The organism is Chryseobacterium gleum (assembly GCF_900636535.1).
GTDB lineage: Bacteria > Bacteroidota > Bacteroidia > Flavobacteriales > Weeksellaceae > Chryseobacterium > Chryseobacterium gleum.
The window spans coordinates 1,441,788-1,499,458 of record NZ_LR134289.1 but is presented as its reverse complement, the minus strand read 5'-3'; the positions used below and the strand labels follow the sequence as shown (position 1 = coordinate 1,499,458).

Here is a 57,671-nt window from a genome sequence, read left to right as displayed (position 1 = left end):
CGAAACAAATATCCCAAACCACCTTTTAATAAGCAGTCGCAACCTTTTCCTGGTTTGGCAGGCAAAATGACACCGGTGCCGGACCATGGAGAGAAGAGCTATGTAGGTTCAGGAAGACTACAAGGAAGAAAAGCATTGATTACTGGCGGTGATTCCGGTATTGGTCGGGCTGCTGCCATTGCTTATGCAAGAGAAGGAGCAGATGTAGCCATTAATTACCTACCTGCTGAAGAGGAAGATGCTAAGCAGGTGATCGAACTTATCAAAAAGGAAGGCCGTAAAGGTATAGCCATTCCAGGAGATATTCGTAGCGAAGCCTTCTGCAAACAATTGGTTAGCCAGGCTGTGCAGCAACTCGGAGGTCTGGATATTCTGATCAATAATGCAGGACATCAGAAAGCCAATGAATCTATACTCGATCTTAGTTCCGATGACTTCGACTGGACTATGAAAACAAATATCTATGCACCTTTTTGGATCACAAAGGCTGCTCTTCCTCATATGAAGCCTGGGTCTTCTATTATAGGATTGTCCTCCATTCAGGCCTATGATCCCTCTGCTGATCTTTATGATTATGCACAAACCAAAGCAGCAACGACCAACTATGTAAAATCTCTTGCCAAGCAGTTGGGACCGAAAGGCATAAGAGTCAATGGTGTTGCACCCGGACCTATCTGGACACCTCTTCAGGTAAGCGGAGGCCAGACACAGGAAAACCTGGAAAAATTTGGCGGTGATACACCACTCGGAAGACCAGGACAGCCTGCAGAACTAGCTTCTATATTTGTTCAGTTAGCCGCTGATGATGCCAGTTTTGCGACAGGACAGATATATGGAGCATCCGGTGGTAAAGGACAACCATAATGTTGGCCTACAAATAAAAAAGGATTCTTTTCGGAAAAATCATCCCTTTACAGGAACTGAAAACAATACTAAGTGCGTTTTACAACGTAAAGCGCGCTTATTTTAATACATATAATATAATTATTGATTGCTAAATGGATAAAGATCAATCTTTATCCATTTAGTTCATATAAATTTACGGTAAGCCTACTACTAATTATTCATCCTCTTAGCGGGTTATCGTTCAAGCATTATACAGTTGATTATTAAAATTTCAACTATCCTCCCACAAACCCTTAAGATCAAAGCCTATGTCGAATAAAACTATAATCATTTTTGATAGCGATGTTCTATTTGTAGAACTTCTGAATGAAATTCTCAAGGAGACAGGTTTTAAGATCGTCTCATTAGATTCTTCGCAGGACATTATTGAAGAAGTTACACTATGTACTCCAGATATTATTTTAATTGATTCTTGTATTTCGGGTTATAATGCCATGAAAATAAGTAATAGTCTCAAGCGGAATTATGTCCTAAACAATATACCAGTCATTTTACTTGGAACCAGCTTTGATCTTTCAGAGATAACGACCAGAGTAGGAGGGGACGACTTTATCTCTAAGCCGTTTAATATTGAGGAGTTTGAACAAAAGATATTGATGTACAGTACTTTTTCATCAATAGAAAGCAGTTAAGCGAGCCAACTATGTGACTGCTTATTTTTTTTTAAAAAAGATTAATATAGCCTAAAGTAGCTAATAAAGAGTAGTTTACAAGAACCGAAAGTGCCATCGGTAACGATTTAGTAATGGTGCTTACTGCACTCGCTTTCATCTGATTACCTTGTAAATCATTACTGCAAATTTAATAAAAAAAGGGTTAAGTCGTAGCGTACTTAACCCTTTTTCTGTTTTTTCTAATTCTTTCAGAAACAGTAATTAAAAATAAATCTTTCCCAATATGGGGGCAACCTGTGATATTGGTTCCAAGATTATTTCCAAGTTTTGACAAATCAACAAAGATGTAATTCCGAAACAAGTAGTGCTAATTTCTAAACGTCTAAGCTATGGAAATCGTGTTGAACAAAATATTATCGCAAATTCATCATCAGGAAGACAAGCTGTCTTCTCAAATGATGCGAACGGCAGACGAGGCTTACCAAATGACCTTATTCCTGAAGGAAATGCTATTTACCATAAAGATGAAAGTCTTACAAACCGGATTTAAGGATGAACAGCAGGAAATCAATTTTTTCAAGAACATTAAACCGCAGATTTTAGGAAAACTAATTTATTACAATAAAGTATTCCGTATTGAAACCACCTGTCCTGTAAGTACCGGGAGAATACATCAAAGCTATTATGAGAACCAATTAAAAGCCCTCAAATCAGAATATAAAGAAAGCATTTGCAATGAGGATTTTTACAGATACTACCGTGCTGACAGAACAGACCGTGACCATATTTATTTCAGGCTCGGACAAATCAATTACCACGATGGGTTAAAGAGTGGCGTGTTTGAAATCGACCTAAGTTTCTCCACATACTTTGATAACAAAATAGCCCACATTATAGCGAATGAATTACTTTACACCTATATGCTTACTAAAATTAACCCCGAAAAAAATCCCGATACCATTTTAATGAACGGAGATACACACAAAGACATTTCGTGGACTAATTCACAAAATGCGCTTATTGAATTGATTTACGCCCTGTATGCTTCCAAATCTATTGCATACGGTAAAATAGGTATCAGAAAATTAGCATTGATTTTTCAAATCTTATTCCGAACTCCCTTAAACGATATACATCATTCTTTCCACCGAATGAAAACAAGGGCAGGCTCCCGGACAGCGTTTTTAGACCAACTCAAAATTTCCCTCGAAGAATATATGGATAAAGACCTTTAGCCGTAACAGCAAAAGTGTTTCAAAGCAGTACATTTTGTGTACTGCTTTTTTTGTCCATATCTGCCAATTGGCAAAAGTTGGCAAAAAGCTACAACAAAATAACTGAAACACGCTAAAACCCTTATTAAACAAGGATTTTCCTCATTGCAAAAAAAAATCAAAAAAGTGCCAAACCAATGGGTAAGCATTGGCAGACAAACACTGCCACACTTCTGAATTTTGCCCTGTGAACATTAAACAGCAGTGCAATGAATATTATAACAGTTGACGAAGAAGTGTGGAAGCACCTCAATGAGCGGTTGAAAGCCATTAGCGAATATATCCTCAAACTGGAAGATACAAGCTACGATAGTTTGTGGCTCAACAATCACGAAGTCTGCCAGTATCTCCACATCAGCGAAAAAACATTGTGGCGTATGCGCACCAATGGGCAGATAGCCTTTTCAAAAATGTACGGGCAGTATTACTATACGATTGGTGCTATCAAGGAAATGCTCAACGCTAACGCCGTGCAGACGACCGATGAATATGTGGAGCAGCTTATGGCGAAAGGCAAAAGCTATATCGAGAAAGGCAGAAAGCTGAAATCAGATAACCATTAAAGGCGTACCCGTATGAATATCGACAAAATGGAATTTGTGGCGTGGATGGAACGCATAATGGACAGGCTTGACATTCTCGGCAACCACATAGACGATTTACAAAAGAAGCGTAACAGCATAGACGGCGAAGAATTACTGGACAATCAGGATTTATTGCAAATGCTAAAAATTAGTAACCGTTCCCTGCAACGGTATCGCTCAATAGGCAAGCTACCCTATTATACCATCAGCGGAAAGCTGTATTACAAACTGTCCGATGTGCATCAGTTTATCAGGGAAAGTTTTAACCCGCCTTTGCCCAAATTGGATGCCAATAAGTGACAAATGCTGCCTTTGAGTGCCACTTAAAGCAAATCAGTGAAGGCTTCCTTTACATTCGACCGTGAAATTTTAAAATTTTCAGACTATGAGCGAAGAAACAGCAAATAAGCAGGAAATGCCCGAACAGCTTTCGGACATATTACTCGTACTGGATAAAGAGAAAATGAAAATCCAGGCGGTAAAGAGTATTGATGAAAACGGTAAAATGGAAACCGTTGACCCCACCAAGAAAAACCAAAACCAGTTTATGCGTGTGGACAAAGGCGGCGATTTCTTTTCCAACTTCTTTTCCAATTTTTTCAGCCAGTTAAAGAACCCTACAAACTTTACTTTCTTCAAAGTGCCTGCCCCTGTTGCTGCTGAAAAAGCACAGGAATTGCAAAAGCACTTAAATAAGCCCACTCCACAGGGCGAAAAAGTACTGAAAGAACACGAAGTGAAAGCAGAACCCCAGCCGGATAAAAAACAAGAAAATCAAAATAATATGGCAACAGCACAAACAACAACGGAAACAAGCGAATACCGCTACAAGCCGGAGCAGGTTGATTGGGACACAATGAAAAACCTCGGATTAAGCAAAGAGTATCTTGAAAAAAGAAATCTGCTCGACCCTTTGTTACGTGGTTACAAAACCAATGAACTTTTACCGATAGGAATTAACCTCGGTGGTTCTATCCTCCGCACGGATGCCCGCCTGTCTTTGCAGCAAGCGGAAGACGGCAATGTTATCGTGGCAATACACGGTATCAAAAGAGAACCTAACCTGCATTTTGAGTTTTTCGGTCACAAGTTTACGGACGAAGACAAGAAAAACCTGCTCGAAACGGGCAATATGGGGCGTGTCGTCAATTTGGTAAATTCCAAAACGGGCGAACTGATGCCGTCCATTATCAGCATTGACAGGCTGACCAATGATGTGATTGCATTGCGCACGGAGTTTATCAAAATTCCCGATGAAATTAAGGGCGTAAAGCTGAATGACGAACAAAAGCAAACGCTGATGGAGGGAAAACCACTCTATTTAGAGGGTATGACTTCCACTAAGGGAACGGAGTTTTCGGCAACGGTACAATTCAATGCTGACAAAAGATACGTTGAGTTCCTGTTTGACAGAAGCAATAACAATCAGCAAGCGCAAACGAACCAACAGAACACCCAACAAAGCCAACCACAGGAAGCCCCGAAAACATTCCGTGGTAAAGAACTAACCGATGAGCAACATAAGGATTTCAAAGCAGGTCAAACTATCTACATTGATGGATTAAAAGATAAAAAAGGGCAACCTTATCAGGGCTATATCACTTTCAATAAGGATACAGGAAAGACCAATTTTGAGTTTCCTAACCACTATAAGGAAAGGGTAAAACCCACCGAAGCCCATAAAACACAGACTGCTGTCAATTCAGAGGGCAAAACCAACGAAGCAACCAAGAACGTCCAAGAGCCTTTAAAGTCCGGGCAGCAAAGACCGAAAAATGAAAAGCAGCAGGAACAACAGGACAATAAGCCTGCAAAATCCAAAGGCAGAAAAATGTAATACAGTATGAAAACAATTATTGCAGAAAAACCAAGCGTAGCAAGGGAAATAGCCGGCTTGTTGGGAGCATCCGATAAAAAGGACGGCTACCTGACAGGTAACGGCTATTTTGTTACGTGGGCATTCGGTCATTTAATAGGACTGGGAATGCCCGAAGACTACGGCATTTCGGGATTTGATAAAGCATCCCTGCCGATATTGCCCAACCCTTTTTTATTGACCGTCCGCAAGGTCAAAAAAGACAAAGAGTACACTGCCGATACTGGCGCATTAAAGCAACTGAAAGTTATCGAACAGCTTTTTAGCCGTAGCAACAGCATTATTGTTGCTACCGATGCAGGACGTGAGGGCGAATTGATATTTCGCTATATCTACGAATACCTTAAATGCAACAAACCCTTTGAACGCCTTTGGATAAGTTCGCTTACCGAAAAAGCCATAAAACAAGGCTTTGATAATCTAAAAGACGGGGCAGCATTTGACGGATTGCATCAGGCGGCACAAGGCAGAAGCCGAGCCGATTGGCTTGTGGGCATCAATGCTACACAGGCATTGAGCATAGCCGCAGGCAATGGTATCTATTCGCTCGGAAGAGTACAAACGCCCACACTGGCTTTGATATGTAAACGCTACCTCGACAATAAGAATTTCACGGTAAAGAAATACTGGCAGATACAATTATCGCACAATAAAGCGCAGGTTGATTTCAAAAGCATTTCCGTAACCAAATGGGAAGAAAAGCAGCTTGCCGATGATACCCTTAAAGCTATTCAGCGTGGTACAAAGGCAACAGTTACATCAGCAGCAACCAAAAGCGTTACAGAACAACCGCCCTTGCTTTTCGACCTGACAGGCTTACAAAAGGAAGCCAATAAAAGGCTGAAATTATCTGCTGAAGCAACGCTCAATATCGCACAAAGCCTGTACGAAAAGAAGTTTATCACTTACCCACGTACCGGAAGCAAATACATCCCTGAAGATATGTGGGCAGAAATTCCAAACCTTGTGCGGGCTTTGCAGAACCGGGAAGATTGCAAGCAAGCTCTAACCAAAATCAAATGGGGACGGTTCAACAAACGTATCGTGAATGACCTCCGTGTAACGGACCATCACGGTTTGTTGATTACGGACAAAGTGCCGTCGGTACTTAATGCAGACGAAAACAAGATTTACAATATGATTGCGCTTCGATTGCTCGAAGCCATATCACAAGCCTGTGTCAAAGAAATAACCGATGTATCATTACAGGTATTGCATTACGACTTTATGGCAAAAGGCTGTAAAATTCAGGAAGCAGGTTGGCGTTCCATCAAAGGGAGTTTTACAGACGATGGCGAAGAACCAGTGCAGGAATTACCTGAACTGCATAAAGGCGACGAACTTGCCATAAAGGAAGCCGCCGTTTTGGAAAAGCAGACCAAACCGCCAGTGCTTTACAGCGAAGCCGGGCTTTTGTCGGCTATGGAAACCGCAGGGAAAGAAATCGAGAACGAGGAAGAACGAAAAGCCCTCAAAAATATCGGTATCGGTACTCCTGCAACAAGAGCCGCCATTATCGAAACCCTGTTTACCCGCAATTATATCCAACGGGATAAACGTTCTTTAATCCCTACTGAAAAAGGATTACAGGTGTACGGGCTTGTTAAAGACCGGAAAATTGCGGATGTGGCAATGACCGCCGAATGGGAACTGGCATTGCAGAAAATCGAGAACAACGAAGCGGATGCCGGAACATTCCAAAAGGAAATGGAAACCTATGCGAAATCCATTACCGATGAACTGCTGCAAACCTCTATTGCAAGCACCAATCAGCCGAAACTGACCTGCCCGAAATGTAAAAGTCAGCAACTCATTATCCGTGACAAAATTGTGAAATGCCCTGATGAGGCTTGTAACTGGGTACAGTTCCGCACCGTCTGCGGTGTACAAATCAGTATCGAAAACATAACAAGCCTTGTCAATAAAGGCAAAACCTCTCTTATCAAAGGAATGACAAGCAAAGCCGGAAAGAAATTCGATGCTTATATCGTGCTGAAAGAGAATGCGGAAAGTTCTTTTGAGTTTGAGAAAAACAAAAGCAGTAAACGCAATGGAAAATAAACTGTCAATCATACCCAAAGAAATCAGAAACCTGATTTATACTATCCGGGGCAAACAGGTAATGTTGGATAGCGACCTCGCTGCCTTATATCAGGTAGAAACAAAGAACCTGAACAAAGCCGTAAAAAGAAATATTGAGCGTTTTCCAGTATCATTCTGTTTTCAACTGACCGAAGAGGAAATTGAAAACTTGAGGTTCCAAATTGGAACCTCAAGTTTAAACTACGGCGGCAGACGTTATTTGCCCTATGTTTTTACCGAACAGGGCGTTGCAATGGCATCTGCCATACTCCGTTCTGATATAGCCGTTAAAATGAGTGTGGAAATAATGAATGCTTTTGTTGAAATGCGAAAAATGCTCATTAGCAACGCTTCTTTGTTCCATCGTTTGGATAATATCGAATTAAAGCAACTGGAAGCCGACCAAAAATTTGAAGAGATTTTTAAGGCTTTGGAAAGCGACAAGCTGTACAGCGAGAAAGGTATTTTCTACAATGGGCAGGTATTTGATGCCTACGCCTTTGTTTCCGATATTATCCGAAGTGCCAAAAGCTCAATTATCTTGCTTGATAATTATGTGGATGATACGGTGCTTACTTTGTTGGGTAAGCGTAAGACTACTGTAACCGCTACAATCCTTACCAAAAGCATCAGTAATCAGCTACGATTAGATTTACAACGCTACAATAGCCAATATCCTCCGATAGACATTGAAGTGTTTTCTGATGCCCACGACCGTTTTTTGATTATTGACCATTCAGAACTCTACCATATCGGGGCATCGCTCAAAGACCTGGGCAAAAATTGGTTTGCCTTTTCAAGAATGGATATTGAACTTGGTAGAGTTTTGCAGATTTTAAACAAGTAAAAAAATCCCCTCCGATATTTCGGAGGGGAATGGTGCATAATCCTTAATAATTTAGTGACAGCCCTATACCCAAGCCCATATCACTATCATAGTGTGTACGAATACCTATATTCTTATTGATGATATACTTCAAGTCTGCCATATATTCCATATCGGTATTGACCATAAAACCAGCTCTTAATCTTTTTGAAATTGGTATATCTTCTCGCATTAAAGACAGGCGAACGATACCATCGTGATATACTTCTGCCTGAAAATTGACTAACATTGGCAAGGTGTACATAAAACCTAAACTAAAGGCTCTACGTGTATCTTTTTCGTTTTTCTGCCCGAATAAATTGGTTTCGTGTTCATCTATTCCCATTTTACGGTAACGCCAGTCAAAGCCTATAAATGGCATAAACCACTGCATTTTTCCGATGTATCTTCCTAAATGTGTTTCTACTTCGTAACCGTGCATATCATTGTAACCTAAACGCCATTCTGTGCCTAAACTCCATCTTGCATTTTGAAACATTGCCTCGCCATCATTACCATTGGTTGCAAAATCGTTCTGTGCCATAAAATGTGGCATATTGCTCTCTCTCTGTAATTTATTGTATGCTTGTTTCTTGTTGGGTAAGTTTGGATTTTTATAGTCATCCACAGCAAAAACCCTGTTCATCCCCGACATCATATGATATAGGATATGGCAATGGAAAAACCAATCTCCTTCTTCGTTTGCCAAAAATTCAATGGTATCTGTTTCCATTGGCATTATATCTAACACATTTTTCAGTGGTGATTTTTCGCCTTTACCGTTGATTACCCTGAAATCGAAACCGTGCAGGTGCATCGGGTGGCGCATCATTGAGTTGTTATATATGGTAATTCGTAAAATTTCTCCTTTTTTTACGGGTATTTTATCGGTTTCAGAAAGTATTTTATTATCCATACTCCATACATATCGGTTCATATTTCCCGTAAGGGTAAACTTCAATTCTTTGACCGGAGCATCTTTAGGAAGTTCCGTATTGTAAGGAGATTGCAACATTGCATAATTCAGCGTTTTGATTTCTCCCAAAGCATTTGCATTGTAACGGTTGGGGTCATTATCCATATTCATATTGTGCCCGCTATGGTCTTCTTTAGGTTTAGCCTCTCCAGTAATTTCGGGATACATTACCACATTCATATCCATTTGGTTCAGGCTCATTTTCATACCCATATCGTCCAAATCTCCATTCATCTTCATCATATCGTTCATCATCTTCATCCCCTCAAAATATTTCAATCTTGGGAGTGGCGATATTAACTGTTTGATACCATTGCCTACAAAATAGCTTGCCGATTGTGTTCTGTCTTCGGTTGTGGCTAAAAACTCGTAGGCAACTCCATCGTCAGGAATTGTTACCACAATATCATAAGTTTCGGAAACCGCAATGATTAATCTATCTACCTCTACTGGCTCTACATCATTACCATCATTGGCTACTACTGTAATTTTACCGCCTGCATATCGTAACCAAAAATAGGATGATGCTCCGCCGTTTGATACTCTTAATCTTACTTTATCTCCTGCTTTTAGTTTTTTGCCATCAACTGTTTTTAAATCGGTAGTATGATTTCCGTTGATTAATATTTTGTCATAATACACATCGCTTACGTCCATTGCCAACATACGTTTCCATTCGTTGGTCAATTTGGTTTTGAAATGACCGTCTTTGATGGCTTCCGCATAGGACTGTGTAGCATTCTTTTTTATCGCTGCCCAATCATTGGCGTTGTGCAACATACGGTTAATGTTATCGGGATTTAGGTTTGTCCATTCGCTTAAAATGATGGGTACGGTCGGCAAATCATCAATTCCTTTTCTAAAGGTTTTATCGTCATCACGCTTTTTCATCACAAAACTGCCATACATTCCAATCTGCTCCTGCAAACCTGAATGGGAATGATACCAATGCGTTCCGTGTTGGATAATCGGAAAACGATAGGTATATGTTGTTCCTGGTTCAATAGGCTTTTGTGTAAGCCAAGGCACACCATCTTCTTTGTTGGGCAAAAACACGCCGTGCCAATGCAGTGATGTACTTTCTTTTAATTGGTTATGCACCACAATCTCGGCAGTGTCGCCCTCAGTAAATGTGAGCGTTGGCATTGGTATCTGACCGTTTACTGCAATAGCCCTTTTTTCTTTTCCTGCATAGTTCACAAGCGTATCTTTTACATACAGCTCGTATCGCACTACTTTTTGTGCGAAGAGGGATTGCGAACATAGCAGTATAAAAACTCCCTGTAGCAATCTTATGGTAATATTTCTGGGTATATTCATTTTTATATTTTTTATTAATGAAACTTACTCCTGCTCTTTTAACCAATTGGTTAATATTTTGATTTGCTCATCATTCAGTTTTGTATTTTTATGCATCATTGTATATGATGATAAGGGCATTTGCTTCGTTTCTATTTGTTCTTTGATTGAGTTTAATAATCTTTCTTGTTTCCTGTTTGTGTATGTACCCCATTCATTGAAATTCAAATCTTCTTTTGCGTTGTTAATATGATTTTCTACTATGGCTCTCGCAGGCTGTATATAATCGTACCAAACGTATTTGGTATTGTTGCTATGACAATCGTAGCAAGAGGTTTGGAGCATCGCTTTTACTTCAACAGGCATTTTATAGACTTGCGTAAAATCGGTGGTGTAAACCTGCCCTTTATCTACATTAAGGGCAGGCTGATAAAATTGAATTGCAATAAAAATAAACAGCACTATTGCTAAAATTATCTTTAATACTTTCTTCATTTAGAACTCTTTTTTTACAGAACCGCAGGTAAGCATCTGATTACCGTAATATGGATTTTTTATTGCTTTGGCTTCGCTAATCCAAACCGCACCTTTACCATCATTGTACATTGGGCAATAGTCCTGATATAGTTTTTGTGTAGTCCCAAATAATGCAATAAGGTCGGAAACATCTTTACTTAACGATGCTAAATGCTCTCTTTGATGGTCTATTTTGCCAGCATTGTCGCCAATGTGTTCCGCATTTTCCTTAGCATTTTCGAAAATATCCATAAACTCCTTATGCTTGTTGGCAGGTATGGTTTTCAGATCCACCTTGTTTAAATTAGCAAAAAGTTGTTTTCCTGCATTAGCCGCTGCTCTGTCATTATCTGCAACGAGTGCATTTTTTAAAACAAGATAATCCTTAACAATAGGTGCAATAGAGAAGTTTTGCGATACCTCTTTTACTTCTTGTTGTTCAGTTTTTTTTGCTGTGGCATCTATTAATGCCATTGTACTATCTGTATCATTTTGTGTTGCTGATGACAAATCTTGAGTTTCTGATATTGTTGTACTGTCATTAGCTTGCTGGTCGTTGCTTTTATTTGAAGACTGATTGCACGAAAGTGATATTATTGCAACCGTTGCCAATGCGATGGAGAAAAATATATTTTTCATTTTAATGCTATTTAATGTTATTACAGAAATTTTTGTTGTTTACTTGTTTTCAAATTCTTTCAGCTTTCGCTTCATAAATTCGATTTCCTTTGCTTGTGTTTCCAGTACGTTCTTTTGTAGCTCAATTAATTAGGGATCGGTAAGCTTAGCTTTTTTGGACATTAATACTGCTGATGCGTGATGCGGTATCATCCCTTTTACAAATTGCTTATCGCCCACATTTATTTGCTCCCTAATGCCAAACCACGAAAAGATACCAATCGCAAGAGAAACCGCAATGACTGCCCAATTGATTTTTTTGTTTTGATACATTCCTTTCATTATCAATAATTCAATAATCAGTATTGCTGAAACCATCAGCAGCGTCATATATAAATTGTTGATGTTCGGGATAAGATTATTCAATCCTTCAATCATAGCATACATAATAAAATACATAGCTATAAACATTGCAACAGCCATTACAGCAAAGCGTTTGTACATTGCTAAAGAGTAATTGGGGTTATTTTCTTCACTCTTTTGTTTATGTTGCATTCCGTGTTGGTTTTCATACTTTCCATAACAATTATTTTTTGTTTGCTATTTAATAGTTTCCTGCACACTACCACAGTTAAGCATTTGAGAGCCGTAATACGGGTTTTTAACAGCCTCTTCCTTACTTAACCAATTTGCACCTTTACCATTGTTATACATTGGACAATGCTGATAATAAACAGGTGTCTCTTGTTTAGATACCTTAGCTAATTCGTACATATTTTTAGAAAGCAAAGCGAAAGTTTCCCTTTGTTTTGCAACATCTTTAGAAGCAGCAATCTTTTCGGCATTAGCCGTTAAATCTTTCATTACTTTCATCCAAACGGTATGTTCGTCGGTAGAAAGTTTTGTCATCTCTACCGCTTTGATGGCTTTGACCAATTCTACCGCTTTTGCCGAAGAAGTACCTGCATCGGTTTTTACCAAGGCATCTTTTACCGAAAAGTAGTTATCGAAAACGGCTTTTAACTGTGGTACATTTTGCGTTTCAGTGATATTTTTTTGAGCCATACCGCTTTGGTTATGATTGGCGTGTTCATTTTTCATATCCATAGCAGCATCTTTGGTTTTTGCTACTGGCTTTAGTTCTCTGCTGTACTGGCAACATCCCGGAAGTTTAGCATAAACATCATCAGGAGCTAAGAATTTTTCGCTGTCGTAACCAGCCAAAGCGATACGTTTCAATATTTCATCCTGATTTGTTTTTTTATCATCATAGCTGAGTGTAGCCATTTTGCTGTCTTTATTCCATTCTACAGCAGCTATATTTTTTATATTTCCTGCCTTTTCGATGGTTGTTTTACACATTCCGCAATTGCCGTAAATTTTTACGGTTTCTGTTTTCGCATTTTTGATTTGTGCGAAACTGTTTATTGATGATAGTAATACGCCGATTACCATCACTATTTTTGATAATGATTTCATTTTGAAAATTTTAATTTAATAAGATATACAAAAGGGGTGCGAAAACTGGATTGGGTTTTCGACAAGACATACCTGTGGCTGTCAAGCAACAGATTTAGCTTATTTTAGGCGGTAGCCAAATGGAGAAAAAGCCTGAAGAATAATAGGCTTGTTTGAAACCGAATTTTTGCTTTTTTGCTTCTGCAAACAGATTTTTTGCTTTCAATTCGATTACAACAGGTACACTTAAAGAAGTTGTTGAAGCACCGCATCTGCAAGAACTGTGTTTGCAATTGCCTCCGCAGTCGTGACCATCCTTACATTTTTTACAGGACTTGTCCTTGCAACTGTTTTTGTGCTGCGATTTTTCAGATTTTTCTTTTGAGCAGGATTTTTGTTCCGTCTTAGTTGTTTTTTTGGCGCAGGCATAGCTTATGCTCGGCATAAGGAAAAATCCCAAACACAGTAAGAGAACAAAGCTGATATGTTTACCCAAATTTTTCAACACTACAAAGTTACAAATAAGATTATCTTTTTTTGATGGCTTTCCCTCTTTTTTTGGTGTTTGATACCAAATGTTTAATAAAGCCGCATTTTTTTTCCATTTTTAAAGATATAATGCCCTTTTTATCAGGTCAGGTTGCTAAAAAGGGCATTATAAATTCAATATATTAAGCGTTTAAAGGTTCGATTTTAAAGCCTGCTTTTTGTACTGTTTCAATTACCTGGTCTTCGGTAATACCCTCTGATTTTATTGTAAGTACCTTGTCTTTATTGGCGGTGTCAACTTCCCAATGGCAGATGCCCTCTGCATTGTCCAAATGCGGCTTTACAGATGCTATACAACCGCCACAATTGATGTTCGTCTTAAATTGAAATTCTTTATTTTCCATTGTCTTAAATTTTGATTGTTGTTTGATACCACAAATTTCAGCACTATACCGTTCTGTATTGTTGTGGAATTTCTTATTTGATTTGTGATATTTAATGTTTTATTTTTTCCACTTCAACCGCAGGCTGTTAGTTACCACGCTCACGCTGCTCAATGCCATTGCTGCACCTGCAATCATCGGGTTCAGCAGGAAGCCATTTATTGGGAATAAGATACCTGCCGCAATAGGAATGCCGATTAAATTATAGATGAATGCCCAAAACAGATTTTGCTTAATAGTGGCTACGGTCTGTTTTGAAAGTTTTATTGCCTGTGGTATTTTGGTAAGGTCTGATGAAATAATGGTCATCTTGGCAACATCCAATGCAATGTCGGAACCTTTACCCATTGCAATACTTACATCGGCTGTTGCCAAAGCTGTGCTGTCATTAATACCGTCGCCAACCATTGCCACTACTTTGCCTTTGCTTTGAAGTTCCTTTACAAAATCGGCTTTGTGCTGTGGCAATACCTCTGCCTTGTAATGCCCGATGCCAGTTTGCTTTGCAATGGCTTTTGCAGTGGCTTCATTATCGCCCGTAAGCATATACAATTCTATGCCCATATCCTGCATTTGCCGGATGGCTTCGACCGATGTTTCTTTGATTTTATCAGAAATGACGATAACGGAAAGCGCCTGTTTGCTGTCGGCAAACCAAATAACTGTTTTGGATTGTTTTCCCCATTCATCCGCTTGCTTTTGCAGTTGCTCCGCAATGGTAATGTTGTTTTCTGCCAATAGCTTTTTATTGCCTACAAAATAGGTTTCGTTGTTGTGATTGGCTTTTGCACCTTTTCCTGTAATACTATCGAACAGTGATAAAGTAGTGGTTTGTACACCGTCTAAATGTTTCACTACCGCTTCTGCCAATGGGTGTTCGGATTGCTTTTCGATGCTTAATAAAATATCTTTCGTTGCATCATCATTGTTTAGCCATTCGATACCTGTTACCTCTGGTCTACCCTCTGTTATCGTTCCTGTTTTATCTAAAATAATGGCATCAACTTTTTTGGCTAATTCCAAACTTTCGGCATCCTTTATCAGAATACCGTTTTCAGCACCTTTGCCAACGCCAACCATTATAGCGGTAGGCGTAGCCAATCCCAAAGCACAAGGGCAGGCAATAACCAATACCGTAACAGCCGCTAACAATCCCTGAACTATGCCATTGTTGCCGCCTAAAATAAACCATAGGATAAATGTGAGAATAGCAATCCCTATCACAACGGGAACAAAAATTCCTGCAATCTTATCTACCAACTTTTGTACTGGTGCTTTACTGCCTTGCGCATCCTGAACCATTTTGATGATATGGGCAAGCATTGTTTCCCTTCCGACTTTAACCGCTTTGAATTGGAAACTTCCTTTTTGGTTAATCGTTCCCGCAAATACTTTTTCGTTTTCTTTTTTCTGTACAGGTACAGGCTCGCCACTCAACATACTTTCATCAACGTAGGAACTGCCCGAAGTAACCATACCGTCCACCGCAATCTTTTCGCCCGGCTTTACAAGAATAACATCGCCTGCGTTTACCTCTTCAATAGCGGTTTGTTTTTCGGTTCCATTCGCTTGTATAACAATAACGGTCTTGGGTTGTAAGCCCATCAGTTTTTTAATGGCTGAAGAGGTATTGCCTTTGGCTTTTTCTTCCAATAGTTTCCCTAACAGGATAAATGCGACAATTACGGCTGCTGCTTCAAAATATACGTGGGCGTGTAGTCCTCTCTGATGCCAAAAATCTGCAAACAACATATTGAATACGCTGAACAGATAAGCGATACCTGTACTCAATGCTACCAGTGTATCCATATTGGCTGAACGATGTTTTGTCTGCTTCCAGGCATTGATGAAAAAATCCCTGCCTAACCACAATACAATAGGAGTAGAGAACAGCCACATTATAGGGGTTGCATAGGGCATATCCATAAAGAACATTGCTATCAATACAACAGGCAATGACAGCGCAATAGCCCATACGGTTTTAGTCTTTAGCTTTTGGAACTTTTCAGCGTGGATAGCTTCTAATGTTTCCTGCTGCTTATTTTCTTCTTCTACCAGTAAATCGTAACCTATGGACTGTATCGCCTTTTGCAGTTTGGTGGCATCGGTCATATTGAGTAGGTATTCCACGGTAAGATTTCCCGTAGCAAAGTTTACGGATGCTTCTATAACGCCCTCCTGATGCTTTACAATACTTTCTACACTGCCTGCACAGGATGCGCAGGTCATTCCCAATACAGGGAATGTATGTTTTACAGTAGAAACGCCGTAACCTAAATCTTTGATTGCTTTTACCGCTGCGCCTATCGCTGCGCTGTTATCTACCGTGATAGCTGCCCTGCGGTTGTTTAGCTCTACTTTGTGGGTTTCGATGCCTTTGACCTGTGCCAATCCTTTTTCAACGATTAACGCACAATGTTCGCTTTCTACATCTTCTAAGGGAAGATAAATAGTTTCTTTATTATTCGTTGCCATATTTGCCTGATTTAATTAACAGTACAAAATTGGCTATTATATGGGTGGGTGCTATTGTGAAATTTTGGAATTTATGTGTAAGATTTACAAACTATCCAATGGCTTCCTTTTATCTTCTTTTATCTGTTTGAAATAGCTCGGTGTCAGCCCTGTAACTTTTTTGAACTGGTTGCTTAGGTAGGACACACTCGAATAGTTTAAACGAAAGGCAATTTCACTCAAAGAAAGCTCATCATATACCAATAGCTCTTTTACCTTTTCTACTTTTTGGGCAATAAAGTATTTTTCAATGGTAGTACCCTCTACCTCCGAAAAGAGATTAGATAAATAATTATAATCGTGGTGCAGTTGACTACTTAGCACATCCGAAAGATTGGTTTTGGCGTGGTTGTCCTGATGATGCACAAGGTCAATAATTATATTTTTTATCTTTTCAATTATGCGGCTTTTTTTATCGTCAATAAGTTCAAAGCCTAATGGAATTAAAACCTTATCTACATTATTTTTTTCTTCGGATGTAATCTCTTTATCCAATACTACCTCTCCAAGTTTGATTTTTTTTACGTTCAGACCTAACTTATCCAATTCATTTTGCACCACCATAATACAGCGGTTGCAAACCATATTTTTAATAAAGAGTGTACTCATATATACCTTTTTACGACCTTAACAAAGGTACAAATTAATCTTTGGCATCATACCATTCTACGCCAAATCCCGCCTTTCAAAGCCAAACCCTGCCACTTCTGCAAAGGGGCTTATGTACTGCTATAATTTTAGGATTTAAGTAAAATTCTAAACAAAATAAGTATGGATGTACAGCAAAAAGACCTGTCGTATTTCAGATTACGACTGCAAGAATTATTAAACAGCAGCTTTCCTGAAAAGGCGCACGACCAAAAATTTATTGACCAACGGTCTTCGTGGGCTGCCAATGCTTATGAGGGTGCTTTCCGTTCGGGAAACGCCATTGAGCAATGCGACGAAATAGCCAACTACATACTTTTTGAGGGCTTGCACTTCTCCAAGTTCAACACGGTTTTCAAAGTGGTATGCAATGAGTTTGATGCCATAATGGCAGACGAGGAGCTGCGACCGTTCGCCCTTAAAATGTTCCCCGTTTGTGAGCCTGTTTTCGCAGGATATGAATTAACCGATGATTTCGCCAACGGAAATGAGTTTGATGTACTCTATACCGAACTGACCGGAACCATCTCAATATGGATTGAGGAAAATGGGCTTCAGTAAGCGGTTCCATCTCCAACAGAATATTGATGCCCTGCGAATTGTTTTTAAACTGGAAAAGGAGAAACGGCAAGCCACCGTAGGCGAAAGACTGCTAATGATGCGATACAGCGGATTTGGCGGTCTTAAATTCGTTCTGAACCCCGTAGAAAACGAAATAGACATCAATCATTGGAGAAAAACAGAACACGACCTTTTTCCACTCACGCAGGAACTCCACCAACTACTCAAAGAAAATTCCGAAGACGATAAGCAATACCGCAAGTATGTGGATAGTCTGAAAAGTTCCGTACTGACGGCTTTTTATACCCCACCAAAAGTTATAGATGCCATTTCATCTGCCTTGCGGGATAATGGTCTGCACATTGATAAATTCCTCGAACCCTCCGCAGGTATCGGTTCATTCATCCAATCCTTTTCGGAAAATCAGAAAGCCAGTGTTACCGCTTATGAAAAGGACTTGCTTACAGGCAAGATTTTAAAGCAGCTTTACCCCGAAATCAATATCCGTATAAACGGCTTTGAGGAAATCCCCGAAAGGGAACAAAACACCTATGATGTAATCGCCAGTAATATCCCTTTTGGCGATACTTCCGTATTTGACCTTTCTTATTCACGCAGTAGAAACAGCGCAAAGGAACAAGCTGCCCGAAGCATACACAATTACTTTTTTCTGAAAGGTGCTGATATGCTCCGTGAGGGCGGTTTGTTGGCTTACATCACTTCACAGGGCATTCTGAACAGCCCTAAGAACGAACCCATACGCAGGGCGTTGATGCAGGATAATAATTTGGTTTCGGTTGTAAGATTGCCTAACAACCTGTTTACCGAATATGCAGGTACGGAAGTCGGCAGCGACCTGATTATCCTGCAAAAAAATACGGCAAAAGAAAATCTGACCGACAGGGAAGATCTGTTTTGCCAAAGCAAGCCATCTGAATACAATATGCCTGGCAATGCGCTCTTTCAGGACAGTACAAGAATTATCCATACCGACCAAAAATTAGATACCGACCCATACGGGCAACCTGCCTTAATCTATACGCATAAAGACGGTGTTGAGGGCATTGCCAAAGATTTGAAGCAAATGCTTTCCGAAGATTTTGGAAAGCATCTGAATTTGAGTTTATACAAAGGCGAACAGAACGACGAGCCTGTTATACAAATTCCTATTGAACCAAAAGTTACACCTCCGGTCATAGACCCTGTAATCATTCAGCAAAAGCCGCAACCTGTACCTACTCCGGTAGTCCGTCAGGAAAGCCCGCAGGAATTAAAGCAACTAAGCATTTTTGACTTGTTTGAAAGTGCGGGCGAACCTGTAATGGTACTTGCTCCGCCTAAAAGAACTACCCAAACTAAAAGGCAAAGCACTAAAAAAAGAAAAGGTACAATAGGTCGTCAGCCCGACCTGTTCAGCAGTGTAAGGCAGCAGCCCTATACACCGCTAAAATCCAATGGTGCTATTAATGGAACCAACCAGGTTAACGACAAAAAACAGGAAGCTATTGGCGACCTGTTTTCACAAACAAACGGTAATGGCCAGTCTGATAAGACAGCCATTGCCACTACCAATATTAATGCTATTCCTGAACCTGCCCCGTACACTGGCGAACTGCAATCACTCCACCGTAACGATTGCCTTGTGGTAGATAACGGTTGGGTTGGTTATCTGCAAGATGTGCAAAGGAACGACGACAAGGCAACAGCAACCTTTCATCCGTTGCAATTGCCGAGCTCACAGAAAGCAAGAGCCGAAGCCTATATAGCCGTAAGGGACAGTTATATCAACCTGTACCAAAAAGAAGCTGAAAAGCAGACCGAGCATAAAGAAGAAAGGGAAACGCTGAACCTCCTGTACGATGGCTTTGTCAAAAAATACGGTAATCTCAATGCTGCCGACAATGCCAAGCTGATAAAGACCGACAGCGCAGGCAAAGAAATCCCCTATCTGGAGCGTATCATTGGCGGCGTAATCCACAAAGCGGATATTTTCAGCCGTCCCGTTAGCTTTTCTACCACTACGTTAGCAACCGACAATCCCGAAGAGGCTTTAGCCGCCTCGCTGAACAAATACGGAAATGTGGATTTGGACTTTATGTCCGAAATCAGCAGCCTGCCTACCGATACCCTTAAAGAAGCCCTGCACGGGCGGTTGTTCTTCAATCCGCTACAACAGGAATACGAAATAGCTGAACGTTGGATTGCAGGTAACGTAGTTGAGAAAGCCGACGACGTAAGAGCCTATCTCGAAAACAATCCCGATGATACCGAAGCCAAAGAAAGCCTTAACGCTTTAGAGGAAGCCCGACCAAAACGTATTGACTTTGAGGAATTGGATTTTAACCTCGGCGAACGGTGGATACCTACTGGGATTTATGCCCGTTTCGCTTCGCACCTGTTTGATGCGGATGTACTGGTTCATTATTCCGAAAGCTCCGACGACTTTTCTGTAAAGTGTCATCAGGGCAATATGCACATTTGGGAAAAATATGCCGTCAAAGCGGAAAGCCGCACGTTTGACGGTATTGCCCTGCTCAAACACGCCCTTGTCAATAACACGCCTGATATTACCAAAAAAGTACTGGTTGGCGACCAAGAGGTTAAAGTACGGGATATGGAAGCCATACAAATGGCGAACACCAAGATTGACGAAATCCGTACCGCCTTTACCGACTGGCTACACGCACAGAACGATGAGTTTAAAAACAGGCTGACCGACCAGTACAACGATACCTTTAATTGTTTCGTTCGCCCAAACTATGACGGAAGCCATCAGGAATTTCCGGGATTAGACCGCAAGGGAGCAGGCATTGAAGACCTGTATTCAAGTCAAAAGGACACCGTTTGGATGATAAAGCTGAACAACGGTGCTATCTGCGACCACGAAGTAGGCGCAGGAAAAACGCTGATAATGTGTACCGCAGCGCAGGAAATGAAGCGTTTGGGATTAGCCCATAAGCCGATGATTATCGGGCTGAAAGCAAATATACCTGCCATTGCCGAAGACTACCGTAAAGCCTATCCACACGCCAAAATCCTTTATCCGGGTATTGATGATTTTACGCCGAAAAAACGCCTGCGGATTTTCGGGAATATTAAAAATAATGATTGGGATTGCGTGATACTTACGCACGACCAGTTCGGAATGATACCGCAATCGCCCGAAATACAAAAGGAAATCCTCGAAATAGAACTGGACAGCGTAGAGCGCAATCTCGATGCCCTGAAATCGCAGGGCAAGGAAGTGACAAGGGGAATGCTCGCCGGGGTAATCAAGCGGAAAGAAAATCTTGAAGTAAAGCTGAAAACGCTGCAACACGATATTGAAAACCGTAAGGATGATATTGTGGACTTTAAGATGATGGGCATAGACCATTTGTTTGTGGACGAAAGCCACCAGTTCAAAAACCTGATGTTCAACACCCGTCATACACGGGTTGCCGGACTGGGGAACGTGGACGGCAGCCAAAAGGCACTGAACCTGCTGTTTGCAATCCGTACCATTCAAGAACGTACCAATGCGGATATGGGCGCAACCTTTCTTTCTGGTACAACCATCAGCAATTCATTAACAGAGCTGTACCTGCTGTTCAAATACCTGCGCCCTCGTGCATTGGAAAAACAGGGCATTCATTCATTTGATGCGTGGGCAGCTATTTACGCAAGGAAAACGACCGATTATGAATTTTCGGTAGCTAACAATATTGTAGCCAAAGAGCGTTTCCGCTACTTTATCAAAGTGCCGGAACTGGCGCAGTTCTATTCTGAAATCACGGATTACAGAACGGCTAAGGATATTGGTATTGACCGCCCCACTAAGAACGAGGTATTGTACAACATACCGCCAACGCCCGACCAAGAAGCCTTTATCCAAAGCCTGATGCAGTTTGCCAAAACGGGCGATGCTACTTTGCTCGGTAGAGAACCATTATCGCAAAGGGAAGAAAAAGCAAAGATGCTCATTGCGACGGACTATGCCCGTAAGATGTCGCTCGATATGCGTATGGTAAGTGGTATCTATGACGACCATCCCGACAATAAGACTTCGCATTGTGCGGCAAACATTGCTAAGTATTACAATCAGTTCAAAGCACAGAAAGGAACGCAGTTCGTTTTCTCCGATTTGGGAACCTATAAGCCAGGCGAATGGAATGTGTACTCCGAAATCAAACGCAAGCTCGTGGAAGACCACGGCATACCTGCGAATGAAGTAAGGTTTATTCAGGAGGCGAAAAATGACAAGCAACGTAGGGAACTTATCAACGGGATGAATGAGGGCAAAATCCGTGTTTTATTTGGTTCTACAAGTATGCTCGGAACTGGCGTAAACGCACAGAAAAGAGCCGTTGCCGTTCATCATTTAGATACACCGTGGCGACCGTCTGACCTTGCCCAAAGGGACGGGCGGGCAATCAGAAAAGGCAATGAGATTGCCAAATTCTTTGCCGATAATAAAGTTGCTGTGATTATCTATGCAGTTGAAAAATCGTTGGACAGTTACAAATTCAACCTGCTGTATAATAAGCAGCTTTTCATCGACCAGTTAAAGACTAACAACCTGACCAAAAGAACGATTGACGAGGGAAGTATGGACGAAAAATCGGGAATGAACTTTTCGGAATATGTGGCAATCCTGTCAGGAAATACAGACCTGTTGGATAAAGCCAAACTGGAAAAACAGATTGCCGGACTGGAAAGCGAAAAGCAGGCGTTCAACCGCTCTAAATCCAGTGCCAAATTTAAGGTACAGGATTATATGGAAATGTTGCAAAGCACTCAATCCCGTTTGAGCCGGATGAGTACCGACTGGGAAAACTTACAGCAACGCCTCCAAAAGCGTTCGGACGGTACAATCGAAAACCCTGTGCTGTTGGATGGTTTGCCGCCCAATGCAAATCCGAAACAAATCGGTGCGAAGCTGAACGAGATTGCGGACAAAGCCCGCACCGCAGGTCAGTATGAAGAGATAGGCAGCTTGTATGGTTTTACGCTGTTGGTCAAAACAGAAATGTCGGAAAAAGAGGGTTCGGATATTCGGGTAAACCGCTTTTTGGTACAGGGCGAGGGAAATATCAAATACACCTACAATAACGGGCTGATGGCAAAGGACCCTGAAACTGCCACAATGAATTTTTTAAGGGCTTTGGAAAAGCTGCCGGGCTTTGTAAAACAGGAACAGGAAAAAATCGCTGAAATACAGAAAGACCTACCTATACTTCAGGAAGTGGTTAACGGTACGTGGTCTAAAGAAAGTCGATTGAGTGAACTTAAAACGGAACTGGCAGCCGTAGAAAGGAAGATACAGCTTTCAATAGAACCTGTTAAGCAAGGGGAAGCAGTCCCGGAGCAGGTAGAAAAGCAGAAAGAAGCTCCAAAGGTTCAGGAAAGTATTATACGGACGAAAGGTGTTCATCTGTCGCGTGGCGTATTGTAATGGTCGTTTACTTTTCGTCCTGTTCGTCCATTTTCTTTATCAGTGCTTCACACAGGCTGTCAAGGAATTTCGTCCGGTTTATCTTACGGGCTTTCAGTTCCATAAATGTGTGGTAAAAATCGCCTAATTCAATATTGAAGGCATCTTCAAAAGTTTTAGCTATCAATTTTATGTCTGCATTCCCATTGTTAAATACACCGTGGGAGTACAGTGCATAAATCAATTCTGTAAGTGCTGTTTTGCTTGCTGTCCATTTCAATGAATTGTCCGAACCCTTTTTCACATTGATGTTATTCAGCCTGTCTTCCAAATAAACTTGTATCAGGTCATTGGCAATTATCTTGGCAACCTTATAATCGTGCGAAGTAGAAAAGCGGTGGTCTGCCTCGAAATAAAAAGTGTCCAACCATAACCTTATATCGTGCTTCCCACGTACAAAAAACTTCTCGTCAACGAAAGAATTGTTACTGCGGTAATACTTGTAAAAATCAAGGTTATTCTCAAAGAACCTTTTTAGCTTTTTTAGTTCTTTGGTAAAATATTTCTTGGTGCGCTTGTTTCCATACGGTCTTCTCGTTTCTATTTTATAGATGGAATTGTAGTAAATGAGCTTTGAAACAATAACAGGTTTCTGATACTTGAAAAAATGGATTTCCTCTTCCATATTTTTAAAGTCGTGCTTCAATACAAATTCCTTTAAATCGGCAAGGCTTTGAATGATAAGCTCTATAACCGCTTCTATTCTTTTTATCGGGCAGTCGGTTTCAATCTCCAGTTCCTGAATTGCAGTTTCTAATTTATGTAATATTTCATTATAGAATTTGTCCATTTAATTTACATTGGATGATGTTCCGGTTATTAAAAAAATGCCTAAATCATAATATTTAGGCATTTTCCTATTTGTTGAATAGGAAAATCAGCATTACATCTAACTCGTCTTTTTATAATTCCAAATCGCCAAGCCGTTCAATAAAACAGCAAATCCAATCATAATAATAAAATGATATTTGATGTCGGAAAAACCGCTTCCTTTCAAAATTATCATTCGTACTACCTCAATAAAATAAGTTACAGGAATACTCTTTGCTATGATGTAAGCCCATTGAGGCATTCCGTCAAGCGGAGTGAACAAGCCACTCATCAGCATAAAAATCATAATGAAGAAAAAGGCTACCGACATTGCCTGCTGTTGTGTTTCGGCAAATGTGGAAATGAGTAATCCCAAACCCAATAAAGCAATCAGATAAATTGACAAATAACCATACAACAAAAGCAAACTTCCGACAGGAACAATGCCGTAAACAAAACGTGCTACAATGAACAAGCCGATACTAAAAATTAACATTCCGATTGCCCAAAACGGAATGAGCTTGCCTAATACAAACTGATATTTCTTAATCGGTGTAACGTTGATTTGTTCAATAGTGCCGACTTCTTTTTCTTTTACAATGTTCAATGCACACATATAAGCCCCTACCATTGTTACCAACACAACCAAAATGCCCGGAACCATAAAAAAACGATAGTTCATAAATGGATTGAACCAATTTGATGAAGCAACGGTAATAACAGGTGCAGTATTATACTTATCGGGTTGTACCCATTGCAAGCGAATATCATTATTGTATGCCGAAATAATCTGTGCGAGATAAGCACCGCCCAAACCTGCTTTTACACCATTGATTGCATTAACAGCAATAAATAATTTTTGCTCATTTTCACGAACTAAGTTCTTTTCAAATCCCTGCGGTATTTCCAAAATCAAATCGGATTTATCTTTTTCAATCTGATTAAATGCACTTTGAAATGAGTTTCCGTAATCTGCCAATTGGAAATATCCCGAAGCGGTAATTTTTGAAATCAGTTGTTGCGAATAAGTAGAATGGTCGTGGTCAACGATTGAAATGTTGATGTTCTTTACTTCGTAATCGGCTGCCAACGGAAGTATGAGCAACTGAACTATCGGCACAACAAAAATCAACGGTAACAACGCTTTATTACGAAAGATTTGTTTGAACTCTTTTTGCAATAAAAATTTTAGCGTTCTCATACCAATCGGGTTTTAAATTTTTTGAAGCTCACTACCAATAAAAAACAAGTCATTCCGAAAAGCACCAATATTTCTTTCCATATAGCACTAAATCCAAGCCCTTTTATCATTATTGATTTTACAATGGTGTAATACCATTTTGAAGGAATGAGGTTACAAATGACCTGCAACGGAACAGGCATATTTTCGATAGGGAACATAAAGCCTGTAAATAACATTGTAGGTACTAACATACCCATCATTGAAATAAGCATTGCTGCTTGCTGCGACTGTGTTACGTTTGAAATCAATAAGCCCAAAGACAAAGCACAAATAATCAACAAGGTGCTTGTTGCGAATAGTAGTAAAACGCTGCCATTTATAGGCATATCCAAAAGCGTAATGCTTAATACAAGAATTATCGTAAGATTGATTAACGACAAAAACAAATACGGAATGGCTTTTGAAATGATAACCAAAAAGGGATTGAAAGGTGAAACTAACAGCACTTCCATTGTGCCTGTTTCTTTTTCCCGAACTATGGAAACGGAAGTCATCATCACACAAATCAGCATTAGCACCAATGCCATTACGCCTGGCACAAAGTTGGTTGCTCCTTTCAATTCGGGATTGTACAACATCCGCAGTTCGGGAACTATACGGAATGGCATTGCATTGTTTTTCATCAACTCCTGCTGATAATCCATAATGATATTGGTTGCGTAATTAGTTAATGTGTTGGCAGTGTTGGGGTCGGAAGCATCGGCAATAATCTGAACTTGTGCCTGATTTAAGTGCAATAAGTCTTTATTGAAATTGGTAGGAAAAATAATTGCCAATTTTGTGTTTCCTTCCTTAAAGGCTTCTTCAATCTGTTTGTGGCTCATTAATGCTTTCTGAATTTCAAAATTCCTGCTTGCTTCTATCTTGTTGATGATTTGTTGTGTGGCTTCATCTTTTGCATAATCGCAAATAACTATTTTGGAATTTTTGATTTCGTTTGTGAGTGCAAAACCAAACAGCACAATCTGCACTATAGGCAAGCCGAATAGCATTAACAGCGTTTTGCTATCACGGAATACGTGATAAAATTCTTTTCTTACAAATGATAAAAACTGTTTCATCTTTAATCTGATTTTCGTTTTGCTCCTCTTGCCAACTTATAAAATACATCGTCCATTGAAGCGGCTGAATATTGTTGTTTTAAATTGGCAGGTGTGTCCAATGCTTTTATTACTCCGTCCACCATCATAGAAATACGGTTGCAGTATTCGGCTTCGTCCATATAGTGGGTAGTTACGAAAATGGTAATACCTCTATCGGCTGCCGAATAAATCAAATCCCAAAACTGCCGTCTTGTTACAGGGTCAACGCCTCCTGTGGGTTCATCTAAAAACACAATTTTAGGTTCGTGTATTACGGCAACTGAAAACGCTAATTTCTGTTTCCAACCCAAAGGCAAAGAAGCCACTAATTTTTTTGCTTCGCTCTGCAATCCCAATGTTTCAATCAGTTCATTGCTTTTTGCGTTTAGTTGCTTATCGGATAAACCATAAATACCGCCAAAGAATTGAATATTTTCTATTACCGTTAAATCTTCGTACAATGAAAATTTTTGGCTCATATAACCGATGTTCTTTTTAATTTCTTCGGTCTGCTTGTAAATGTCAAAACCTGCAATGGTAGCATTGCCCGATGAGGGTTTGGAAAGCCCGCAAAGCATTTTCATTGCGGTTGTTTTTCCTGCACCGTTTGCACCTAAGAAACCGAAAATTTCCCCTTCGTACACTTCAAACGTAACTTCGTTTGTAGCGATGAAATCGCCAAAACGCTTGGTTAATTTCTCTGTTTTTATTACTACTTCGTTTGTCATATCAGTTCATCAGATTTATAAAGCAATCTTCAATGCTTGGTGTGATGTGTTTGAGTTCAATGTCTTGAAAATCGGCTTCCTGCAAGGTTTGTATCAGTTCATTTTGTGAACGCTCATTATCATTTTGAAACGTGATGTGATGAAAGTCGCCAAATGAAAAACAACTTTTTATCTGTGTGTTGTTTCGCAAAGCATTCAAGAGTTTACCCATATCGTTTGCCTTTACTGCAAACAACTTGTCGGGAAACTGTTTGATGATAGTATCGGGCGTATCAATAGACATTATGCTGCCGTTTTGTATCAATGCGATGCGTTCGCAAAGCGTGGCTTCGTCCATATAAGGGGTTGAAACCAAAATGGTAATGCCCTGCTGTTTTAAGCCTTTCAGCATTTCCCAAAATTCTTTTCTTGAAACTACATCTACGCCTGTGGTCGGCTCGTCTAAAAACAATACTGTTGGGCGATGAATTAAAGCACAACACAAAGCCAGTTTCTGCTTCATACCACCAGACAATTTTCCTGCTCTTCGATTTTTAAACGGCTCTAACTGTACATAAATATCCTTTACCAAATCGTAATTTTCCGCAACGGTGGTATTGAATACGGTTGCAAAAAAGTTGAGGTTTTCCTCTACTGATAAATCTTGATACAATGAAAATTTGCCGGGCATATAACCTACATTTTTGCGAATGGCTTTATAGTCTTTTACTACGTCAAAACCATTTACGGAAGCCGTACCGCTATCGGGAAGCAATAGCGTAGTAAGTATGCGGAAAATGCTTGTTTTTCCTGCTCCGTCTGCTCCAATCAAGCCAAACAATTCGCCCTTGTTTACCTCAAAAGAAACATCGTTTACTGCCTTTACTTCGCCTTTATTGTAGGTCTTTACAATGTTATTTAATACAACGTCTGCCATTGCTATTGGAATTTTATTTCGCCATACATACCTACTTTGTATAAACCGTCATTTTTAACTTTTATCTTCACGGCATATACCATATTTGCCCTTTCGTCTTTGGTCTGAATGGTTTTGGGTGTAAACTCCGCTTTGTCGTTTATCCAAATGATTGTACCTGCGGTTTCTTTGTAACCGCCTTTGCCGTCATCGGTAAGCACTTTTACTGTTTGGTTCAATTTTGCCTGTGGTAGTTGGTCGCCTGTGATGTAAACCCTCAAAATAATGTTGGATAAATTGGCGATTTTGTAAAGCGGTTTTCCCGCTGACGTCATTTCGTTGGCTTCGGCATATTTGGAAAGTACCGTTCCACTTGCGGGATTTATGATATAGCATTTTGCAAGCTGGTCGTTCAGTTGCTCAATCTGCACCTGCAATGGCACAACGTCTTTGCCTAAGCCCTCGCTTGAAATGCTCAACGTTGATTTTTGTGCTTCGATTTGTTTTTTCAATACTTCAATCTGTGCGTTGATGTCATCTAACTGTTTGGGTGTGGCTGCATCGCCTTTTACCAAATTAGCAACTCTTGTCCTTTCTCTTTCAGCCGTTCTAAGCTGTTCCTGCAAGGCAGATAGCTGAACAGGTATATTGGGCTTTTTTCCCAAAATGGCTGTAACCTGTGCTTCCAACTGCTTTTTCTTCAGATACAACTGCAAGCTGTCTATGTAGCCAATGGTTTGTCCTGCTTCCAATGTTTGCCCCTCTTCGATGCTGAACTGCTTGATTGTGCCTGTGGCTTCCGATGAAATAATGGTTTCTTCTGCCTCAAAACTTCCCGAAGCATCAAATGAAACTTTGTTATTGTTGCAAGCAGTAAGCACTGTTGCGATGCTTGCTATCAATGCGATTGTTTTTATTTTATACATTGTTCTACTTTTTTTATTGTTACTAATTTCCTGCTGTTGTTTGAGCGTTGTACTCTGTCATTAAAAGCTGTATTTCGTGTAAAATCAAACTTTGCTTCGCCTGGTCTTCGGCATTTACCGCAATGAGGTAATCGTTTGTGGTTGCCGTACCATAAGTAAGTTGATTTTGTGTGGTGTTCTTTACGCTTTCACGAAGTATAACAATGCTCTTATCGGTTTCAATCAAATCCTGCATTTTGGTTATATCAGCGTTTTGCTGTTTCAATGTGAGGTTGGTATTGAACAAAAAAGTTTCTCGTTGTATGTCTATCAAACTTTGATTGTTAGCAAGCATTTTCTTTTCGTTCTTATAAGTATAGAAACCTGTAATGTTCCAACTCAACCGTAAACCACCGATATAGTAACCTTGAAAATCATTATCCAGCATATTCAAACCAGGTCTGCCAAAACCGCCTTGAAAAAATGCACTCAAACGAGGCAGGTTTTTAGCGGTAATCAGCTTTTCCTGTACGTCAAAGGATTTTTTCTGTAAGTCGTAAAGTTTCAGTTCGGGGCGGTTGATTGTGGGTGTAAGCATTTGCCTATGTGGTTTTTCAAGAACGGTATTTTCATCAATCGACTTGCCGATGAACAAAGCCAGCATATCGGCATAGCCTTTGCGTGTGGCTTTCAGTTCAATGGTGCGCTGGTCTGCTTTCAGCAACTCGGCTTTCAGGTTGTCGGCTGTGCTTTTCAATGCTACGCCGTTGGCAATGGCTACATTGGTTTTTTCGATGCCGCTTTTAATATCCTTTTTAAGTAGTTCGGTCTGCTGGATTTGGGCATCAATCAATAATATTCCGAAATAAAGGTTGTTGATGCGTTCCCTTAGCTTGTATAGTTCCACTTCTGTTTTTTGTGTTTCTATTTCCGAATTGGCATTGATATATTCCTTTTGGTCTTTAACGGTAAACAGGTCGGTAATGGACTGCGATACCTCGCCATATAACCTGTATTGGTCTTTGCTCATTGTAGGAATATCCACATTGGGCAATGAAATCGGGACTTGGGTAACAGCCGATTGATAGGTTGCCTGTCCTGCTATATTGAATTGAGGTAAAACCCCTTTTTGAGCGTTGGCAATAGAATATTCCTTTGTCTTTTCTATCAGCGTGTACTGCTTTATCAAAGGATAATTCTGTTTTGCCATTTCAAGGCAGTGGTCAAGGGTCAATGAATTGTTTTGTTGTGCCATTGCCCAATGGCTGCACATCAGCAATAAGCCTATCAGCCATTTTGATTTTTGTTTATGAATTACTTTAATCATTTTATTTAATTTTTAGTTTCAATCATTTGATTAACTTATGGACAAAAAAATTTATTTCGCTTTCATCATCGCTTTTATCCAAACAGGTATCAATCTTTTACGCTCCTGCATCAGCTTGTTAAACTGTGTTTCATCCAACCCGCTTATTCCCTGTAACAATGGTTGTCCGATAAAAGGAAAAACAACCAAGCTCAATAAATTCATCAAAAAATGCAATGGGTTTGGTTCGGTAATTTTTCCTTTTGCAACAGCTTCCTGATGTTGTTTGACAAATGCAGAACTCATTACTATTTGTTTGATTGGTAATTTTTCTAACAGACCGCCCGAATTGTTACGGATTTCGTTCAACATAAAAATGGGGATATTCGGCTCTTGGGTAATAAAGTCTATATAATGGGAAGCAACCAATTCTACTTTCTTTTCTAAAGAGGTTTTCTCGTCATTCAATATCGTTGCCATAGTGTGCATAAAACCCGTTACGGTTTCAAGCATTATAATATCAAACAACTTTTCTTTACTGCGGAAATAATAATTGAGCAAAGCAAGGTTAATGTCTGCTTCCTCTGCAATGTCCCTTGTACGTGTTGCCGCAAACCCTTTTTTATGGAATACGATACGAGCAGCGTTCTTTATCTTTTCTTCAGTAGAAGTGTCTAACTTCTTTACTTCTTTACTTTTAGCCATTTTACATTAAAATTCTTTTCAGTGACAAATGTAAAAACTTATTCTTGATTTATCCAAATATTTTAATCATTTGATTAAATTTAGTTTTCGAAATTATTCTTGAAACTTGATAACGAGAAGGTTAGTAATAGTGCTGTACAAAAAAACAGGGCTGTAAAAAGTACAGCCCTGTTTTTGATGGATATATCCTAAAACGCTCTTATTCTTGCTGCACCAAATGTTGCAAATCCGGGTCATTTTTGATACGCTCCAATTCCATTTCGATAATCTGTACAATGTCTTGTTTTATCTGACGGTAGTTGCTTTCAATCTGCTGTTTCATTTTATCCTCGCCCTGCTCGTTTACGAAAGAAAGGATTTGCGGTATTTGCTTATAGGCTTTGGTTTCTGCTGCTACCTTGTCATTATCCACCACGATTTCAGCGTGGAAAATCTTTTGCTCGATGCGCTCATCAAAGTTATCCGATACAGAACCTACGAACATACCCTGTGTCAAAGTTGAAATTTTGGAAGCCGGAATAAGGCTGTCTAATTGTGTGGAAATTGAGGTAGATTTATCGTTGCGGTTAATGGTCATACTCTGGCGTTTCTGCAATACTTTTCCGAAGCGTTCCGAAAGGCTTTTTGCCGTTTCTCCAACCACCTGACCACTGAATATATTGCCGACGGTATTCTGTATTACCTTACTTTCTTTGTCGCCGTAATCCCTCGTTAATTGCGAAAAGTCTTGAAAGCCCAAACATACAGCCACCTTATTACTTCTCGCTGTTGCGATAAGATTATCCAGTCCCCTAAAATAAATTGTGGGCAGCTCATCTATGATTACTGAACTCTTTAATTGCCCTTTTTTGTTGATGAGCTTAACAATACGGGAATTGTACAAACCCAATGCTGCGGAGTAGATATTTTGGCGGTCGGGATTATTACCCACGCACAAAATTTTAGGCTCTTTTGGGTTATTGATGTCGAGCGTAAAGTCATCGCCAGTCATAACCCAATACAACTGCGGGCTAATCATTCTTGACAAAGGGATTTTTGCCGATGCAATCTGTCCCTGCAATTGGTCTTGTGCGCCACCTTGCCAGGCATCCATAAACGGAGAAAGATAGTTTTCCAAATCGGAATATGAGGTCAGAATGGTAAATACGTCCGAATACTTTTTATTCAGCAATTCAATGGCGTGCGGGAATGTACAATACTTACCATCCTCATAGATTTTCAGATACCAAATAATGGCAGCCAATAGGATAATTGGGCTTTCCACGAAAAAATCCCCTTGCTTCTGTATCCAGCTACGGTTGAGGTTCAGCATTATGGTGTAAGCCGCTTCGTAAGCGTCGGAAATGTCTGTCATAAAATCGGGATTGAGTGGATTGCACCTATGGCTCTTGCGTGGGTCATCGAAATTTATCACATAGAATTTTGGTTGAACTTTGTACTTATCCCGATGCTTCAATAAATGATTGTAGGCAATGGTGGAAAGGTCGTCAAATTTAAAATCATATATATACATACTAAAGCCTTTCTCAATCTGCTGCTTGATGTAGTTGTTTACGATGGCATAAGATTTACCGGAACCCGGAGTACCCAACACGATTGATGCCCTGAAAGGATTTACAATGTTTATCCAACCGTTGTTCCATTTGCCTTTGTAGTAAAATTTGGTGGGCAGGTTAACGGAATATTCATTTTCCATCAGCTTTGTTTCCTGTTGAAAGCTCTCGTTCTCGTTGTTGAAAACATCGTCCATTAAGTTGGTACGAAGCAAGCGGCTCATCCATACGCCCGCCATCAGCAAAGCAATATAACCTAACGAGATAGTAAGGATATACAGAAATGTGCCTATTACCGGAGATAGCTTTAACAACGGCGTGTTCAGAAAGAACAGCACAAAACCAACGCCCAAAGCCACGTAGATTTTAGCCCAGGTTATCTTCTCATTCTTTACGCCTTTCGTTCCCAAACAACTCAAAGCAAGCAAAACCAAAGCGAACGCCTTGGTATAAAGGGTATGTGAAAACAAGCCCGCCGTCCGGTCGAAATTGCCTAATATCTTGTTGATTATTTCCAACGTCCAACCACGTTCTAAAAAGAACCCGTAGCAGAACCAATAAAGGTGCATCAGCACCAAAAGAATACTGACTGCCCGCATAAAAGCCATTATTTTGGCTAAACCTCTTAAATCGTCTTCTCCCTGCATTCTTTTTTAGTTTTAATGTTCGGGCGTGAATTTAAAGGCTCTACACAGCGGCTATAAGAATGTGGCAGTCAATGGCGGTGCGTGGCAGTGTTTGGCGAAGTGATAAGAGTTGTAGCTTCTATGATCCTTTTGTATCGTAACATTTATGAAGCATCCAAATAAAAAATACTTTTAGTTGCTCTTCTGTTTTCTGTCCGTCAGCAACATTTTTTGTCCTGCTGAATTGGTGGACAAGGAACACTTCCGTAACTACAATAAACACAACAGTCTCCTTGTTTTGGTTTAAGAACTTGTTTGCATTTTTCACATTCGTAGAAATATTGGCAAGCGTCTGTCGGCATTGTTTCTTCTTTCTTGTGTCCGCAGTTGGGGCAAGTAATTGTTGATTGCAATATGATTTCCATTTGGTTTTATTTTTTGTCGGTTACAGAATATCCTGTTGAGTTAATTGCTTTTTCGACCTCAGAAATATTCGTTTTTGAGTTGTCAAATTCCACGATTGCGTTTCCTTTTTCGTATGAGGCGTTTGAACTTATTATTCCTGTCAATTTATTTACTTCGTGATTTACGTGTTCGCCACAACTTGCACAAGTCATTCCGCTAATCGTAAATTCTACTTTTTGAATATTGGATTTGTCCACCGCTATAATTTGCTTTTCTGTCTTTGGGTAGAAAATGCTTGAGTAGTATGGAAAGGCAAGCATTACGATTGCAAATGCTGTTACAATTCCTAAAAACATTTTTGACTGAATGAATTTTGGTTTTTCTTCTGTCTCACAATTGCAATCTATCTGCTTTTTGGGTTTCAACTTTTGATACCAAGCAAAACCAAGAACCAAAATTGTCAACCCGATAAAATAGGGTCGAAAAGGTTCAAGCCAAGAAAAAGTGGAAGCAAGACCGCTTGTTCCTGCAATAAGAGCCAATACTGGTGTGATGCAACAAAGAGAAGCTGCAATTGTAGTCAAAAGTCCTGCACCAATTAATTTTTTGTCAGTTTTCATATTGTTTCTAATATTTTGTTTTCGTCAAGTATTTTGAAAAATGGTTTCAGCATTTTTTCATACTCTTTAGTCAGTGAGTGAAAAATAGTTTGAGCTTCTCGTTCGGTTTCAATAAGTTTTCTGTCTTTGAGTTTCCGCAAGTGTTGTGAAACCGCTGAAATTGTCATACCAAGAATATCACTTATATCACAAACACAAAGTCGTTTTTCTTCATAAAGTAGAAAGAGTATTTTCAGTCTTACATTGTTTCCCGCTAATTCAAGTCCGTTCGATAAATAGTCAAAAGAACCGTTGAGTTCTGAAACTCGGTCTTTACAGCGGTTTATTTGTTTAATGTCTGCTTGTTGTCGTATGCAAGAATTATTGTCCATAGCACAAAGATAGTCAATTTGTTTATTTAAGCAATTACTTAAATACAACTCAAATTCTTTCAGAATTATAAAGTGACAGCTCAATAAATCTTTTTAAAAACAGATTTTTAATTCCAAAATCTGACCTCTTACAGTCTTCTTTTTTTTTTCTTCTTCATTTTGTTAGCAAAATCCTGTTCCTCGTAATCATCGCCCTGTGCTTCGGGTAACAAACCGCCAAATGCCTCAATCAAACCGTCTTCGTGTTTTTCAGTAGTATTCAGGAAGTCGAACAAATGATGAGGTTCTTCCGCAGGAAGATCTGCATCATTTGATGTGGATGTTTTTGGAAGTTGTACGACAGGTTCTTTAATCTCCGGTTTGATATTATTGTTCCAATAATCATTAAAGGTATTGGCAGAAAGTTCCTTTGCTAAGCGTGAACCGTTCCAAACCGCCTTTGAATTGTGGTCTATGAAAGTGATACCATAAATACGACCTGTATCGTTCCGGCGGACCACTACATTAATGCCCTGTTCACTCAACTGCTTTTTAAAAGCCTGCTCATCATTTGTGGATTTCAGAGCAATAGAAATTGCAGCTTTTAGGGTCTGCTTACTTGGGTGGTCTTTTAAATCCTCTTTGCATTTTGCAAAATGCAGTTCCAAAGCCGGAAGCCCTGCATTTTTACCAAACAACGAAGCCTTGAACGGATGCCCGGCTCTTTCGCCTTTCTCGTTTAAAGGAATATATAATAAGCCTTGCCGCATTTTTCCCTGCAATTCGCCCTCCACTTTTTCGGTGGTAACATTAAACAGGGAAAGCAAGGCATTGTATTCGCCCAAAGTCTGAAACTTATAATAATTCGGTAGGTGGCGGACAACCGAAGCGATTTGGCTTTTCACATCGCCTGCCCGATAATCTACCGGACGGAAAATCTTGTCGTTCTGCTTGTGTTCTTTATCGGTTGCGGGTATCAAGCCGTGTTGTCTTTCCAGTTCACGGCACACATTCATAGACCGCATTTTCTCGAATTTGTCCGAAATCTTTTTGCCCTGCTCGTCCACGCAAACCGATACAATGTGTATATGGCTGCGGTCAATATCCGTGTGTTTGAATACCACAAAAGGCTGTTCGCCGTAACCCATTTCCCGCATATACTGTTCTGCCATTTCCCTAAACTTATCATCGCTTACCTTGTCGTTCGGGTCAGGATTAAGCGAAATATGCAACGTATGTTTCTCGGTATTGCGGTTCGCTATCAGGTAAGGGGCAAAAGACTGGGCTAATTGTGCCACGGAATAATGACCGCTTGCGGTTTCAATCATCTTATTGGCAAATAAAATCTGCCCGTTTTCATTCTCTACTTTAAGCTGATTGTACGCCAATGCTCCGTATAAATTTGCGCTTCTTCCGATTTTTGCTATCATTTCTACCGCTATTTTTCAGGTGTTTGGCTTCAAATTCCTCGCTTATTTGGATGATTTTCTGACATAGCATTGCCATTTCAGCCGTCTGCTTTTCCAGTTTGTACAGAAACGCTGCGGCTTTTTTCTCGGAAAAATTCTTGTACAGCAGCTTTACAATTTGGTTATAGTTTACACCTATGGAACGGAACTGGCTATGAAAAGAGGTCAGCCGCATATAAAAATCAACCGTTCCCTTGTCAATCTGAATGGTCTTTATGGTCTTGTTAAAGATGCAGGACGTTATAAAGTGCGCCTTTACCTGCATACCTGATTTATCAAACAGGGCAAGAAAACGGGCGTGTTCCTGCTCGTTAAAGGAAATGGTGTACCGTATTGTCGCCGGGTCTTCTTTGGGGCGGCGTCCGGTCTTTTTCAATTGCTTTTTGTTGTTATCGTTCATCACTAATCCATTTTAAAATCCATACAAAACCCTGACTTCGGAAGGTGTTTTCTGCCCCCTGCAAAGGGCAAGTTGTTTTGAGCATCGGAAATCATTCCGAGATGCTCAAAACACAACTTGCCGTGTTCCGGTGAACACAAAAATCCGCCCTGCGGGACGGATTGAATGTAACAGGGAAAAACGGCTCGATGCCGTTCCCGTTACCTCCTGATATGTCAAAAGACTTTTGCATAAATCCGTTAATAAAAATCACAATACAAAGTAAAGCCCTGTTTACGATAGCGTTGCACTGTGCCACAGTGCCAAATGCTGCCTCTGAACGCCAAACACTGCCACCGCTATACAACTGAATGAATTTGATGAGTTCTTTGCCCCTGAATGTTGGCAGGCAGGCAGACAGCCCGTGCTTCAGGACAAGCAGACGGCACACATTCAAGATGGCAGGTTATCCTGCCTGCAAGATTGCAGGAATGCAAGAAAGCAAGAGCGCAGGAATGACGGAAAGCGTGACGGATGGAATGACGAACGGAACGAATGCAAGAACGCAATCTCCCCTGATAAGATGCCTGAATGAAAGCAGGGCTGCTATACAGCAAGGAAGCAGGCAATCAGCAATTCCCGCAGGCAAGCCTGATAGCTATCCTGCAAGAAAGACAGCACGAAATCAGGACTGCACGGGTGCAAGCCTGCAAGACTGAAAACAGCAAGATGTAAACTTTAAATTTTAAAAATATGGACACAAAAAAGAAACCTCTGTTCGTTGCCTTTTCTTCTCAAAAAGGCGGTGTTGGCAAAAGCACATTTACCACGCTTGTTGCAAGCACGATGCACTATCGGTTGGGCTACAACGTAGCCGTATTTGATGCGGATTTTCCGCAGCACAGCCTGATGAAAATGAAAACCCGTGATTTGGCAATGGTAATGGAAAATGAGGCTTTGAAAAAACTGGCTTATAAGCAGTTTACCACCATCAACAAAAAAGCCTATCCCATTATGCAGCACAAAGCGGATAGCGTACTCGATGCGGCGCACGAATTTGTAAACACTTCTCCCGTTCCGCTTGATGTGCTGTTCTTCGACCTGCCCGGAACTGTAAACACGCCCGGCATCCTGAAAGCATTGGCAGGTATGCACCACATTTTCACGCCCATCACGGCAGACCGTGTGGTAATGGAAAGTACGCTCATCTTCACACAGCTTTTACAGGACGTGATTATGAAAAAAGGCGAGACATCTATAGAAACCATTAATCTTTTCTGGAACCAGGTGGACGGCAGGGAAAGCACACCCTTATATGACGTGTACAATCAGCTAATCGGGCAATTGGGATTAAGCCTGATGCAAAGCCAAATCAAGAACAGCACCCGTTTTCGCAAGGAAAGCGAAGCGGACAGCAAAACGGTTTTCCGTTCTACGGTAATGCCACCCGATGAGCGTTTGATGAAAGCCTGCCAGTTAGACCTGTTCATCAGCGAATTTTTAAACATCATTCAATTGTAGTGCTATGGAGAAAGACAATAAAAGAAAAGTAACGCCGGACATTAACGAGGAAATGATGATGAACCTGATGGTAGACGGCGTTAAAAAGGACGGTTTACAGCTACCTGCCGAAGAGCAGGAAAAGGAAGCGGAACAAGATGTGGTAAAGCAGGTTGAGTTACCACAAAGTAAGCCTGTACAACGGGAAAGGAACCGCATCAAAAAAAGCCTTGACGGAAGCTACGGCGAACACTTTTTGAAAACCCATTCGATGACAAAGCGGGGCGATAAAAGCATATATATACGGCAGGAATACCACGAACGGCTATCCCGTATTGTACAGGTTATTGGTAAAGATGCCATACCCCTGTATGCTTATCTCGATAACATACTGGAGCATCATTTTGAGATGTTTGAAAAAGCCATTACCGATGATTTCAACGAAAAGTTTAAACCCATTTTTTAAAGCATCAGATTATGGAAATAGTAATTGTGATTTGCCTGCTGATAGTCATTGTCCTGCTTTTGCAGGATAAGATTGTCATTCATAAAAGGTCGGAGCAAAAGTCCAAACAGGAAAAAGTTAACCCGAACCTGCCCGATATTATGGGGCAACCCAAGCCAGTAAGAAGCCTTTCAGTGCCAAACACTGCCAATGAAAGCCAAATAACGGAACAGGAGATAAACCCTGATAATTTAGACATTGAATACGACGAAAACGAAAACGTCAGCATTCAAATTCCGCAGGAAGAACTGGACAAAGTTTTCAGCAATATGCCTGATTTGGAGGAAGAGGAAGAAGAATGGAACAGGTACGGAATATCCGGTGGCGATAACGGTTTTGCCCAAGGGGTTACCTACGACGAACTAAGCTCCGTAGGGGCATTGCTCCAAAAAGAGAATTTGGAACAGGCTCAAAAGGAAACAGCGGTAGCCATAGTTCAGAAATTACAGGGAACCGAATTATTCAGCTTACTGGAAAATTCCATTGAGGGTGCTTCCCGAAAAATTGCCGAGCTTTTGGATAGCACACTTTCATCTGAAAGCGACGACGGTTCTTCCACCTTGCGGAAAAGTGATTTGGGTGATTTTGACATTGGGGAGTTTGTATAGACTTCCCTTTTTTTTAGGAGTATAACTGAGTATTAGTGTGACATTATCTTATTATGCCTCTTGTGAGAAATGACAACATTATTCCGTCACTTGTAACTTACCTGCGTATGTTCCGTAGGGCTTACCTGAATAATCTCCAGTTTTGAAATAGTCACATAATAGTTTGACCACATTATCTATATCTTCTTCCGTTTCAAATTGGATTTTACCATCTTTTAAGTTTATCGGTGCTTTTTTCTTTTTACCCAATGTTTCCAACTTTTTTATGTTTTTAGAAGTTAAAGAATTTAGATTTCCTAATTTTTCCAACTTCATCAACTTTTTATGAATAGAAGCTTTTGTTTCTATTTTATCAGTTAGAAGCTTAATATCTCCAAAACACTGATGTTTAGATATTGATGTTGCTACGTCTTCCGCTCTCTTCTTATATTCTTCTTGTAATCCGACAAGTTGCTCAAAGTAAAATTTCTTCAATACGTAAAAAGTTTCTTCATAAAAGATACAATCTATTTGTTTGTCTAAATAAACAGTATCGCTTTTTAGCAATGAAAGTGTATTGGTATTGGTGTCAAAAAAAGTCCTTATCTGACTGCCTAAGCTTTTCTTTTCTCCGTCTTTTTCCTTTTCCACTCCTACTTTTCCGGGGGATATTTTTCTAAATGTATAAAAAGATTTATTACTGTCAATTTCAAACTCGACACAATATGCCCAAAGAGTTTCATCTTGGAGTATATCGTTTAAATCTGTGATTTTCGGTGGGCTTTGGTTTAATTGGTTATAAACAACGTCTGAAAAAGAGCCAACTTTATTCTGCATTTGATAAGTAAACAGATGTTCTGTTTCGTCAGCTATGACATCATAATCGAAAAAGTTTAAATCTTCATTATCCTGAATTTTTTTGAACTGTTTCAATGAAAGTTCATAAAGATAGTTTCTTACTTCATCCGTAATCTCTATCTGATAAACTTTAAAGTCAAACTTTTCCAAAACACGTGCGTTAGCTTTCATTCCTTCTTTGAGAATACGAGTGACAAAATACATCTTTAAGTTTTCCGCACTTGCCTGACCAATTATATCGACCAAAATGGATTTATCCATAATAAATATTTTTCGTAATTAAGTTTATTTTTATTTCTTGCCCGCTTTCCAAATCTTCATCTTTTGTTATCAAAAGAGCTTTTTTTGTTTGGCTCTTCTTGTTGTAATCAATTTGGTAAAGGGTATGAGTAATACTCAATATTGGATTTATTACAATCATATTTGATTTTGTATAAATGAAAAATATGATTATCAAGACAATGAAAATCGACGTAATGTCAAATAAGTTATTTGTGTCTTGGAAGATGAAGGGAACAATGTAAGTTGAGATGTAACTGATGCTTTCACTATTCTTGTTTTCTACTTCAACGACTTTTACAAGCTCTCCATTTGATTTTTTTATATCTAAATTTATCAATAAAAATTTCAGCCCTATATAACCGAATATTGCAGTAAGAAAAAGAAAAACGCTTAACCCAAATTTTGCTAAAGCCAGAAATACACTTTCTTGACTAAAACCTCCAAAATTCAAATAATCAATATTTTGCTTGACTTGTCGCAAAATCAATAATCCAAACAACGGAATATATGATGTAATGAACAACACAAAAATTGCGATATTATTTAGTTTTACTTTTTTCATTACATTATTTTGGAGATGGCTATATGGGAACTATCTCACACCTGCATAGTACTTTGCTCGTTCTTCTTTAAATAATCTCAATTGTTCTACCTGTTCTTGATATTGTTTATATAATCCGTTTTTCGATTTTGTTTGCTCGGGAAATGTCAGAGAAAAAGCATCTAAATCATTCGTATGGATTGCACTTTCGGGAATGACTTCCTTTATCTTATCTAATGCTTTTAAATAGTAGGTTTCGCTAATTTCGCAAGCTGTCAAACTCAATCCTGCATTATAACACGCAATTGCAATTGTTCCACTTCCCAAATGAGTATCTAAGATTTTATCTCCTTGATTAGCATACATTTTCAAAAGCCATTCGTAAAGCTCTACTGGTTTTTGTGTTGGGTGGATTTTATTTCTATTTTTTCTTACACTAAATCTGAAAATTTTTGAAGGCTTGTCTAATGATGACCAAGCCATTTCTGCCATTGAAAAATTATTCAATGTTTCGGGTTGGTTTTTATCCCAAATAATAAACCCTTTGTTGTATTCGCTTTTTAGCCAAAGTTGTCCGAAATAGTTTCCTCCCCAAATAATCTGATTTTTTGAAACCCGAAGTAACTCATTAAAGTAATCATCATTGGGTTTTACATCCCATTGACTGTACTCATCCATATTAAATTTGTAGTCGCCACCTCTTTTTGTTTTGTTTAAAATCCCATAAGGTGGGTCGACTATGGCAAGGTCAAAATAGTTGTCTGGATATCTTGCCATTAATTCCATATTATTTTCTCTCGTAATTGTAATCATCGTAAGTTTTAATTTTTTGCTGCAAACCTTGAAATAGTCAGGTCCGAAATGTTTTTACTGATGTCTTTTCCAAGATTATTGACGATGATATTATCAAAATCTTCGTAGTCAATTTCTCTCACGTCATTATCAATACAGTTGTATAAATATTCCGAAAAAGTGTTTGCCCGAATAATTACAATCGGACTTGTGCGAATATCTTGAAGTACCGCTGGAACATATCTTGGCGTAACTACAATTGTGTAAGCTCCCCCAATTTTTTCTCGGTGCCCTTCTAATCTTCCAGCATTTACACCCGAAAGTTTGTTTTTGGTCGACTTGGCATCAACGGCGAATTTTTTCTTTTTAGGAATATACAGGCATTCCAAATCAGTGTTTCCTGCTCCGCCTACTTTTTCGGCTTCTATATTGTAGAACATATTGAAACCATCTGTCAAAGCATCTTCAAAAAGATATGCTTCCGCTCCTTCGTTATTGTTTGCGTATTGTTCTATAATTTTCGGAAGATTAAGCAATTCAAATTTTATATCATCAGCTACTTCGCCAATTTCAACTAAAAGTGTCTTAGGGTAAAAACTGTAAATTTCCTTAATAACATCAATTTTCAAACGTTCAGGGTCGTTAAGCAACAGAGGCTTTGCTAAAAAAGAATATTCATTTTCTAATTGCTGAACTAACTGTTTTAAATTTTCAGGAATTGCAACCTCGTTTCTTGTTATTTTCCTAAAAGTATTGGTTGTTCCGTGTTGTAGTTTGGTTATAACAATTCCCTCTCGTTTGTTCAATACACCTGCACTTTCAAACAGACTTGAAACGTAATAATCCCATTCATAAGCAGAGTTCACATAAGCGTGTCTGTCTTCTTGAAATTTTTGAGCAATTTCTTCATCTGAAAACTTTCTTAATGCTAATAATTCATTTATTAAGACATCATATGTTTTTTGAGTAGCTTCTTTGAGAAACACAACAACGTACGCAACCTCAAAAGCATAAAGTTTGTTAGATAGTTTTGGTTCTGAAAGCAATTTATAAATCAAACGAAATGGATAAAGCTGAAATTCGCTATCCGTTCCGCTATGTGGATGGGGATATTGTACAGCCCAAAGCATTGTAAGAAATATTTTGGCTATTTTCTCTTTATCCCCAACGTTTTTCAAAAATAAGTTTCCAAGCGGACTAAATAAAAAACGGTCTTGCCCATCAACCTTGGCTTGGTAGCCAAACATATAATATGAAAGCTGATTGATTTTATGGTTTATCGCATCAAGCGGTAATTCAGGATTTCTTTCGCTATACAAACCTAACTCACGTAACTTTGAATTTAATTGCGCTTTCTCATCTTTTGAAATTCCTGTCTTGGTGTATGACTTCAAAAATTCAGCAACAACACAAAGTTTTTCAAAATCTCTTGTATGTCTGTATAAAATCCATTTCTTACTATCAATTCGTAAAGTCATATTATTGATTTATTTGAGCAACAATATTTTTAATTAACAAAGGCGGAATACATTCTCCAATACATTTTCTAATAAGTAATTCAGGTGTATTATCCGGGATATTCCAATTTTGTGGAAGAGAGGACAACAACATTAACTCCAAAGGTGTTAAAACTCTTGCATCAGAATAAGTTCCGTTTTTTAATTTTCTTCCTGGATGCACATTCAATTGTGAACTGATTGCATCATTTCGCATTGTAATGGTGGGAGCGGGTTCATCCCATTTAATTCGTCGGTATGTGGTATTGTAACTTTTTATTTTTTCTCCATTAGATTTTATAGGAAAGTATTCTTCATTTTCAAAAGCAGTTTTTCCTGTTGGGGTATGCTTCATCCACAGTACGTGATTATCCGAATGTTTTCGGGCAAAATGCCATTTTATTTTTGACTGTTCTCCTGCCTCAATACTTGGTAAAAAACCAATCTTTTCTTCGACTGTTATTTGCTTTTCAGACTTTATAGGTTGTCCCCATTTTTTGTCTTTTCGGTACAATTTTATGATTGCTCTTGTCCGTCTTTGAGCAACACCATATTCAGAAGCATCATACACATTAGCTTCAATTTTGTATTCTTTGCCGAATAATAGATTTAAAATCTCTATTACTTTTAAATGTTGATTTTGGTATGGCAAAACCATCTTAAAAAATGTTGGTACATTTTCTATCAGTACAAAATCGGGAGATTTTAATTTAATGAAATCAATTATTTTAAAAACAAGATAATTCCTTTCATCTTTAAGCATTTGCTCAATATTCCGATTTTTTCCTGCAACACTCATTCCTTGACAAGGTGGTGAAGCAATTAGAAAGTCTAATTTTTCAGGGGTACTTTCTACGAGTGTTTTAAAAATCTTATCGTCTAAAATGCTACCTGCAATCATTTTAGAATTTGGATACAATGCCTGATATAGGTCAGCTCTTTCCTGAACCAATTCGTTAGCAGCGATAATATTAATTCCTACTTCTTCAAAGTAAGTTTCTGCTATGCCTGCACTTGAAAATAATGATGCTCCTACCATAATTAAAACTTGAGTGTACTTTGATGTTGGTTTTTAATTCTCATATATTTTGCTTTCTCCTCAGCAGCTAAAAATAGCTTTTGAGTTTCCTCCTCCGGATAAATTAATTCTGCAATTCTTTCGCTTAGATACTCGTGTTCTAATTTTTTTAAGTCAAGACTGAAAAATGCTGAAAGTTTCGGTATTATTTCAGCAGGTACATTTCTTTTACCGTTTTCAATTTTTGATAAGGTAGATTGGTCTATGTCTAATGCAGCCGCAAGTTTAGTTAATGTTAAACCATTATCTAATCTTAGCTTGTGAATATATTCGCCAAATGTTTCTTTCATAATCTTGAAATTTATTTCTTGACACTTTTGGCAAATCTACTAATTTGGTTTCGTTTGCGAAAGCTTTCAGCTATAAACTTTGGATTTTGGCTCGTTTTGAGTGACAGATAACCGCTTCTATAGAATAAAAGTGCAAAATCCATAATAGTTATTATTGAAACGTAACCTCAAACCGTAAAAAGTTTGGCTTTTTTTTATGCTCAAATGCTTGTTGCAAAGCCACTCACAGCCAAACACTTCCTTTGACTGCCACTTTCTCATAACGCCTCTTTTTCCACAAGACATTTGTCCCGAAAGCTCGCAAGGTGCGGGATAAACAGTAACAAATTAATGTGTTTCAATTATGGAAAAACAGAGAAAAAAAGTTTGGCTGGCAGCCTTGGCAATGCTGTCAGCAATTGGTGCGTTCGCACAGGGAAACGGCTCGGCAGGTATCAACGAGGCTACCCAAATGGTAACCTCTTATTTCGACCCCGCAACGCAGTTAATCTACGCCATCGGTGCGGTAGTCGGGTTAATCGGGGGCGTTAAGGTGTACAACAAATTCAGTTCCGGCGACCCCGACACGAGTAAGACTGCAGCTTCGTGGTTCGGTGCGTGTATCTTCCTGATTGTTGCCGCTACCATCCTGCGTTCATTCTTCCTTTAATCCTTTGCCTTATGAATTACAATATCAACAAAGGCATCGGCAGGACGGTGGAATTTAAAGGGCTGAAAGCACAATACCTGTTCATTTTCGCAGGCGGGCTGCTCGGTACGCTCATCCTTGTGATGATACTGTATATGGCAGGCGTCAATTCTTACATCTGCCTGTTCCTCGGAGCAGGTGGTGCTTCGCTCATCGTATGGCAGACCTTTTCGCTGAACCGCAAGTATGGCGAACACGGGCTGATGAAAATTGCAGCCAATAAAAGGCATCCTCGCTACATCATCTGCCGCAAGCCTGTACACCGCTATTTAAAATTCACTCCTAAACAGAATGCCGTATGAGAAATGTAGCAAAGACCACCACACTGGAAAACAAATTTCCGTTGCTGGCAGTAGAGAACAACTGCATTCTTTCCAAAGATGCAGATATTACCGCCTGCTTTGAAGTACGCTTGCCGGAACTGTTCACGGTAGCTTCTGCGGAGTACGAAGCGATACATTCCGCCTGGCACAAGGCTATTAAAACCCTGCCTGATTTTACGGTCATTCACAAACAGGATTGGTACATCAAGGAAAGTTATGCGCCCGATTTGGCAATAAAAGACCAGAGTTTTTTATCGAAATCTTACCAACGCCATTTCAACGAGCGACCGTTCTTAAACCATTACTGTTACCTGTTTCTTACGAAGACCACTAAGGAAAGAATGCGGATGCAAAGCAACTTCAGTTCGCTTTGCAAAGGTACGCTGATACCGAAGGAAATCAGGAACAAGGAAACGATACACCGCTTTATGGAGGCGGTCGCCCAGTTTGAGCGTATCGTGAACGATAGCGGTTTTGTAAGCCTGCGACGTTTGACCGAAGAGGACATTATCGGCACGGACGATACGCAGGGATTACTGGAACAGTACCTCACGCTATCGAGGGGAGCCGGAACACCAATGCAGGACATCGCATTGGGAGGTGAAGAAGTCCGTATCGGCAACAAAAGGTTGTGCCTGCACACGCTTTCCGATACGGACGACCTGCCCGGAACGGTATCGGCAGATACCCGTTTTGAAAAGCTATCTACCGACCGTAGCGACTGCCGTTTATCATTCGCTGCGCCTGTGGGCTTGTTGTTAAGCTGCAACCACATCTACAACCAGTATTTGTTTTTGGATAACAGCGAAGACAACCTGCAAAAGTTTGAGAAGTCCGCACGGAATATGCACTCGCTGGCGAGGTACAGCCGTGCCAACCAAATCAACAAAGAGTGGATAGAAAAGTACCTGAACGAAGCCCACAGCTTCGGGCTGTCTTCTATCCGTGCGCACTTCAACATTATGGCGTGGTCGGAAGACCCTGCGGAACTGAAGCAGCTAAAGAACGATTGCGGTAGTGCATTGGCACTGATGGAGTGTAAGCCACGCCACAACACAACGGACGTAGCCACTTTGTATTGGGCAGGAATGCCGGGCAATGCGGGCGACTTTCCTAGTGAGGAAAGTTTTTACACTTTTATCGAACCTGCGCTGTGCTTCTTCACGGAAGAAACCAACTACCACAATTCGCCCTCGCCGTTTGGTATCAAGATGGCTGACAGGCTTACAGGAAAACCTATCCATTTGGATATTTCCGACCTGCCTATGAAACGGGGTATCATCACGAACCGGAACAAGTTTATACTTGGTCCATCGGGTTCGGGTAAATCGTTCTTCACAAACCATATGGTACGGCAGTATTACGAACAGGGCGCACACGTACTGTTGGTAGATACGGGTAACTCTTATCAGGGCTTATGCGAACTCATCAAAGGAAAGACCAAAGGCGAAGACGGTGTTTACTTCACTTATACCGAAGATAACCCGATTGCCTTTAACCCTTTCTATACAGATGATGGCGTGTTCGACATTGAGAAGCGGGAAAGTATCAAAACCCTGATACTGACCTTATGGAAACGTGATGATGAACCGCCGACCCGTTCTGAAGAAGTTGCCCTTTCCAATGCGGTAAGCGGTTATATCGAACGTATCAAAACGGAAGATGTTTACCCGTCATTCAACGGTTTCTATGAGTATGTAAAAGGCGGCTACCGCAAGGTACTGGAAGAAAAGCAGGTCAGGGAAAAGGACTTTGACATTGCCAATTTCCTGAACGTACTCGAACCCTATTACAAGGGTGGCGAGTATGATTATTTGCTGAACTCCAACAAGCAGTTAGACCTGCTTTCCAAACGCTTTATCGTGTTTGAAATTGATGCGATTAAAGACCACAAAATCCTCTTTCCCATAGTTACGATTATCATTATGGAGGTGTTCATCAACAAGATGCGCCGACTGAAAGGTATTCGCAAGCTCATCTTAATTGAGGAGGCTTGGAAAGCGATTGCCAAAGAGGGAATGGCAGAATACATCAAGTATCTTTTTAAGACTGTCCGCAAATTCTTTGGAGAAGCGATTGTCGTAACGCAGGAAGTGGACGACATCATCCAGTCGCCTATTGTCAAAGAAAGTATCATCAACAACTCCGACTGTAAAATCCTGCTTGACCAACGCAAGTATATGAACAAGTTTGATGATATACAGGCGATGTTGGGGCTTACTGACAAAGAGAAAGGGCAGGTACTTTCCATCAATATGAACAACGATGCAAGCCGACTTTACAAAGAGGTTTGGATTGGCTTAGGTGGTACGCACTCGGCAGTCTATGCCACCGAAGTTAGTTTGGAGGAATACCTCGCCTATACGACCGAAGAAACCGAAAAAATGGAAGTAATGCAGCTTGCTGCTGAACTGGACGGCAATGTAGAACTCGCCATTAAGCATATCGCAATGCAAAGGCGGGACAATTCAAATCAATAGTCATTAACAATTTAAAAATTCAGAAACAATGAAAAAAGTATTGTATCTGGTGTGTACGGCACTGATGCTTGCCGTAGCACCGTCAGCAAAAGCCCAGTTTGTAGTTACTGACCCTGCAAACCTGGCTTCAGGAATTATCAACTCTGCGAACGAAATCATACAGACTTCTTCGACCGTGAGCAATGTGATAAAGAACTTCAACGAAGTGAAGAAAGTGTACGACCAGGGTAAGGAATATTATGACAAGCTGAAAGCCATCAACAACCTTGTGAAAGATGCCCGTAAGGTGCAACAAACGGTATTGTTGGTGGGCGATGTGTCTGAAATGTATGTGCAGAATTTTGGCAAGATGATGAACGACCCAAATTTCACACCGCAGGAATTAGTCGCCATCGGCAATGGTTATTCGGCACTGCTCAATGAAAGTACGGAACTGCTGAAAGAATTGAAGCAGATTATAACCTCTTCAAGCCTTTCGCTAAATGACAAAGAGCGTATGGATATTATTGACCGAGTGTACAAAGAAGTTAAGGATTACCACAGCCTTGTACGCTACTACACCAATAAGAACATTTCTGTAAGCTACCTAAGAGCGAAAAAGAAAAACGATGCCCAAAGAGTGCTTCAACTCTACGGAACTGCTAACCAAAAATACTGGTAAAAATGGAATGGGATAATCTTCACGAACTCCTGCGTTCGCTTTATGACGATATGATGCCGCTTGCAGGCGATATGGCGGCAGTAGCTAAGGGTTTGGCGGGATTGGGAGCATTGTTCTATGTGGCATTAAAGGTTTGGCAGGCTTTAAGCCGTGCCGAACCTATTGATATGTTCCCTTTGCTGCGCCCGTTCGCTTTAGGGCTTTGTATTATGTTCTTCCCGACCATCGTATTGGGAACCATCAATGCAGTATTAAGCCCGGTGGTAGTAGGAACCCACCAAATACTGGAAGACCAGGTGCTTGACCTGAACAAGCTGCAACAGCAGAAAGACCAGTTGGAATACGAGGCAATGGTAAGGAACCCCGAAACCGCCTATATGGTATCAGACGAAGAGTTTGATAAAAAACTGGACGAACTGGGATGGTCGCCCTCCGACATTGGAACAATGGCGGGTATGTATATGGACAGGCAAGCCTACAAGATAGAGAAAGCCATAAAGGATTGGTTTCGCAATCTATTGGAAATACTCTTTCAGGCGGCGGCTTTGGTCATTGATACCATACGAACGTTTTTCCTGATAGTCCTCTCCATACTCGGACCAATAGCCTTTGCTATTTCCGTATGGGACGGCTTTCAGTCCACGCTCTCGCAATGGCTCACGAGGTACGTCAGCGTTTACCTGTGGCTTCCTGTTTCGGACTTGTTCAGCTCAATGTTGGCAAGAATACAATCCCTCATTTTAGAAAGGGATATAGCAATGCTTGCCGACCCCACCTATATACCTGATACGAGCAATACCGTGTACATCATTTTTATGATTATCGGCATCATCGGGTACTTCACTATCCCGACAGTAACAGGTTGGGTAATCCAAGCCGGAGGCGCAGGAAACTTTACCCGCAATGTAAACTCCACAGCAATGAAAGCCGGAAACATCGCCGGAGCAGGCGCAGGCTCAACAGTTGGAAACATCGGCGGTAAACTGATGAATAAATAATCATTAATCATTCTAAAAAATGGAATTTAAAACGCTAAGAAATATCGAAAACAGCTTTAGGCAGATAAGATTATATGCCATTGTGTTTGCGGTTCTCTGCATTGGCGTGGTAGGATACGCCGTATGGCACTCCTACCGCTTTGCAGAAGAACAACGCCAAAAAATCTATGTACTGGATAACGGCAAATCCCTGATGCTTGCCTTGTCGCAGGATGCGAGCATCAACCGCCCGGTTGAAGCAAGGGAACACGTCAGGAGATTTCACGAACTGTTCTTTACCCTTGCCCCTGATAAAAACGCTATTGAAAGCAATATGGGCAGGGCATTCAACCTTGCCGATAAAAGTGCATTTGATTACTACAAAGACTTGTCGGAAAAGGGCTATTACAGCCGTATCATTTCAGGGAACGTGCAGCAACGCATAGAGGTGGATAGTGTGGTTTGCAATTTCGACAACTATCCCTATGCAGTGCGCACCTATGCCAAACAGTTCATCATCCGGTCAAGCAACGTAACCAGGCGTAACCTTATTACTACCTGCTATCTCGTCAACTCCGTTCGTTCCGACAATAATCCGCAGGGCTTCAATATTGAAAAATTTGCAGTCGTTGAAAACAGGGACATTGAAGTTATCGAACGCTAAAAACAATCTTATGGAAGCATTATCAGATTTAAACACGTTCGCAAAAATCCTTACTGACAAAGGATATAACGGGTATTTCCATACGCAGGGTGCGTATGCCGGAAAGCTGAAAGACAGCATCAGCGAATATCTCGAAAGTTGCCAAAAAGGTGCAGACAGTTTACCTAAACAGGACTTGTTGCTGACAGGCTACCTACAATGGTCGGGCGATGACAAGCCCCGTGTAGAATGCAATATGTGGGTAAAATACCTGAATGGCAAATTCTCTCTTAGCCGAATGGAAATAGCCAAGAAAGACGGCTTTGGGCAATTACTCAAAAAAACGGAACTGGCAAACCTGTCAGTCATATCCGCACCCAAATTAACGGAAGCGGTCGCACTGGTCAACAATGAGCCAAAGCAAAAGGCGGTTAAAAGTCCTAAACGTTTCAAGCTATAACACAGAAATAATATGGCTATGAAAAAATTAAGAGCAAATATGGACAGGTACTTTGACAAGTTGGACAAACGTTGGCAGGCATTACCCTTGCGCAAGCAACACCAATATACGCTGTACTTCTTTGTGGGTTACCTGCTGCTTACCGTAGCGGTCATTGGCAAAGTGATGTACGATACTTCAAAGTCCGGTCACGATATGGTCATTGAGCATATCGAAAACCCTGTCCTCAAAAGTAAAAACCCTGCAAGGTTGCAGGATAGTGTATCAACAATTTTAAAAAATCAGATTTATGAAAGAAAATGAGAACAAAAAATCGGTTGTTCGGGTAACCGAGGGAAGCCCGAAAGAAACCGCTGATGTGCTGCAAAACGGCACACAGAATAACAAGGAAAAGCTCAAAAAGCCTTTAATCTTTGGCTTAATGGCGATTGTCTTCGTGGGTTGTATGTACCTCATATTTAAACCGTCCGCAGATAAAAAGGCAATCGAAAACGTTGGGCTGAACGATGCCGTACCACAGGCTACGGGCGCAGGAATGCCTGCCGACAAAGGCAAGGCTTACGAGCAGGAAATGCTCGAACGTAAAGAGCAGGAAAAACGCAATGCCCTTGCAACGCTTTCTGATTACTGGAATACGGAAGATAAGAAAGAGCCGACCGATGAGCAGTTTCCTGACGATGAGGAAAGCAACGGCTTTGGCGGTGGTGGCAGAAATTCGGGAAGAAGCGGCAACCCTGCTTTGAACAGCTATCGAAATACCCAAAGCGCATTGAGTTCCTTTTATCAGGATGATAACGCTGAAACAATGGAACTCCGTAAGCAAGTGGACGAACTTAAAGCAAAGTTGTCGGAAAAAGATGTGCCACCTGTGGCCACCGTTGACGACCAACTCAAATTAATGGAGAAATCCTATGAAATGGCAGCAAAATATCTTCCGCAAAATGCCAATACCGGAAACGCTGCTCCTGCCAACGGTGCAACTCCTGCTGCTGCGGGTGCTAATCAAAAAGAGCAATTTGTATCGTTCACGCCCACAAGAAAGAACATCGTATCAGCCCTGTACCGTGAACCGTCGGACAGTGCCTTTGCAGCCGATTGGAGCCAAACAAAAAACAGGGGGTTTTATACCGCAGGTTCTACCGAACAGGCAATACAACCTAAAAACAGTATCAAAGCCTGTGTACACGAAGCCCAAACGGTAGTTGGCGAAACGGGTGTGCGTTTACGACTGTTAGAGCCTGCTAAAACCCCGCAACGTACCATACCAAAAGGAACGATTGTAACAGCTAATGCAAAATTTCAGAATGGCAGGCTACAATTAAAAGTTACCTCCGTAGAACTGGAGGGCAATATCATTCCGGTAGATATAACCATTTACGATTTGGACGGACAGCAAGGCTTGTACGTTCCGTATTCGCCCGAAATGAACGCCCTTACCGAAATGGCGGGCAATATGAGCCAGACAGGAGGAACAAGCGTAATGCTTACGCAGAATGCCGGACAACAGGTTGCCGCAGACTTAAGCCGTGGCGTGGTACAGGGTATTTCGGGCTATTTCGCCAAGAAAGTAAGAACGCCAAAAGTTACACTCAAAGCAGGCTATCAGGTCTTCCTTGTATCTAAAAAATAATGTTGAACTCAAATAAATAAAACAATGAAAAATCATTTAAAAACCTTTTGGGCAATTGCCCTGATACTCGGCTTTGCCGTAACAACTTATGCACAGGATAGTGCAACTGCAAAAACACCGCTTGCATTGGGCAAGATAGAACCGTATCGTATGGAAGTTACCTACGATAAAACTTCGCACCTGATTTTCCCGACCGCCATCCGTTACGTGGATTTGGGCAGCGAATACCTGATTGCAGGTAAGGCTGAAGATGCCGAAAACGTATTGCGTGTAAAGGCATCGGTAAGGGACTTTGAGCCGGAAACGAATTTTTCCGTTATCACGAATGACGGGCGTTTTTACAGCTTCAACGTGTATTACAGTTCCTACCCGGAGGCATTAAGCTACGACCTGCTCACAATGCAAAAAGCGGTGGATAAAGCCAACGGTAACGATGTGCTTTTTGAGGAACTGGGTAACAATTCTCCCTCACTGGCAGGCTTGCTACTGGAAACCATTTACAAGAAAGACAAGCGCATTGTAAAGCATATCGGGGCTAAGAGTTTCGGCATTCAGTTTATCCTCAAAGGCATCTACATCCACAACGGTAAATACTATTTCCATACGGAATTGAGAAACCGTACCAATGTGCCGTTTCAGATTGATTTTATCAATTTCAAAGTGGTGGATAAAAAGGTAGCCAAACGTACCGTAGTGCAGGAACATCCTTTAACGCCTTTGAGAACTTACAAGCCATTGGACGGCATTGCCGGAAAATCGACCGAACAAAACGTGTTCCTGTTAGACCAGTTTACCATTGCCGATGATAAGGTGCTGCTGATTGAGATTTTCGAGAAGAACGGGGGCAGACATCAAACATTGCAGGTCGAAAATTCCGATTTAATCAAAGCTCGTTTGATTGACGATATGTACCTGAAATTTTAATAACCCTTTAAAGCAATAACAAGAAAATGAAAAAGTATATCTATACCGTGCTGCTTGTCCTGATAGGCATTACGGCTGCACAGGCGCAAAGGATGCTGCCGAAGCAGAAAGGATTGGAAATAAGTGCAGGTGTAATGTCAAATGATAAGATTGGCAATGATTACTACATCAGCGCAGCAATGACGGTAAACGGTAAGAACGGCAACTATCAGCTTTGGGCGTTGGAATATACCCACCAGTACCACGAGTATAAAGACCTCCGCATACCGCAGGAAACCTATTCCGCAGAGGGTGGTTACAGCTTCTTCCTGTTAGGCGATGCCCGTAAGAACATTACGCTGAACTTCGGAATAACAGGCGTAGTCGGTTATGAAAGCATTAACCGTGGCGAAGCGATGTTGTATGACGGAGCGAAAATATTGAGTGAGGACAACTTCATCTATGGAGCTGGCGGACGGCTCACTTTTGAAATCTACCTGTCAGACCGATTTGTGTTAGTCCTACAAGGACGTACAAAGATTTTGTGGGGTACAGACTTGGAACAGTTCCGTCCGTCCGTAGGTGTGGGATTAAGGTTTAATTTTTAAAACGTAAAACAATGATAGGAATATTTAATAAATTCAGAATAGGTTTACTGCCGATATATGTATTGCTGGCAATCCTCACAGCTTCGGTTACGTTGGTATCTTGTAGCAAAGATGATGAACTCGAAATACAGAACGATTTTCCTTTTGAGGTCAACGTGATGCCAGTGCCTAAAGAGGTTGCCAATGGGCAGACCGTAGAGATACGCATTACCATACAGCGAACAGGCAATTACAGCAATACGCAATATTTTCTCCGCTACTTCCAATTTGACGGACAGGGAACACTTAGATATTACGATGAACCGCCTTACCTGCCGAACGATTTGTATTCGTTACCAACTGAACAATTCAGGTTGTATTACACTTCCACGTCCACCGTATCACAGTCCTTTGAGGTTTGGATTTCGGATAGCTTCGGGAACGAAAAGCAATTGAGCTTTCAGTTTAATAGTAGCGATTAAGTGCAACATAAGCGAAGATAAAAACCGACTTTACAGGTCGGTTTTTTGCTTTTCGACTTTCGGCATAGGATGTTTTTGTTTAATTTTACTTGATATAATTATAATCAATATGGATGCGGTTACTGCTCAATTAGTGCTTGGTATTATTCCGCTTGTTATCGGGATAGGGCTTATCTATTGGATAAGCCGCAGGAAATTTTACAGACGTAATGCTGTAGGTGCGGAGGGTTTTTCGAGCTTTGAAGCATCTGTATTTATCCGTTTTATAGAACGTGTTGGCAAGTGGATTGCCTACGCTTTGATTATTATCGGTATTCTTTTCATTTGGTCGTATTCGCAAATGAAAAAAGATAGAGAGAAAAAACAACAGGAAGTAAAAACGGAACAACAACGATAACTAAGCCTATTAGCTTTAAAAACCAAAATAAAGTTTGCGAGGCAGCACAATCAATTTTTATCTAACTTTGCAGAATGAAATTTATATCTTTAATATTAGCCGTCTATGTATTGCTGTTATCAGCCGTACCGACTTTTATTGAGGATAAATGTATGCAGGAACATACCACCGAGCAAGGACAAAACGAACAGGACGACCAAGATTGCAATAAGGGATGTTGTTCGCCATTTTTTAGCTGTAATACCTGTACAGGATTTGTTTTAACTACTTTTCATTTCTCTATCACACATTCAGTAAAAGAACCGCAAAGAAAATTAGGCACAATGCCAACACCACCTATTTCTGATTTTCCCTTTTCCGTTTGGCATCCCCCACAACTTGCTTAATGTATAGTGCTTTCGGCACAAACTAATTGCAAGTGGTGTATCGCACCACTATCATTTATTTATTCACATTAAGTATCATTTTTACAATGAAAAAAATACTCATTGTGTCATTTTTTATGGCACTCAACCTTTGTGTATATGCACAAAATACATTCAAAGCTGTAATAAAAGACAGCGAGAAAAAAGAGCCTTTAATGGGTGTAACTGCACAGATTACAGGCACAACAATCGGAACAACTTCCGATGAAAACGGACAAATCATATTAACAGGTATTCCAAACGGTTTACAGGAAATTCAATTTAGTTATATTGGTTTTGCCCAACGTACCGACAGCTTTAATTTTCCGTTAGCAGATACAACCCCGATTGAGATTTTACTTTATGAAAGTTCAACGGAGTTAGACGGTATTGTTATTTCATCAACAAGAAGTACAAGAACTATACAAAATATCCCTACACGCATTGAGTTTATAGGAAGTGAGGAGTTAGACGAAAAAGGCAATATGAAAGCAGGGGATATTCGTATGCTTTTGAGTGAGAGTACAGGTATTCACGTACAAACCACATCGCCCACAAGTGCCAACGCAAGTATTCGTATTCAAGGGCTTGACGGACGATATACGCAAATTTTAAAAGACGGTTTTCCTATTTATTCGGGTGCTTCAAGTGGGTTAGGCTTGTTGCAAATTCCACCGCTTGACTTAAAGCAGGTTGAAGTTATTAAGGGTTCAACATCTACGCTGTACGGTGGTGGAGCAATAGCAGGTTTGGTAAACCTGATTTCCAAGACACCAACGGAAGAAAGGGATTTGCGTTTTCATTTAAACGGAACATCGGGCAGAGGTTTAGACATCAACGGTTTTTACGGACAGAAGTTTAAGAAAATCGGAACAACAATATTTGCTTCGCATAATCGTAATGGAGCTTACGACCCTGCACAAATCGGGCTTTCTGCCATTCCTAAATTTGAAAGGTATGTACTGAACCCTAAATTATTTGTTTACTTCAATGATAAAACAAAAATGAACTTTGGTATTAACACCACCATTGAAAACCGTTTGGGTGGCGATATGCTTTACATCAAAGGCAAAGGCGATAACACACACCAATATTTTGAAGAAAACAAAACACAACGCTATTCTACCCAATTTGTTTTTGACCATACTGTAAACGAAAACAGTTTTGTACAGATAAAGAACAGCGTAAGTTATTTTAACCGCAATACAGCTATTCCCAATTACGAGTTTGAGGGAACACAAACAGCCACTTTTACGGAAGCAAGCTATACCCACAGCAAAGAAAAATCAGAATGGGTAACAGGCGTTAATGTTTGGACGGACAATTTTAAAGAAAAGCAGATTACCGCATTTCCTTTGAGAGATTACAACCAAACCACATTCGGGGCTTTCGTTCAAAATTCTTTTAAGGCTACGGATTGGCTTCAATTAGAGACAGGTTTAAGAACAGATTACGTGATAGATTATGGAGCTGTTTTTTTGCCAAGAGTATCGGCATTGTTTAAGATTGCAAACGGATTGACTTCACGTATCGGGGGCGGATTTGGCTACAAAACACCAACCATTTTTACCGAAGAAAGCGAACGCATACAATATCAAAACGTAATGCCTATTGATGATAATACCAATAAATTAGAAAAGAGCTACGGAGCAAATGCTGACATAAATTACCGTACTAATATTGGCGATGATTGGACATTTAGCATAAATCATTTATTCTTTTACACCTATTTGGATAACCCTTTGTTGCTTCAAAATATAACTGCAAATACTTATCAGTTCATCAATTCATCGGGCTACATTCATACCAAAGGAACAGAAACAAATATCAAAATCGGTTATGATGATTTTAAATTGTTTTTGGGCTACACTTTTACCGATACCCGATTGATTGAAAACGGAACAAATACCGAAAATCCACTAACACCAAAACACCGCATTAACTCTGTACTTATGTATGAAATAGAGGATAAATGGAAAATCGGTTTGGAAGCCTATTATTTTAGTCCGCAAAAGCTCAATGACGGAACAACAGGAAAAGACTATGTTATATGTGGCTTTATGGCTGAAAAAATTTGGGAACGGTTTTCTTTGTACATCAACTTTGAAAATTTCTTTGATACAAGACAGACACGTTTCGACAACATTTATACAGGTACAATAACCAACCCTGTTTTTAAAGACATCTATGCACCATTAGACGGATTTGTAATTAACGGAGGAATAAAATTTAGACTTTAAGAAGATGAATAAAACCATATTTAATATAACAAAAATGGATTGCCCAAGTGAGGAGCAATTAATCCGTATGAAACTGCAAAACTTTGATACGGTAAAGTCATTGGAATTTGATATTCCCAATAGAAAACTAAATGTTTACCATAGTGGAAACCCAGAGCCGATTTTTTCAGCTTTGGAAACCTTGAACCTAAATACAACGCTGATTTCAACCGAAGAAACTAACGGAGTTGTTGAAACAGATACAAGCAATAGCCAACGGAAACTACTATGGACGGTATTGATTATCAATTTCGTTTTCTTTGGATTGGAAATGTTGTTCGGTATTTTTTCCAACTCAATGGGATTGGTAGCGGATAGCTTGGATATGCTTGCCGATAGCATCGTTTACGCATTGGCTTTGTTTGCTGTTGGGGGTACGATTGCAAGAAAAAACAATATCGCCAAATTTGCAGGTTACTTTCAAATCCTGTTAGCCGTTATCGGTTTTGTTGAAGTTATCAGACGTTTTATCGGAATAGAAGCGATGCCCGATTTCAAAACAATGATTATTGTTTCTGTTTTGGCATTGATAGCCAACGTACTTTGTCTTTACCTG

58 protein-coding genes (2 of these 58 cut by a window edge) are annotated in these 57,671 nt (G+C 40.2%); 30 read left to right on the top strand and 28 right to left on the bottom strand.

Going from position 1 to position 57,671, the window contains the following annotated elements; all coding sequences use genetic code 11:
• From EL165_RS06855 to EL165_RS06820, 8 genes are all read left to right on the top strand, one after another.
• A protein-coding gene (locus tag EL165_RS06855; RefSeq protein WP_002978389.1) for an SDR family oxidoreductase crosses the window boundary here: on the top strand, positions 1–864 show its 3' portion. The gene continues 141 nt to the left of window position 1, outside the view; the window shows 864 of its 1,005 coding nt (coding positions 142–1,005); the start codon falls outside the window, past its left edge; it ends in the stop codon at positions 862–864.
• A 290-nt stretch (positions 865–1,154) separates the two neighbouring features.
• Positions 1,155–1,538 carry a response regulator gene (locus EL165_RS06850; protein WP_002978391.1) on the top strand — a complete coding sequence of 128 codons (384 nt, stop codon included), beginning with the start codon at positions 1,155–1,157 and terminating at the stop codon, positions 1,536–1,538.
• A 371-nt stretch (positions 1,539–1,909) separates the two neighbouring features.
• Positions 1,910–2,755 (top strand): RteC domain-containing protein, encoded by an 846-nt coding sequence (locus tag EL165_RS06845; protein ID WP_002978395.1) that lies wholly within the window; start codon positions 1,910–1,912, stop codon positions 2,753–2,755.
• A 248-nt stretch (positions 2,756–3,003) separates the two neighbouring features.
• Positions 3,004–3,357 (top strand): helix-turn-helix domain-containing protein, encoded by a 354-nt coding sequence (locus EL165_RS06840; protein WP_002978396.1) that lies wholly within the window; start codon positions 3,004–3,006, stop codon positions 3,355–3,357.
• 12 nt (positions 3,358–3,369) lie between these two features.
• Entirely contained in the window at positions 3,370–3,678 is a 309-nt protein-coding gene (locus EL165_RS06835; protein ID WP_002978404.1) for a helix-turn-helix domain-containing protein, read from the top strand.
• Positions 3,679–3,763: 85 nt separating this feature from the next.
• Positions 3,764–5,215 (top strand): DUF3945 domain-containing protein, encoded by a 1,452-nt coding sequence (locus EL165_RS06830; RefSeq protein WP_002978406.1) that lies wholly within the window; start codon positions 3,764–3,766, stop codon positions 5,213–5,215.
• Positions 5,216–5,221: 6 nt separating this feature from the next.
• Positions 5,222–7,315: a type IA DNA topoisomerase gene (locus tag EL165_RS06825; RefSeq protein ID WP_002978408.1), complete on the top strand. Its 2,094-nt coding sequence runs from the start codon at positions 5,222–5,224 to the stop codon at positions 7,313–7,315.
• A complete protein-coding gene (locus EL165_RS06820; RefSeq protein ID WP_002978411.1) occupies positions 7,305–8,183 on the top strand; it encodes an ORF6N domain-containing protein in 879 nt (292 codons plus the stop codon). The genes EL165_RS06825 and EL165_RS06820 overlap by 11 nt, the downstream gene beginning before the upstream one ends.
• 43 nt (positions 8,184–8,226) lie before the next feature.
• Here the strand turns inward: EL165_RS06820 and EL165_RS06815 are convergent, their stop codons facing one another.
• The 8 genes from EL165_RS06815 to EL165_RS06775 form a co-directional block, all read right to left on the bottom strand.
• Positions 8,227–10,497: a multicopper oxidase family protein gene (locus EL165_RS06815; protein WP_002978414.1), complete on the bottom strand. Its 2,271-nt coding sequence runs from the start codon at positions 10,495–10,497 to the stop codon at positions 8,227–8,229.
• A 24-nt stretch (positions 10,498–10,521) separates the two neighbouring features.
• Positions 10,522–10,971, bottom strand: coding sequence for a heme-binding domain-containing protein (locus EL165_RS06810; RefSeq protein ID WP_002978416.1), 450 nt, complete (start codon positions 10,969–10,971; stop codon positions 10,522–10,524).
• Complete coding sequence (locus EL165_RS06805; RefSeq protein WP_002978418.1) at positions 10,972–11,631, bottom strand: DUF3347 domain-containing protein; 660 nt, start codon at positions 11,629–11,631, stop codon at positions 10,972–10,974. It lies immediately after the preceding gene.
• Positions 11,632–11,760: 129 nt separating this feature from the next.
• Complete coding sequence (locus EL165_RS06800; RefSeq protein ID WP_002978420.1) at positions 11,761–12,165, bottom strand: hypothetical protein; 405 nt, start codon at positions 12,163–12,165, stop codon at positions 11,761–11,763.
• 45 nt (positions 12,166–12,210) lie between these two features.
• On the bottom strand, positions 12,211–13,089 hold the full coding sequence (locus EL165_RS06795) for a DUF3347 domain-containing protein (protein WP_002978422.1): 879 nt from the start codon (positions 13,087–13,089) through the stop codon (positions 12,211–12,213).
• A 650-nt stretch (positions 13,090–13,739) separates the two neighbouring features.
• A complete protein-coding gene (locus EL165_RS06785) occupies positions 13,740–13,961 on the bottom strand; it encodes a heavy-metal-associated domain-containing protein (protein WP_002978428.1) in 222 nt (73 codons plus the stop codon).
• A 99-nt stretch (positions 13,962–14,060) separates the two neighbouring features.
• Entirely contained in the window at positions 14,061–16,475 is a 2,415-nt protein-coding gene (locus EL165_RS06780; RefSeq protein ID WP_002978430.1) for a heavy metal translocating P-type ATPase, read from the bottom strand.
• 84 nt (positions 16,476–16,559) lie between these two features.
• Positions 16,560–17,123 carry a helix-turn-helix domain-containing protein gene (locus tag EL165_RS06775; protein WP_002978432.1) on the bottom strand — a complete coding sequence of 188 codons (564 nt, stop codon included), beginning with the start codon at positions 17,121–17,123 and terminating at the stop codon, positions 16,560–16,562.
• A 162-nt stretch (positions 17,124–17,285) separates the two neighbouring features.
• Here EL165_RS06775 and EL165_RS06770 point away from each other — a divergent pair, with 162 nt between their 5' ends.
• Together EL165_RS06770 and EL165_RS06765 are read left to right on the top strand one after the other, a co-directional pair.
• Complete coding sequence (locus tag EL165_RS06770) at positions 17,286–17,723, top strand: DUF1896 domain-containing protein (RefSeq protein WP_002978435.1); 438 nt, start codon at positions 17,286–17,288, stop codon at positions 17,721–17,723.
• Complete coding sequence (locus EL165_RS06765) at positions 17,710–23,157, top strand: N-6 DNA methylase (RefSeq protein ID WP_002978437.1); 5,448 nt, start codon at positions 17,710–17,712, stop codon at positions 23,155–23,157. Before EL165_RS06770 ends, EL165_RS06765 begins: the two co-directional genes overlap by 14 nt.
• 7 nt (positions 23,158–23,164) lie before the next feature.
• Here the strand turns inward: EL165_RS06765 and EL165_RS06760 are convergent, their stop codons facing one another.
• From EL165_RS06760 to mobA, 14 genes are all read right to left on the bottom strand, one after another.
• Positions 23,165–23,986: an RteC domain-containing protein gene (locus EL165_RS06760; RefSeq protein ID WP_002978441.1), complete on the bottom strand. Its 822-nt coding sequence runs from the start codon at positions 23,984–23,986 to the stop codon at positions 23,165–23,167.
• A 99-nt stretch (positions 23,987–24,085) separates the two neighbouring features.
• Positions 24,086–25,207, bottom strand: coding sequence for an ABC transporter permease (locus EL165_RS06755; RefSeq protein ID WP_002978443.1), 1,122 nt, complete (start codon positions 25,205–25,207; stop codon positions 24,086–24,088).
• A complete protein-coding gene (locus EL165_RS06750) occupies positions 25,204–26,310 on the bottom strand; it encodes an ABC transporter permease (protein WP_002978445.1) in 1,107 nt (368 codons plus the stop codon). Before EL165_RS06750 ends, EL165_RS06755 begins: the two co-directional genes overlap by 4 nt.
• Before the next feature lie 2 nt (positions 26,311–26,312).
• A complete protein-coding gene (locus EL165_RS06745) occupies positions 26,313–27,059 on the bottom strand; it encodes an ABC transporter ATP-binding protein (protein ID WP_002978447.1) in 747 nt (248 codons plus the stop codon).
• A 1-nt stretch (position 27,060) separates the two neighbouring features.
• Complete coding sequence (locus tag EL165_RS06740; protein ID WP_002978450.1) at positions 27,061–27,975, bottom strand: ABC transporter ATP-binding protein; 915 nt, start codon at positions 27,973–27,975, stop codon at positions 27,061–27,063.
• A 2-nt stretch (positions 27,976–27,977) separates the two neighbouring features.
• A complete protein-coding gene (locus EL165_RS06735; RefSeq protein WP_002978452.1) occupies positions 27,978–28,880 on the bottom strand; it encodes an HlyD family secretion protein in 903 nt (300 codons plus the stop codon).
• Positions 28,881–28,902: 22 nt separating this feature from the next.
• Positions 28,903–30,186, bottom strand: a complete 1,284-nt coding sequence (locus tag EL165_RS06730; RefSeq protein ID WP_002978454.1) for a TolC family protein — start codon at positions 30,184–30,186, stop codon at positions 28,903–28,905.
• Between the two features lie 51 nt (positions 30,187–30,237).
• Positions 30,238–30,870: a TetR/AcrR family transcriptional regulator gene (locus EL165_RS06725; RefSeq protein WP_002978457.1), complete on the bottom strand. Its 633-nt coding sequence runs from the start codon at positions 30,868–30,870 to the stop codon at positions 30,238–30,240.
• 199 nt (positions 30,871–31,069) lie between these two features.
• The gene (gene mobC / locus EL165_RS06720; RefSeq protein WP_002978460.1) at positions 31,070–33,070 is read right to left on the bottom strand and encodes a conjugal transfer protein MobC; all 2,001 of its coding nucleotides are present in this window, start codon (positions 33,068–33,070) and stop codon (positions 31,070–31,072) included.
• Positions 33,071–33,267: 197 nt separating this feature from the next.
• A complete protein-coding gene (locus EL165_RS26260) occupies positions 33,268–33,474 on the bottom strand; it encodes a GDCCVxC domain-containing (seleno)protein (RefSeq protein WP_002996045.1) in 207 nt (68 codons plus the stop codon).
• Positions 33,475–33,480: 6 nt separating this feature from the next.
• The gene (gene merTP / locus EL165_RS06710; protein WP_002978464.1) at positions 33,481–34,074 is read right to left on the bottom strand and encodes a mercuric transport protein MerTP; all 594 of its coding nucleotides are present in this window, start codon (positions 34,072–34,074) and stop codon (positions 33,481–33,483) included.
• Entirely contained in the window at positions 34,071–34,445 is a 375-nt protein-coding gene (locus EL165_RS06705) for an ArsR/SmtB family transcription factor (RefSeq protein ID WP_002978466.1), read from the bottom strand. The genes merTP and EL165_RS06705 overlap by 4 nt, the downstream gene beginning before the upstream one ends.
• Before the next feature lie 128 nt (positions 34,446–34,573).
• A complete protein-coding gene (gene mobB, locus EL165_RS06700; protein WP_002978468.1) occupies positions 34,574–35,854 on the bottom strand; it encodes a conjugal transfer protein MobB in 1,281 nt (426 codons plus the stop codon).
• Positions 35,793–36,293 carry a conjugal transfer protein MobA gene (mobA, locus tag EL165_RS06695; RefSeq protein WP_232529169.1) on the bottom strand — a complete coding sequence of 167 codons (501 nt, stop codon included), beginning with the start codon at positions 36,291–36,293 and terminating at the stop codon, positions 35,793–35,795. The genes mobB and mobA overlap by 62 nt, the downstream gene beginning before the upstream one ends.
• Positions 36,294–36,652: 359 nt before the next feature.
• Between mobA and EL165_RS06690 the strand changes: the two genes are divergently transcribed.
• From EL165_RS06690 to EL165_RS06675, 4 genes are read left to right on the top strand one after another with little or no spacing between them, the layout of a single operon-like run.
• Positions 36,653–36,991 (top strand): hypothetical protein, encoded by a 339-nt coding sequence (locus tag EL165_RS06690; protein ID WP_126358599.1) that lies wholly within the window; start codon positions 36,653–36,655, stop codon positions 36,989–36,991.
• A gap of 34 nt (positions 36,992–37,025) precedes the next feature.
• Positions 37,026–37,793 carry a ParA family protein gene (locus EL165_RS06685; RefSeq protein ID WP_002978474.1) on the top strand — a complete coding sequence of 256 codons (768 nt, stop codon included), beginning with the start codon at positions 37,026–37,028 and terminating at the stop codon, positions 37,791–37,793.
• A 4-nt stretch (positions 37,794–37,797) separates the two neighbouring features.
• Complete coding sequence (locus EL165_RS06680) at positions 37,798–38,238, top strand: DUF3408 domain-containing protein (RefSeq protein ID WP_002978475.1); 441 nt, start codon at positions 37,798–37,800, stop codon at positions 38,236–38,238.
• 11 nt (positions 38,239–38,249) lie between these two features.
• Positions 38,250–38,885 carry a hypothetical protein gene (locus EL165_RS06675; RefSeq protein WP_002978477.1) on the top strand — a complete coding sequence of 212 codons (636 nt, stop codon included), beginning with the start codon at positions 38,250–38,252 and terminating at the stop codon, positions 38,883–38,885.
• 78 nt (positions 38,886–38,963) lie between these two features.
• On the opposite strand, the gene EL165_RS06670 is transcribed toward EL165_RS06675, so the two are convergent.
• The 6 genes from EL165_RS06670 to EL165_RS06645 are packed head-to-tail and all read right to left on the bottom strand — an operon-like array spanning position 38,964 to position 44,201.
• Positions 38,964–39,983, bottom strand: a complete 1,020-nt coding sequence (locus EL165_RS06670) for a Kiwa anti-phage protein KwaB-like domain-containing protein (protein WP_002978479.1) — start codon at positions 39,981–39,983, stop codon at positions 38,964–38,966.
• Positions 39,976–40,566, bottom strand: coding sequence for a hypothetical protein (locus EL165_RS06665; protein ID WP_002978481.1), 591 nt, complete (start codon positions 40,564–40,566; stop codon positions 39,976–39,978). Before EL165_RS06665 ends, EL165_RS06670 begins: the two co-directional genes overlap by 8 nt.
• Positions 40,567–40,596: 30 nt before the next feature.
• Positions 40,597–41,358 carry a DNA methyltransferase gene (locus EL165_RS06660; RefSeq protein WP_002978482.1) on the bottom strand — a complete coding sequence of 254 codons (762 nt, stop codon included), beginning with the start codon at positions 41,356–41,358 and terminating at the stop codon, positions 40,597–40,599.
• A gap of 8 nt (positions 41,359–41,366) precedes the next feature.
• On the bottom strand, positions 41,367–42,815 hold the full coding sequence (locus EL165_RS06655; protein ID WP_002978484.1) for a hypothetical protein: 1,449 nt from the start codon (positions 42,813–42,815) through the stop codon (positions 41,367–41,369).
• 1 nt (position 42,816) lies between these two features.
• Positions 42,817–43,872, bottom strand: a complete 1,056-nt coding sequence (gene dcm, locus EL165_RS06650; RefSeq protein ID WP_002978486.1) for a DNA (cytosine-5-)-methyltransferase — start codon at positions 43,870–43,872, stop codon at positions 42,817–42,819.
• 2 nt (positions 43,873–43,874) lie between these two features.
• Entirely contained in the window at positions 43,875–44,201 is a 327-nt protein-coding gene (locus EL165_RS06645; RefSeq protein ID WP_002978487.1) for a helix-turn-helix domain-containing protein, read from the bottom strand.
• 343 nt (positions 44,202–44,544) lie between these two features.
• Between EL165_RS06645 and EL165_RS06640 the strand changes: the two genes are divergently transcribed.
• The 16 genes from EL165_RS06640 to EL165_RS06565 form a co-directional block, all read left to right on the top strand.
• Positions 44,545–44,850 carry a DUF4134 domain-containing protein gene (locus EL165_RS06640; protein WP_002978490.1) on the top strand — a complete coding sequence of 102 codons (306 nt, stop codon included), beginning with the start codon at positions 44,545–44,547 and terminating at the stop codon, positions 44,848–44,850.
• A gap of 11 nt (positions 44,851–44,861) precedes the next feature.
• Positions 44,862–45,191 (top strand): DUF4133 domain-containing protein, encoded by a 330-nt coding sequence (locus EL165_RS06635; RefSeq protein WP_002978492.1) that lies wholly within the window; start codon positions 44,862–44,864, stop codon positions 45,189–45,191.
• The gene (locus EL165_RS06630; protein ID WP_002978494.1) at positions 45,188–47,692 is read left to right on the top strand and encodes a TraG family conjugative transposon ATPase; all 2,505 of its coding nucleotides are present in this window, start codon (positions 45,188–45,190) and stop codon (positions 47,690–47,692) included. The genes EL165_RS06635 and EL165_RS06630 overlap by 4 nt, the downstream gene beginning before the upstream one ends.
• Before the next feature lie 28 nt (positions 47,693–47,720).
• Positions 47,721–48,353, top strand: a complete 633-nt coding sequence (locus EL165_RS06625) for a DUF4141 domain-containing protein (protein ID WP_002978496.1) — start codon at positions 47,721–47,723, stop codon at positions 48,351–48,353.
• A 2-nt stretch (positions 48,354–48,355) separates the two neighbouring features.
• Positions 48,356–49,351, top strand: coding sequence for a conjugative transposon protein TraJ (gene traJ / locus EL165_RS06620; protein ID WP_002978499.1), 996 nt, complete (start codon positions 48,356–48,358; stop codon positions 49,349–49,351).
• 19 nt (positions 49,352–49,370) lie between these two features.
• Positions 49,371–49,994, top strand: a complete 624-nt coding sequence (traK, locus tag EL165_RS06615; protein WP_002978501.1) for a conjugative transposon protein TraK — start codon at positions 49,371–49,373, stop codon at positions 49,992–49,994.
• Complete coding sequence (locus EL165_RS06610) at positions 49,975–50,433, top strand: hypothetical protein (protein ID WP_228370513.1); 459 nt, start codon at positions 49,975–49,977, stop codon at positions 50,431–50,433. Before traK ends, EL165_RS06610 begins: the two co-directional genes overlap by 20 nt.
• 39 nt (positions 50,434–50,472) lie before the next feature.
• The gene (locus tag EL165_RS06605; protein ID WP_228370514.1) at positions 50,473–50,736 is read left to right on the top strand and encodes a nitrogen regulatory IIA protein; all 264 of its coding nucleotides are present in this window, start codon (positions 50,473–50,475) and stop codon (positions 50,734–50,736) included.
• Positions 50,723–52,063 (top strand): conjugative transposon protein TraM, encoded by a 1,341-nt coding sequence (gene traM, locus EL165_RS06600; RefSeq protein ID WP_002978507.1) that lies wholly within the window; start codon positions 50,723–50,725, stop codon positions 52,061–52,063. The genes EL165_RS06605 and traM overlap by 14 nt, the downstream gene beginning before the upstream one ends.
• Before the next feature lie 24 nt (positions 52,064–52,087).
• Entirely contained in the window at positions 52,088–52,987 is a 900-nt protein-coding gene (gene traN / locus EL165_RS06595; protein ID WP_002978509.1) for a conjugative transposon protein TraN, read from the top strand.
• A gap of 26 nt (positions 52,988–53,013) precedes the next feature.
• Positions 53,014–53,574: a conjugal transfer protein TraO gene (locus EL165_RS06590; protein ID WP_002978511.1), complete on the top strand. Its 561-nt coding sequence runs from the start codon at positions 53,014–53,016 to the stop codon at positions 53,572–53,574.
• 11 nt (positions 53,575–53,585) lie between these two features.
• A complete protein-coding gene (locus EL165_RS06585) occupies positions 53,586–54,035 on the top strand; it encodes a DUF3872 domain-containing protein (RefSeq protein ID WP_002978513.1) in 450 nt (149 codons plus the stop codon).
• 109 nt (positions 54,036–54,144) lie between these two features.
• On the top strand, positions 54,145–54,432 hold the full coding sequence (locus EL165_RS06580; RefSeq protein ID WP_002978515.1) for a hypothetical protein: 288 nt from the start codon (positions 54,145–54,147) through the stop codon (positions 54,430–54,432).
• 74 nt (positions 54,433–54,506) lie between these two features.
• Positions 54,507–54,818 carry a hypothetical protein gene (locus EL165_RS06575; protein WP_002978517.1) on the top strand — a complete coding sequence of 104 codons (312 nt, stop codon included), beginning with the start codon at positions 54,507–54,509 and terminating at the stop codon, positions 54,816–54,818.
• Between the two features lie 86 nt (positions 54,819–54,904).
• Entirely contained in the window at positions 54,905–57,076 is a 2,172-nt protein-coding gene (locus EL165_RS06570; protein ID WP_002978519.1) for a TonB-dependent receptor, read from the top strand.
• Between the two features lie 4 nt (positions 57,077–57,080).
• Positions 57,081–57,671 carry the 5' portion of a cation efflux transmembrane domain-containing protein gene (locus EL165_RS06565; protein WP_002978521.1) on the top strand. It continues 204 nt past the right edge of the window, so only the first 591 of its 795 coding nucleotides appear in the window; its start codon is at positions 57,081–57,083; the stop codon falls past the right edge of the window.

What these genes read in the sequence shown, in the direction of transcription:
- EL165_RS06730 (WP_002978454.1), bottom strand. Translation starts at nt 30,186, where the DNA reads ATGATTAAAGTAATTCATAAACAAAAATCAAAATGGCTGATAGGCTTA.
- EL165_RS06590 (WP_002978511.1), top strand. Translation starts at nt 53,014, where the DNA reads ATGAAAAAGTATATCTATACCGTGCTGCTTGTCCTGATAGGCATTACG.
- EL165_RS06800 (WP_002978420.1), bottom strand. Translation starts at nt 12,165, where the DNA reads ATGCAACATAAACAAAAGAGTGAAGAAAATAACCCCAATTACTCTTTA.
- EL165_RS06625 (WP_002978496.1), top strand. Translation starts at nt 47,721, where the DNA reads ATGAAAAAAGTATTGTATCTGGTGTGTACGGCACTGATGCTTGCCGTA.
- traK (WP_002978501.1), top strand. Translation starts at nt 49,371, where the DNA reads ATGGAATTTAAAACGCTAAGAAATATCGAAAACAGCTTTAGGCAGATA.
- EL165_RS06820 (WP_002978411.1), top strand. Translation starts at nt 7,305, where the DNA reads ATGGAAAATAAACTGTCAATCATACCCAAAGAAATCAGAAACCTGATT.
- EL165_RS06765 (WP_002978437.1), top strand. Translation starts at nt 17,710, where the DNA reads ATGGGCTTCAGTAAGCGGTTCCATCTCCAACAGAATATTGATGCCCTG.
- mobB (WP_002978468.1), bottom strand. Translation starts at nt 35,854, where the DNA reads ATGATAGCAAAAATCGGAAGAAGCGCAAATTTATACGGAGCATTGGCG.
- EL165_RS06640 (WP_002978490.1), top strand. Translation starts at nt 44,545, where the DNA reads ATGGAAAAACAGAGAAAAAAAGTTTGGCTGGCAGCCTTGGCAATGCTG.
- EL165_RS06705 (WP_002978466.1), bottom strand. Translation starts at nt 34,445, where the DNA reads ATGGACAATAATTCTTGCATACGACAACAAGCAGACATTAAACAAATA.
- EL165_RS06760 (WP_002978441.1), bottom strand. Translation starts at nt 23,986, where the DNA reads ATGGACAAATTCTATAATGAAATATTACATAAATTAGAAACTGCAATT.
- traN (WP_002978509.1), top strand. Translation starts at nt 52,088, where the DNA reads ATGAAAAATCATTTAAAAACCTTTTGGGCAATTGCCCTGATACTCGGC.
- EL165_RS06645 (WP_002978487.1), bottom strand. Translation starts at nt 44,201, where the DNA reads ATGAAAGAAACATTTGGCGAATATATTCACAAGCTAAGATTAGATAAT.
- EL165_RS06655 (WP_002978484.1), bottom strand. Translation starts at nt 42,815, where the DNA reads ATGACTTTACGAATTGATAGTAAGAAATGGATTTTATACAGACATACA.
- EL165_RS06680 (WP_002978475.1), top strand. Translation starts at nt 37,798, where the DNA reads ATGGAGAAAGACAATAAAAGAAAAGTAACGCCGGACATTAACGAGGAA.
- EL165_RS06780 (WP_002978430.1), bottom strand. Translation starts at nt 16,475, where the DNA reads ATGGCAACGAATAATAAAGAAACTATTTATCTTCCCTTAGAAGATGTA.
- EL165_RS06785 (WP_002978428.1), bottom strand. Translation starts at nt 13,961, where the DNA reads ATGGAAAATAAAGAATTTCAATTTAAGACGAACATCAATTGTGGCGGT.
- EL165_RS06575 (WP_002978517.1), top strand. Translation starts at nt 54,507, where the DNA reads ATGAAATTTATATCTTTAATATTAGCCGTCTATGTATTGCTGTTATCA.
- mobC (WP_002978460.1), bottom strand. Translation starts at nt 33,070, where the DNA reads ATGCAGGGAGAAGACGATTTAAGAGGTTTAGCCAAAATAATGGCTTTT.
- EL165_RS06770 (WP_002978435.1), top strand. Translation starts at nt 17,286, where the DNA reads ATGGATGTACAGCAAAAAGACCTGTCGTATTTCAGATTACGACTGCAA.
- EL165_RS06795 (WP_002978422.1), bottom strand. Translation starts at nt 13,089, where the DNA reads ATGAAATCATTATCAAAAATAGTGATGGTAATCGGCGTATTACTATCA.
- EL165_RS06665 (WP_002978481.1), bottom strand. Translation starts at nt 40,566, where the DNA reads ATGAAAAAAGTAAAACTAAATAATATCGCAATTTTTGTGTTGTTCATT.
- mobA (WP_232529169.1), bottom strand. Translation starts at nt 36,293, where the DNA reads ATGAACGATAACAACAAAAAGCAATTGAAAAAGACCGGACGCCGCCCC.
- EL165_RS06755 (WP_002978443.1), bottom strand. Translation starts at nt 25,207, where the DNA reads ATGAGAACGCTAAAATTTTTATTGCAAAAAGAGTTCAAACAAATCTTT.
- EL165_RS06775 (WP_002978432.1), bottom strand. Translation starts at nt 17,123, where the DNA reads ATGAGTACACTCTTTATTAAAAATATGGTTTGCAACCGCTGTATTATG.
- EL165_RS06815 (WP_002978414.1), bottom strand. Translation starts at nt 10,497, where the DNA reads ATGAATATACCCAGAAATATTACCATAAGATTGCTACAGGGAGTTTTT.
- traJ (WP_002978499.1), top strand. Translation starts at nt 48,356, where the DNA reads ATGGAATGGGATAATCTTCACGAACTCCTGCGTTCGCTTTATGACGAT.
- EL165_RS06735 (WP_002978452.1), bottom strand. Translation starts at nt 28,880, where the DNA reads ATGTATAAAATAAAAACAATCGCATTGATAGCAAGCATCGCAACAGTG.
- EL165_RS06845 (WP_002978395.1), top strand. Translation starts at nt 1,910, where the DNA reads ATGGAAATCGTGTTGAACAAAATATTATCGCAAATTCATCATCAGGAA.
- EL165_RS26260 (WP_002996045.1), bottom strand. Translation starts at nt 33,474, where the DNA reads ATGGAAATCATATTGCAATCAACAATTACTTGCCCCAACTGCGGACAC.
- merTP (WP_002978464.1), bottom strand. Translation starts at nt 34,074, where the DNA reads ATGAAAACTGACAAAAAATTAATTGGTGCAGGACTTTTGACTACAATT.
- EL165_RS06570 (WP_002978519.1), top strand. Translation starts at nt 54,905, where the DNA reads ATGAAAAAAATACTCATTGTGTCATTTTTTATGGCACTCAACCTTTGT.
- EL165_RS06840 (WP_002978396.1), top strand. Translation starts at nt 3,004, where the DNA reads ATGAATATTATAACAGTTGACGAAGAAGTGTGGAAGCACCTCAATGAG.
- EL165_RS06605 (WP_228370514.1), top strand. Translation starts at nt 50,473, where the DNA reads ATGGACAGGTACTTTGACAAGTTGGACAAACGTTGGCAGGCATTACCC.
- EL165_RS06725 (WP_002978457.1), bottom strand. Translation starts at nt 30,870, where the DNA reads ATGGCTAAAAGTAAAGAAGTAAAGAAGTTAGACACTTCTACTGAAGAA.
- EL165_RS06585 (WP_002978513.1), top strand. Translation starts at nt 53,586, where the DNA reads ATGATAGGAATATTTAATAAATTCAGAATAGGTTTACTGCCGATATAT.
- EL165_RS06675 (WP_002978477.1), top strand. Translation starts at nt 38,250, where the DNA reads ATGGAAATAGTAATTGTGATTTGCCTGCTGATAGTCATTGTCCTGCTT.
- EL165_RS06635 (WP_002978492.1), top strand. Translation starts at nt 44,862, where the DNA reads ATGAATTACAATATCAACAAAGGCATCGGCAGGACGGTGGAATTTAAA.
- EL165_RS06750 (WP_002978445.1), bottom strand. Translation starts at nt 26,310, where the DNA reads ATGAAACAGTTTTTATCATTTGTAAGAAAAGAATTTTATCACGTATTC.
- EL165_RS06835 (WP_002978404.1), top strand. Translation starts at nt 3,370, where the DNA reads ATGAATATCGACAAAATGGAATTTGTGGCGTGGATGGAACGCATAATG.
- EL165_RS06830 (WP_002978406.1), top strand. Translation starts at nt 3,764, where the DNA reads ATGAGCGAAGAAACAGCAAATAAGCAGGAAATGCCCGAACAGCTTTCG.
- EL165_RS06805 (WP_002978418.1), bottom strand. Translation starts at nt 11,631, where the DNA reads ATGAAAAATATATTTTTCTCCATCGCATTGGCAACGGTTGCAATAATA.
- EL165_RS06630 (WP_002978494.1), top strand. Translation starts at nt 45,188, where the DNA reads ATGAGAAATGTAGCAAAGACCACCACACTGGAAAACAAATTTCCGTTG.
- EL165_RS06685 (WP_002978474.1), top strand. Translation starts at nt 37,026, where the DNA reads ATGGACACAAAAAAGAAACCTCTGTTCGTTGCCTTTTCTTCTCAAAAA.
- EL165_RS06690 (WP_126358599.1), top strand. Translation starts at nt 36,653, where the DNA reads ATGAGTTCTTTGCCCCTGAATGTTGGCAGGCAGGCAGACAGCCCGTGC.
- EL165_RS06660 (WP_002978482.1), bottom strand. Translation starts at nt 41,358, where the DNA reads ATGATTACAATTACGAGAGAAAATAATATGGAATTAATGGCAAGATAT.
- EL165_RS06740 (WP_002978450.1), bottom strand. Translation starts at nt 27,975, where the DNA reads ATGGCAGACGTTGTATTAAATAACATTGTAAAGACCTACAATAAAGGC.
- dcm (WP_002978486.1), bottom strand. Translation starts at nt 43,872, where the DNA reads ATGGTAGGAGCATCATTATTTTCAAGTGCAGGCATAGCAGAAACTTAC.
- EL165_RS06580 (WP_002978515.1), top strand. Translation starts at nt 54,145, where the DNA reads ATGGATGCGGTTACTGCTCAATTAGTGCTTGGTATTATTCCGCTTGTT.
- EL165_RS06670 (WP_002978479.1), bottom strand. Translation starts at nt 39,983, where the DNA reads ATGGATAAATCCATTTTGGTCGATATAATTGGTCAGGCAAGTGCGGAA.
- EL165_RS06825 (WP_002978408.1), top strand. Translation starts at nt 5,222, where the DNA reads ATGAAAACAATTATTGCAGAAAAACCAAGCGTAGCAAGGGAAATAGCC.
- traM (WP_002978507.1), top strand. Translation starts at nt 50,723, where the DNA reads ATGAAAGAAAATGAGAACAAAAAATCGGTTGTTCGGGTAACCGAGGGA.
- EL165_RS06810 (WP_002978416.1), bottom strand. Translation starts at nt 10,971, where the DNA reads ATGAAGAAAGTATTAAAGATAATTTTAGCAATAGTGCTGTTTATTTTT.
- EL165_RS06850 (WP_002978391.1), top strand. Translation starts at nt 1,155, where the DNA reads ATGTCGAATAAAACTATAATCATTTTTGATAGCGATGTTCTATTTGTA.
- EL165_RS06745 (WP_002978447.1), bottom strand. Translation starts at nt 27,059, where the DNA reads ATGACAAACGAAGTAGTAATAAAAACAGAGAAATTAACCAAGCGTTTT.